The 57,671-nt window shown below is 46.2% G+C and carries 48 protein-coding genes, 1 pseudogene and 1 other annotated feature (2 of these 50 only partly in view); of the genes and pseudogenes, 32 read left to right on the top strand and 17 right to left on the bottom strand.

Annotated features, from left to right (window positions below):
* From AC6EJC_RS01730 to AC6EJC_RS01715, 4 genes are all read left to right on the top strand, one after another.
* A protein-coding gene (locus tag AC6EJC_RS01730) for an SDR family oxidoreductase (protein WP_444952459.1) crosses the window boundary here: on the top strand, positions 1-513 show its 3' portion. 189 nt of this gene lie to the left of the window's left edge; the window shows 513 of its 702 coding nt (coding positions 190-702); the start codon falls outside the window, past its left edge; the stop codon is at positions 511-513.
* A gap of 318 nt (positions 514-831) precedes the next feature.
* Positions 832-1,434 (top strand): class I SAM-dependent methyltransferase, encoded by a 603-nt coding sequence (locus AC6EJC_RS01725; protein ID WP_444952458.1) that lies wholly within the window; start codon positions 832-834, stop codon positions 1,432-1,434.
* A 273-nt stretch (positions 1,435-1,707) separates the two neighbouring features.
* Positions 1,708-2,295 (top strand): sensor domain-containing protein, encoded by a 588-nt coding sequence (locus AC6EJC_RS01720; RefSeq protein ID WP_444952516.1) that lies wholly within the window; start codon positions 1,708-1,710, stop codon positions 2,293-2,295.
* Between the two features lie 100 nt (positions 2,296-2,395).
* Positions 2,396-4,195: a response regulator gene (locus tag AC6EJC_RS01715; protein ID WP_444952457.1), complete on the top strand. Its 1,800-nt coding sequence runs from the start codon at positions 2,396-2,398 to the stop codon at positions 4,193-4,195.
* Positions 4,196-4,366: 171 nt separating this feature from the next.
* Here the strand turns inward: AC6EJC_RS01715 and AC6EJC_RS01710 are convergent, their stop codons facing one another.
* Complete coding sequence (locus AC6EJC_RS01710) at positions 4,367-6,361, bottom strand: serine hydrolase domain-containing protein (protein ID WP_444952456.1); 1,995 nt, start codon at positions 6,359-6,361, stop codon at positions 4,367-4,369.
* Positions 6,362-6,625: 264 nt separating this feature from the next.
* On the opposite strand from AC6EJC_RS01710, the gene AC6EJC_RS01705 reads away from it, so the two are divergent.
* The 4 genes from AC6EJC_RS01705 (at position 6,626) to AC6EJC_RS01690 (ending at position 9,135) form a co-directional block, all read left to right on the top strand.
* The gene (locus tag AC6EJC_RS01705) at positions 6,626-6,871 is read left to right on the top strand and encodes a zinc-binding dehydrogenase (RefSeq protein WP_444952455.1); all 246 of its coding nucleotides are present in this window, start codon (positions 6,626-6,628) and stop codon (positions 6,869-6,871) included.
* Positions 6,872-6,889: 18 nt separating this feature from the next.
* Entirely contained in the window at positions 6,890-7,300 is a 411-nt protein-coding gene (locus tag AC6EJC_RS01700; RefSeq protein WP_444952454.1) for a MerR family transcriptional regulator, read from the top strand.
* A gap of 206 nt (positions 7,301-7,506) precedes the next feature.
* Positions 7,507-8,379, top strand: coding sequence for an AraC family transcriptional regulator (locus tag AC6EJC_RS01695; RefSeq protein WP_444952453.1), 873 nt, complete (start codon positions 7,507-7,509; stop codon positions 8,377-8,379).
* 228 nt (positions 8,380-8,607) lie between these two features.
* On the top strand, positions 8,608-9,135 hold the full coding sequence (locus tag AC6EJC_RS01690) for a hypothetical protein (protein ID WP_444952452.1): 528 nt from the start codon (positions 8,608-8,610) through the stop codon (positions 9,133-9,135).
* A 238-nt stretch (positions 9,136-9,373) separates the two neighbouring features.
* On the opposite strand, the gene AC6EJC_RS01685 is transcribed toward AC6EJC_RS01690, so the two are convergent.
* Together AC6EJC_RS01685 and AC6EJC_RS01680 are read right to left on the bottom strand one after the other, a co-directional pair.
* Positions 9,374-10,315: an NAD(P)H-binding protein gene (locus AC6EJC_RS01685; protein ID WP_444952451.1), complete on the bottom strand. Its 942-nt coding sequence runs from the start codon at positions 10,313-10,315 to the stop codon at positions 9,374-9,376.
* A gap of 91 nt (positions 10,316-10,406) precedes the next feature.
* Positions 10,407-11,294, bottom strand: coding sequence for a LysR family transcriptional regulator (locus AC6EJC_RS01680; protein ID WP_444952450.1), 888 nt, complete (start codon positions 11,292-11,294; stop codon positions 10,407-10,409).
* A gap of 262 nt (positions 11,295-11,556) precedes the next feature.
* Here AC6EJC_RS01680 and AC6EJC_RS01675 point away from each other — a divergent pair, with 262 nt between their 5' ends.
* The 3 genes from AC6EJC_RS01675 to AC6EJC_RS01665 are packed head-to-tail and all read left to right on the top strand — an operon-like array spanning position 11,557 to position 18,875.
* Positions 11,557-11,769: a hypothetical protein gene (locus tag AC6EJC_RS01675; protein WP_444952449.1), complete on the top strand. Its 213-nt coding sequence runs from the start codon at positions 11,557-11,559 to the stop codon at positions 11,767-11,769.
* Entirely contained in the window at positions 11,744-18,076 is a 6,333-nt protein-coding gene (locus AC6EJC_RS01670; protein WP_444952448.1) for a DUF7601 domain-containing protein, read from the top strand. Before AC6EJC_RS01675 ends, AC6EJC_RS01670 begins: the two co-directional genes overlap by 26 nt.
* A 19-nt stretch (positions 18,077-18,095) precedes the next feature.
* Entirely contained in the window at positions 18,096-18,875 is a 780-nt protein-coding gene (locus tag AC6EJC_RS01665) for a class B sortase (RefSeq protein WP_444952447.1), read from the top strand.
* A gap of 278 nt (positions 18,876-19,153) precedes the next feature.
* Here the strand turns inward: AC6EJC_RS01665 and AC6EJC_RS01660 are convergent, their stop codons facing one another.
* Positions 19,154-20,245, bottom strand: coding sequence for a GntR family transcriptional regulator (locus tag AC6EJC_RS01660; RefSeq protein WP_025681846.1), 1,092 nt, complete (start codon positions 20,243-20,245; stop codon positions 19,154-19,156).
* A gap of 464 nt (positions 20,246-20,709) precedes the next feature.
* Here AC6EJC_RS01660 and AC6EJC_RS01655 point away from each other — a divergent pair, with 464 nt between their 5' ends.
* The 4 genes from AC6EJC_RS01655 to AC6EJC_RS01640 all read left to right on the top strand — a co-directional run bounded on the left by AC6EJC_RS01655 (position 20,710) and on the right by AC6EJC_RS01640 (position 25,115).
* Positions 20,710-22,326, top strand: coding sequence for a xylulokinase (locus tag AC6EJC_RS01655; protein WP_444952446.1), 1,617 nt, complete (start codon positions 20,710-20,712; stop codon positions 22,324-22,326).
* Position 22,327: 1 nt separating this feature from the next.
* Positions 22,328-23,023: an L-ribulose-5-phosphate 4-epimerase gene (locus tag AC6EJC_RS01650; protein ID WP_444952445.1), complete on the top strand. Its 696-nt coding sequence runs from the start codon at positions 22,328-22,330 to the stop codon at positions 23,021-23,023.
* 218 nt (positions 23,024-23,241) lie between these two features.
* Positions 23,242-24,666: an L-arabinose isomerase gene (gene araA / locus AC6EJC_RS01645; RefSeq protein WP_444952444.1), complete on the top strand. Its 1,425-nt coding sequence runs from the start codon at positions 23,242-23,244 to the stop codon at positions 24,664-24,666.
* Positions 24,667-24,983: 317 nt separating this feature from the next.
* Positions 24,984-25,115 (top strand): hypothetical protein, encoded by a 132-nt coding sequence (locus AC6EJC_RS01640; protein WP_444952518.1) that lies wholly within the window; start codon positions 24,984-24,986, stop codon positions 25,113-25,115.
* Between the two features lie 116 nt (positions 25,116-25,231).
* Here the strand turns inward: AC6EJC_RS01640 and AC6EJC_RS01635 are convergent.
* Positions 25,232-25,411 (bottom strand): annotated as a pseudogene (locus tag AC6EJC_RS01635) (MarR family transcriptional regulator); the annotation flags it as partial.
* 215 nt (positions 25,412-25,626) lie between these two features.
* Between AC6EJC_RS01635 and AC6EJC_RS01630 the strand changes: the two are divergent.
* From AC6EJC_RS01630 to AC6EJC_RS01595, 8 genes are all read left to right on the top strand, one after another.
* Positions 25,627-26,379, top strand: coding sequence for an SDR family oxidoreductase (locus AC6EJC_RS01630; RefSeq protein ID WP_444952443.1), 753 nt, complete (start codon positions 25,627-25,629; stop codon positions 26,377-26,379).
* Between the two features lie 147 nt (positions 26,380-26,526).
* Positions 26,527-27,447 (top strand): alpha/beta hydrolase family protein, encoded by a 921-nt coding sequence (locus AC6EJC_RS01625; protein ID WP_444952442.1) that lies wholly within the window; start codon positions 26,527-26,529, stop codon positions 27,445-27,447.
* A 324-nt stretch (positions 27,448-27,771) separates the two neighbouring features.
* Positions 27,772-28,290 carry a DinB family protein gene (locus tag AC6EJC_RS01620; protein ID WP_444952441.1) on the top strand — a complete coding sequence of 173 codons (519 nt, stop codon included), beginning with the start codon at positions 27,772-27,774 and terminating at the stop codon, positions 28,288-28,290.
* Positions 28,291-28,371: 81 nt separating this feature from the next.
* Positions 28,372-28,639, top strand: a binding site (T-box leader).
* Positions 28,640-28,717: 78 nt separating this feature from the next.
* The gene (leuA, locus tag AC6EJC_RS01615) at positions 28,718-30,385 is read left to right on the top strand and encodes a 2-isopropylmalate synthase (RefSeq protein ID WP_444952440.1); all 1,668 of its coding nucleotides are present in this window, start codon (positions 28,718-28,720) and stop codon (positions 30,383-30,385) included.
* 408 nt (positions 30,386-30,793) lie between these two features.
* Positions 30,794-31,657 carry a P-loop NTPase family protein gene (locus tag AC6EJC_RS01610; RefSeq protein ID WP_444952439.1) on the top strand — a complete coding sequence of 288 codons (864 nt, stop codon included), beginning with the start codon at positions 30,794-30,796 and terminating at the stop codon, positions 31,655-31,657.
* 589 nt (positions 31,658-32,246) lie between these two features.
* Positions 32,247-33,746 carry a malate:quinone oxidoreductase gene (locus AC6EJC_RS01605; RefSeq protein WP_444952438.1) on the top strand — a complete coding sequence of 500 codons (1,500 nt, stop codon included), beginning with the start codon at positions 32,247-32,249 and terminating at the stop codon, positions 33,744-33,746.
* Between the two features lie 473 nt (positions 33,747-34,219).
* On the top strand, positions 34,220-34,798 hold the full coding sequence (locus tag AC6EJC_RS01600) for a TetR/AcrR family transcriptional regulator (protein ID WP_444952437.1): 579 nt from the start codon (positions 34,220-34,222) through the stop codon (positions 34,796-34,798).
* Positions 34,799-35,009: 211 nt separating this feature from the next.
* On the top strand, positions 35,010-35,720 hold the full coding sequence (locus AC6EJC_RS01595) for an SDR family oxidoreductase (RefSeq protein ID WP_444952436.1): 711 nt from the start codon (positions 35,010-35,012) through the stop codon (positions 35,718-35,720).
* Positions 35,721-35,782: 62 nt separating this feature from the next.
* Here AC6EJC_RS01595 and AC6EJC_RS01590 read toward each other — a convergent pair whose 3' ends face one another.
* A complete protein-coding gene (locus AC6EJC_RS01590; protein WP_444952435.1) occupies positions 35,783-36,529 on the bottom strand; it encodes an SDR family oxidoreductase in 747 nt (248 codons plus the stop codon).
* 185 nt (positions 36,530-36,714) lie between these two features.
* Here AC6EJC_RS01590 and AC6EJC_RS01585 point away from each other — a divergent pair, with 185 nt between their 5' ends.
* Entirely contained in the window at positions 36,715-37,638 is a 924-nt protein-coding gene (locus AC6EJC_RS01585) for an AraC family transcriptional regulator (protein WP_444952434.1), read from the top strand.
* A 210-nt stretch (positions 37,639-37,848) separates the two neighbouring features.
* Here AC6EJC_RS01585 and nudK read toward each other — a convergent pair whose 3' ends face one another.
* Positions 37,849-38,811, bottom strand: a complete 963-nt coding sequence (gene nudK, locus AC6EJC_RS01580; RefSeq protein ID WP_444952433.1) for a GDP-mannose pyrophosphatase NudK — start codon at positions 38,809-38,811, stop codon at positions 37,849-37,851.
* 1 nt (position 38,812) lies between these two features.
* Entirely contained in the window at positions 38,813-39,997 is a 1,185-nt protein-coding gene (locus AC6EJC_RS01575; protein WP_444952432.1) for a MerR family transcriptional regulator, read from the bottom strand.
* 148 nt (positions 39,998-40,145) lie between these two features.
* On the opposite strand from AC6EJC_RS01575, the gene AC6EJC_RS01570 reads away from it, so the two are divergent.
* Complete coding sequence (locus tag AC6EJC_RS01570) at positions 40,146-40,709, top strand: histidine phosphatase family protein (protein ID WP_444952431.1); 564 nt, start codon at positions 40,146-40,148, stop codon at positions 40,707-40,709.
* Between the two features lie 425 nt (positions 40,710-41,134).
* Here AC6EJC_RS01570 and AC6EJC_RS01565 read toward each other — a convergent pair whose 3' ends face one another.
* Complete coding sequence (locus AC6EJC_RS01565) at positions 41,135-42,196, bottom strand: DUF4367 domain-containing protein (RefSeq protein WP_444952430.1); 1,062 nt, start codon at positions 42,194-42,196, stop codon at positions 41,135-41,137.
* Positions 42,157-42,747, bottom strand: a complete 591-nt coding sequence (locus AC6EJC_RS01560; RefSeq protein WP_444952429.1) for an RNA polymerase sigma factor — start codon at positions 42,745-42,747, stop codon at positions 42,157-42,159. The genes AC6EJC_RS01565 and AC6EJC_RS01560 overlap by 40 nt, the downstream gene beginning before the upstream one ends.
* Positions 42,748-43,325: 578 nt before the next feature.
* Between AC6EJC_RS01560 and AC6EJC_RS01555 the strand changes: the two genes are divergently transcribed.
* Positions 43,326-44,402: an elongation factor G gene (locus tag AC6EJC_RS01555; RefSeq protein ID WP_444952428.1), complete on the top strand. Its 1,077-nt coding sequence runs from the start codon at positions 43,326-43,328 to the stop codon at positions 44,400-44,402.
* A 63-nt stretch (positions 44,403-44,465) separates the two neighbouring features.
* Here AC6EJC_RS01555 and AC6EJC_RS01550 read toward each other — a convergent pair whose 3' ends face one another.
* A complete protein-coding gene (locus AC6EJC_RS01550; protein WP_444952427.1) occupies positions 44,466-45,911 on the bottom strand; it encodes a DEAD/DEAH box helicase in 1,446 nt (481 codons plus the stop codon).
* 382 nt (positions 45,912-46,293) lie between these two features.
* On the opposite strand from AC6EJC_RS01550, the gene AC6EJC_RS01545 reads away from it, so the two are divergent.
* Positions 46,294-46,704, top strand: a complete 411-nt coding sequence (locus AC6EJC_RS01545; RefSeq protein WP_250260029.1) for a YjdF family protein — start codon at positions 46,294-46,296, stop codon at positions 46,702-46,704.
* A gap of 140 nt (positions 46,705-46,844) precedes the next feature.
* On the opposite strand, the gene AC6EJC_RS01540 is transcribed toward AC6EJC_RS01545, so the two are convergent.
* Complete coding sequence (locus AC6EJC_RS01540) at positions 46,845-47,291, bottom strand: GNAT family N-acetyltransferase (RefSeq protein WP_254326333.1); 447 nt, start codon at positions 47,289-47,291, stop codon at positions 46,845-46,847.
* Between the two features lie 225 nt (positions 47,292-47,516).
* Positions 47,517-48,098, bottom strand: a complete 582-nt coding sequence (locus AC6EJC_RS01535) for a TetR/AcrR family transcriptional regulator (protein WP_444952426.1) — start codon at positions 48,096-48,098, stop codon at positions 47,517-47,519.
* 322 nt (positions 48,099-48,420) lie between these two features.
* Here AC6EJC_RS01535 and AC6EJC_RS01530 point away from each other — a divergent pair, with 322 nt between their 5' ends.
* From AC6EJC_RS01530 to AC6EJC_RS01510, 5 genes are all read left to right on the top strand, one after another.
* A complete protein-coding gene (locus AC6EJC_RS01530) occupies positions 48,421-49,482 on the top strand; it encodes an LLM class flavin-dependent oxidoreductase (protein ID WP_444952425.1) in 1,062 nt (353 codons plus the stop codon).
* 25 nt (positions 49,483-49,507) lie between these two features.
* Positions 49,508-50,446, top strand: coding sequence for an alpha/beta hydrolase (locus AC6EJC_RS01525; RefSeq protein ID WP_444952515.1), 939 nt, complete (start codon positions 49,508-49,510; stop codon positions 50,444-50,446).
* A 376-nt stretch (positions 50,447-50,822) separates the two neighbouring features.
* Entirely contained in the window at positions 50,823-51,779 is a 957-nt protein-coding gene (locus AC6EJC_RS01520) for an endo-1,4-beta-xylanase (protein ID WP_444952424.1), read from the top strand.
* Between the two features lie 239 nt (positions 51,780-52,018).
* A complete protein-coding gene (locus AC6EJC_RS01515) occupies positions 52,019-52,570 on the top strand; it encodes a TetR/AcrR family transcriptional regulator (protein WP_444952423.1) in 552 nt (183 codons plus the stop codon).
* Entirely contained in the window at positions 52,570-52,941 is a 372-nt protein-coding gene (locus AC6EJC_RS01510; protein ID WP_444952422.1) for a DMT family transporter, read from the top strand. The genes AC6EJC_RS01515 and AC6EJC_RS01510 overlap by 1 nt, the downstream gene beginning before the upstream one ends.
* A 114-nt stretch (positions 52,942-53,055) precedes the next feature.
* On the opposite strand, the gene gnd is transcribed toward AC6EJC_RS01510, so the two are convergent.
* The 4 genes from gnd to AC6EJC_RS01490 form a co-directional block, all read right to left on the bottom strand.
* Positions 53,056-54,459 (bottom strand): decarboxylating NADP(+)-dependent phosphogluconate dehydrogenase, encoded by a 1,404-nt coding sequence (gnd, locus tag AC6EJC_RS01505; RefSeq protein WP_444952421.1) that lies wholly within the window; start codon positions 54,457-54,459, stop codon positions 53,056-53,058.
* A 107-nt stretch (positions 54,460-54,566) separates the two neighbouring features.
* A complete protein-coding gene (locus tag AC6EJC_RS01500; RefSeq protein ID WP_444952420.1) occupies positions 54,567-55,913 on the bottom strand; it encodes a GntP family permease in 1,347 nt (448 codons plus the stop codon).
* A 26-nt stretch (positions 55,914-55,939) separates the two neighbouring features.
* Positions 55,940-57,478: a gluconokinase gene (gene gntK, locus AC6EJC_RS01495; RefSeq protein ID WP_444952419.1), complete on the bottom strand. Its 1,539-nt coding sequence runs from the start codon at positions 57,476-57,478 to the stop codon at positions 55,940-55,942.
* Positions 57,471-57,671, bottom strand: partial view of a GntR family transcriptional regulator gene (locus AC6EJC_RS01490; protein WP_444952418.1) — the final stretch only. Its footprint extends 531 nt past the window's final position; the window shows 201 of its 732 coding nt (coding positions 532-732); its start codon lies off the right edge, out of view; its stop codon occupies positions 57,471-57,473. Before AC6EJC_RS01490 ends, gntK begins: the two co-directional genes overlap by 8 nt.

Here is a 57,671-nt window from a genome sequence, read left to right as displayed (position 1 = left end):
GCTATGGTCGCTAAGGACGTTACGCTTCTGATCAACAATGCAGGCACTTCTACAGGCGCTTCTTTGCTTGACGGCGATCTCGACAAAATACAATTGGAATTTAATACCCACTTCTTTGGCACACTATCCATGATTCGTGCGTTCGCGCCTATTCTCACCAATAATGGGGGAGGATCAATCCTGAATATTCTTTCTGCATTATCATGGTTCAGTATAGGGGGTAATGAAGGTGCTTATACGGCTGCAAAGGCAGCAGAGTGGGCACTGACGAACGAGTTGCGCTTAAAGTTGTATCCTCAAAATGTGAGAGTGGTTGGCTTGCATGTGGGCTTTATGGACACAGACATGACGGCCGGCGTTGAAGCTCCGAAGGCCGACCCTGCCGAAATTGCAAAACTGGCTATTGATGGAATAGAGGCCAACAGCTTTGAGATTCTTGCCGATGAACTGAGCCGCAAGCTCCAAAGTGCTCTCGCTGGTGGTGTAGCTGCGTTATACCCACAGCTTACATGAGCCTAACTGTACTAATATCTTCTCTGGTGGTGGAAGGTTTCTAAACACATTTGATGCCCGTGTTCCTGTTGGGACACGGGCTTATTTGTGACAACCATAGAAGGCACCCAAAAAGGTGTCCCTGAAAATTCGCCGTTAGAGTGATACGGTGAACCGTATCACAAATAAGGGCGAAAATGTTGAAGCAAAATTGTTCAGAAACGAACCAAGACTAAGAGCTTACTAATAAGAATGTGGACTAAATGCTAATGCTTCGATAGAATATCATTCTATATTGTTGTATTCAGGATTTTATTAAGGCGGATTGGAGAGGTAATCATGGGAAATACGGATAAGTTTGAAAAGATAGCTAATATATATGACACTTCTGAGAGAATTCACATTGCAAAGGTATCATCTGATGCCATTCGTGAATATGTGGTTGACGCTAATAGTAAGAATGCTATTGATTTTGGGTGTGGAACGGGTCTTGTCGGAATGAGCTTGTTAAATGATTTTAATTCTATGCTTTTTCTGGATACTTCACAAAACATGATTAATCAAATAAAGCAAAAAATTACTGATCTTCATATTCAGAATGCAGATACATTATGTTTTGATTTTGAAAAGGAAGGTCTAACGGATTTACATGCTGACTATATATTTATGGCTCAGGTTCTACTCCATATTCATGATGTTGAATTCGTTTTATCAAGGCTATTTGATGTTCTAAATGAAGGAGGACATTTACTAATCGTAGATTTTAATAAAAATGAAAAAGTAGTTTCAGATATAATTCATAACGGATTTAATCAAGAAGAGCTGACTGACATTATGACTAAAATAGGATATAGAGATATTCAGTCCAAAACTTTTTTTAACGGAAGTAAAATATTCATGGGACAAGATGCATCTATGTTTATTCTTGATTCTCAAAAATAAAACTTTTAGGCAGAAATCAGCTCTCCTTACCGGAAACCATGCTTTGTGTCTTCTCATGCATCGCAGAGGGATTGGATCAAAAGCCGCTTGACTCTGCAAAGACGATTACCATTACTATGCGATATTTAAAAAATGGCGAAGAACCAGTTGTTTTTTCCTCATTAGGTTTGCAGACCGCTTTCGCCTTGTGTCATATGACATTATGGCACTGGCCGATTTGACATCAAGAGCCGTAGGATACGACTACTACTTGTAAAGGATGTGGGCTCTTTGATGACAAGAACCGTCGTCAGCTTTATTCAAAATGGCTATTTCCTACTGCTTACTTTCGCTACCGGATTGTTTTACTTTTGCTTTTATCTGGTCGCTCTTACATTAGGTTTGAGTCTTTCGTTTACCGTCGCGGGTGTTCCTCTGATTACTCGCATTTTGCGAACTACATACGCCTTCCTGCAATTTGAACGCATACAGACCAAGATCTATACGGATATTACCACAGAGCTTTACGTTAAACCAATAAACACCGATGCCTCTATCTGGCTTCAAGCAAGGAAGGAGCTGCTAAACCGGCGCAACTGGATCGCTATCGGCTGGCTGATGCTGAAGCTTCCGGTGGGGATTTTAAGCCTCATTAGTGCGGCCTTGCTTTATATAACTCCACTCGCAATGATTGCGACCCCGCTCCTCTTTCCGTTATTTAATTATTACTTTATGGGTGTGCTTGTAGATACTGTAATGAAATCCATACTGGTTTCGGCCTCAGGAGTCGTATTCACTATGGTGAGCTATAGGCTTACGAACAGCTTGACGCGTATGCTAGGCGGCTACACCCGTCTTATGATCAAGAGTGTGAACCGTTAACCGGAATGTCCCGGTCTGGATTTAAAAGTATTGTTGGATGATGTTCTGCTCTATAATAGTTACGTAATGTCATACTGATAGTTCTTAGGGGTTGATGGTTTTGTTCGATATGGTAAAGCAGTGGTTCTGGTACGACTGGTTCATGCTTATGATCCGCCTGATTTGCAGTACTTCTCTCCTGCTCACTATCATAGAGCGGCAAGCTCATTTCACACTGCCGCTTTGGGTTCTTGTGTTTTGGCAGCTTATTGCTTTTTCCGTTCCTTGGCTGTGCTTGCAGCTCAATTATAGATACTACCTGCTTACCGAGATTGTGATCCCGGGCGGGCTGTGCTTGTATTTAGCTTCGTTTTTTCCGGAAGCCTACCTCACATTCCTGTTGTATCCATTTTTAATTGCCGCTAACAGCAAACAAAGAACATATCTTTGGTCAGGTCCTTTATCGGTATTGCTCCTACCCGCTATAATTAAGCTGCTTGTAGAGCAGACTGATTTTTGGGTTATGACCATTCAATTCGGGACGGCTTATGCATTCGGATTTTCCTTCCATTTATTGATGGTCAATCATCGTCAAGGCGAAATTATACGCGAGCAAAATGCGGTGCTGGAGCAGTACTTGTCCCAAATCGAGCGCATCACGCTGGCCGAAGAACGAAATCGGCTCTCCAAAGAGCTCCATGATACTGTCGGTCATGCCTACACTTCCCTCATTATGGGATTGGAAACCTTACGCCCTGAGCTAGAGACGGATACAGGAACGAAACGGCTCGATTCCCTATTGAACCTGGCCCGGAAGAATATGGATGAAGTGAGAGGCTATGTGCATCAAATCGAATCGCCGCATGAAGAACTCCCACTGCTTCAGTCTTTGCGGAAGCTGGCAGAGGAGTTTCAGGAGCATGCTAAGGTGTCGGTTCGTTTCCAGGCCTTCGGGGAGGAATACCCTGTAACGAAGCAAGCGAAGATAGCGCTGTATCGCTGCTTGCAAGAATCATTGACGAATGCCGTGCGTCATGGACACTCGACGGAGATTACGGTTTTGGTGCAATTCGAGCCTCAGCAGACGAGGCTGGAAATTCAAGATAACGGCCGCGGGATGGAACATGGACGGGATGGCTTCGGCTTGAACGCCATGAAAGAGCGAGCGATGAATTTGCAAGGTCATGTTGGCGTCTATACCCAACCGGGCGAGGGCACCCTCGTTACCTGCACCCTGCCACGACAAACGGAGCTTAAGGATGATGTCATCCGTCTGTTGGTCGTCGATGACCAGCCTTTTATCCGTGAAAGTCTGCGGACTCTTCTCGAGGAGCAGCAAGATTTGCAAGTCGTAGGGGTGGCAGAAGATGGCGAGCAAGCCATCGAACTGTGCAGGCAGGTTCAGCCTCAGCTGGTGCTCATGGATTTGGACATGCCGAACCTGGGCGGAATCTCCGCATCCCGTACCATAAAACAAACGTGGCCCCACATCCGCATCTTGATTCTCACCACGTTCGAAGATACTGAGCAGGCTCTGGAAGCGCTGCGAAGCGGAGCGGACGGATACTTATTGAAGTCGATGAAGCCGGTAGAGCTCGCCGAAACAATACGCACGGTCTATCGCGGAGGCACGCTGATCGATCAGGAGATGTCGCACAAATTGTTTGCACAGCTGGAAGCCGCCAAGAGCGGGGAAGATCCGTCGACAACTCAAGTGGCCGCGACCTATGATTTAACTCCACGGGAGCTTGAAATTTTACAGTTCGTGTCGAAAGGACTGCGATATAAAACCATTGCTTCCAAATTGTATTTATCCGATGGTACGGTTAGAAACTATGCGTCATCGGTCTATCTGAAGCTGGGGGTTCGCAACCGGGAGGAAGCAGTGCAAAAGGCCCGAGAGGCAGGGCTTCTGGAATAACCTTACGGCTCGATGCCGATTTCCGTTGGATATGGAGAAAACCAAGAAACAAGCGGCAGCATCAGCAGCCGCTTGTTTCTTATTGTACAAGAAAACCCCCAGTTTGATCGGGGGTTCAGGAAATCTTATATAAAGTATCATTATCTTACTTTTTCTGGTTAACCTTTTGAATTAGTGACTGATTGGCAACGTATAGTAATTAAATGCTTGATCCAATAAGGCACTGGCTTCTTGACGCTTCAAAAGCTGTTTGGAGCGGAAGTCTATGGAGCCGTCTAAATTGATCTTGGTATTCGGGTCCATGATACCTTGGGAAACCAGAGCTGTGACTGCTTTAACTGCCCAAGCATCCGTTTCGCCACTCAATTTAACCTTAATTCCAGGCTCAACCTGTTTCAGGTTCTGGATCATTACCGCCGCCATTTGTCTAGTGATAGGAGAATTAGGCTGATAATTACGTAGTCCGGCCATCATCTGCTTCTTATTCGGTTCAATCATGAAAGGTTGTTTATACCACCCGTGGGCGCGCAGCAGCACTTCTGAGAATTCTCCCTGAGTCATCGTTCCTTTCGGATCAAAGAGGTTGGCTGACTTTCCGCTCATGACTTTCAAAGCATTAAGGTTGTTTATATATGGAATATATTTACTATCCGCAGGTACATCAGAAAATGGTGAATCAATGTTTATTTTTTGCGCATAAGCAACGAGGTCTGGGAGCTGCATGTAATACAAATATGCAATATGGCCTGCTTCATTTTTATTAAACGTCAGTTTATTACCTGATTCATCTTCAAATAATAAAGGGTGGATCATTTTTAGTGTATGTTTGCCTGACGTTCCTGTCTCCATTATTAATTTCCCGTCCGAATACGAAACCTTCGTCCTTAAGGCAGCGATACGCGTGTTTTGGTATAATCCCACGTAGTCTTGGGCCTGCTGCTCACTTATTGTCGCGTAGGTTGACTTTGGAACTTCTGCTTTTCTCGGATAATAATGATTCATAAATTCTTCATACACGTCAAGACTCATCATGGAGTCGTTATTGTAGGACATATACATCGCTGTATTCTTCTCAGGCAGAATAACAATCAACGAAGAATGCCCTGTAACATTTCCTCCTTTTAGAATCACATGCTGATTATTCATCTTCTCTTTGAAGTAGCCTTCGAATCCAATTGTTGTAACCGGGAACTCCTTGTCAGGAAATAATTGGTATGTGTGCATTTGCTCTATACTCTTTGGACTCACCACTTCTTTACCTTTGTACTTGCCTTTGTTCAGGTGCATCATGAGGTACTTCGCCATGTCATCTGCTGTTGAAACTATACCGCCTTCAGGTTTTTCCGTTGGTTTAAACCCGTCCAAGGGTATCAGTTCACCTGTTGGTCCATAATGAGCAGCCATTCTGCTTAACAATTGGGGGGTAAACCGCACACTCGTCGAAGTCATGCCTAACGGTTTGAAAATATTCTTCTCCATATATCGGGAATATGACATGCCCGTTACGTTTGCTACTGCATATCCCGCTAGCATGAAACCAAAATTGTCATAAGTGTACGCTTCTCCTGGAGGCCTGACAACAGTTGGCATATTTGATGCAATGTACTTCTTCATTGGAAAATATTTGTCCGCGTATTCTGGATGCATTTCCATGAGAATATCTGGTTCATCAAATCCACTTGAATATGTAAGTAGATCAAACATCGTCAGTTTTTTTCCTGTTTTATTCGGAACCTTTATTCCTCCTAAATACTCTTGGATATCGTGTTTTAAATCCATTTTCCCCTTATCGACCAACTGCATAGCTGCCAATGCAGTGAATGACTTTGTAACAGAGCCGATTTGGAAAACGGTATTTTTATCAACAGGAATTCTTTTTTCCCTGTCGGCATAACCGTAACCTTTGCTTAGCATCACTTTCCCACCCGTGACGACCACAAAATTAGAACCAACTGTATTAAACTTCTTCATCTTGTCCGCAAAAACACCATCTGCAAAAGCTTCTAGTTCCTTGGCATCTCGCGGCCCCTCCAAGCTAGCCTTTTCAGATGCAACGGGTGCGTTAACGGGTGCGGCAACTGACGCGCCGTTGGGTGCCATACAGGCGGTAGTTATCGTAGCAGATAACAGTAGAACCGCGAGATTGGTGTGAATCATTTTTTTCATGAATGATTTCTCCTTGAAATGTATTTTTGCCTTATAGCGTCCGGCAAAACCAAGTATGGCAAAGGACTTGTCATACCAACAAGTTACATTTCGTCACCCACCATACCAAGGCACTCCAAAGTGTCATATGACAATTAGGCTTCTTACAAGACATCATTATACAAATTCGATTTTTAAGGGAATAGAAGGGGCTTACTCAAGAGGCTCTTTCAGAGAAAGCGGAAATTCACTACAGTTACATATCAGAAATGGAACTAATGCCTAGTGTTCAATGGTAATATCGTTTTTGCGTGTGTCCATTTGATTGCATACCTTTACAGTATTACATCTTTAAGAAAAGAACAGCCGGAATGGTTTAGAGAGGATTTAGGTATCCTCTTCACATGGTTGGAGCAGGGGAAAATCAATCCGCTTGTTTCCCATCGAATTCTGCTTCTTGAAGCGGTACATGCTCAGCAGTTGTTAGAGAAATCGCAAGCTGTCGGTAAAGTGGTTCTCACTGTATCATAAAGGGAGGCTGACAAGTCTATGTACTCCATTGGAGAAATCGCTAAATTAACGGGCATTACGGCCTTTACACTTCGATATTATGAAAAAATAGGCGTTCTCCCCAAGCCTCGCCGTCAAGATGGAAAACGAAGCTATGATGAACAGGATCTACAATATGTCCGGTTTATTCATGGATTAAAGGAGACGGGGATGAGTTTGGAGAACATCGCAGCTTTTACCGAGGATGGCTGCCTACTGACCCGTAACGATTCGGACATGGACATTTGCGGAATTTTATACAAGAGGATCAACATGCTGGATGAGCATATTGACCTATTGGAGCAGCAAATGGAGCGGCTGGAAACGGTAAAGGCGATTGCGCATGAAAAAAGCGCGTTTTATTCCGCTATGCTGAAAGGGCGGACATCGAAGAGAGTACAGGATATATAAAATCGAATATAACCATGATAACAAATGGGCATCCGCTGGATATCCTCTTTGATGAATTGAGAAAAAACTTGCTGTTTCAAAAAGTGCGGAGAACCGTATCACAAGTAACGGCAACCGCCTCTTGGTAACCCTATAAAATCGTACATGAAATGTCGGATGCCTATAATCATACTTTGCTATTCTGTACCTGAAGGGAGGTTATTCACATGGATTGGCTTGCGAATCTGAATCGGGCTATGCAATACATCGAAGAAAATCTTACAGAAGATTTAGATTTGAAGGAAGCCGCGAGGCAGGCTTGTTGTTCCGAATATCACTTTTCAAGGATGTTTTCATTTCTTGCTGGGATTACGCTATCGGAATACATCCGTCGGAGACGCCTGACCCTTGCTGCATTTGAGCTTCAAACCTACGATGTACGAATTATTGATGTGGCGATGAAGTACGGATACAACTCAGCAGACGCCTTTTCTAGAGCCTTTCAGGCTCTGCATGGGATGTTGCCCTCAAAGGCAAAGTCCAATGGACCTTCCTTAAAGGCCTATCCACGTATGACCTTTCAATTAACCGTTCAGGGAGGAACCGCAATGAAATATCGTATTGTAGAGAAGGAGCCATTCCGAATCGTGGGTATCATGAAGAGGGTGCCTATTCAATTCAATGGTGTGAATTCGGAAATCGAGTCCATGTGGAGAAGCTTAACGCCGGAGGACATTGTTCAACTCAAAGCACTCTCGAATATTGAACCCCGGGGATTGATTCAAGCATCGGTGAATTTTTCCGAGGAGCGTATGCAGGAGAAGGGATCGCTTGATCATTATGTAGGTGTGGCTACTAGCCAGGAGTGTCCCGAGCATTTGACGAAACTGGAGGTATCTGAAGCTACCTGGGCTGTATTTGAAGCGGTTGGCCCATTCCCGGCAACTTTGCAGAACGTATGGGGACGTATTTATTCAGAATGGTTTCCTTCCGCGAGTTACGAGTTGGCGAGAGGGCCGGAAATAGTATGGAATGAGAGTAAGGATGTATCCTCTCCAACCTTCAGAAGCGAAATTTGGATACCCGTCATCAAAAAATAAGTGCTGGGCTAATTGCATAAGAGCAGTCACTCGGGAAGAGGAGAGAACACCCAATTCAGTGGTTCTCTCTTTTTTGCAAACATCACAGAATATACACGTATGCCTATGGAGGTTCGTAATGAATAGGAAATGGCCTGGCGGAACTATATCAGGTAATCCCATTCGCACAAGCAGACAGCCCGCCCCTGGCGTAAACTGAATTATAATCAGTGAGCGAGGTGAACTTCCATGGCACAATCGAAAGAGATGCGTGCACGGGCTAAGAAGTTTCAAGGCCGTCCGGTCTGTGTCACCCTGCACAGCGGAGAGACTTACGTCGGCTACATCACCGACGTTAATTACGGCGGGTTGGTACTTGCCAGCGCTGGAGCTCCCCCACGCGCTTCTTCCGGGATGAAAGACTCCCGATCTCTCAAACGCAGAGCTGGTGCGCATGCCCCGGGCGTCCGTCTCGGCAACCGGAGAAGCAACGCACGTAAACCGTCTGGCCGTTCGCGCTCCCGCAAGCCGGACGCCAAGGTATCTGCATTCCTGCCGATGATGGGCTCGATGCTCGGCGGCCTGGGCGGCGCCACTGCAGGCGCAGGAGGGCTTGGCGGTATGCTCGGCGGCGGCCTGCGGCTGTTCGGCATGATCCAGAAATTTGTCCCGGTTGTGAAGATGGGCTACGGTATGATCAAGTCCATTCGCCCGTTTCTCGGCGCCGTTAAAGGCTTGATGGCCCCGGCCAGTCCGGCCACGCCGGATAACGAATAATCGTATCCCTGCGGACTTTAAGCCCCCTTTGAGTGGTCAAAGGGGGCTAGCCCACACCATCACTTTCTAACAAGAATAAAAATGATCACGTTCTTTGTCATCAAATTTGCCAAGTGTCCGTATCCTAACAAATTCGTGTTGGCCCCCATATGGCCTTAAATCTTGCCGATAGAGGCAGACCCACTATTCGGATGTAAATCAGCTTCCGATCTCTCCGCAAACATTGTCATGACTTGGATTAATTATCTTTGGAGTGTCGTTCCCCCACTTGGTACTCATTTGCATGTTCAAACATATATTTCACTGTTACGGGATCTTGGCCCGTCAGCTTCTTAAAGTCGTCCGTAAATATATCCATTTTCCCTAAGCGAATTGCTTGTCCAAAGGTAACCATACCTTCAGAAGAGAAGGGGGCTTCGGAGTCCTCCGCAAATTTGCCATCCGTTGTTCTGGGAACACCCATTGCATCAAATATGGCGTAATTTTCTTCATCCGTGGTCTGCTTGTAGGTAATATGATGACCCGTTACTTCATTTCCAATCTCGATAAAGTCGGACATTGTTATTAATTCAGGACCATTTATATTTAATATCGCCTCATGATAATTGCTTGCTGCTAATGCATAAGCGACAGCTTTTGCACAATCTTTCCGTGAGATATAGGCCATCTTGCCGTCACCCTGGTTATTTTTCAACACTCCGTCAGACTTCACATAGGTGAAGTAATTGGTAACCATGGCTTCCGCATATTGCGAATTACGCAGGAAAATATAATCTAACCCGACACTTTTAATATAATCTTCTGTATAGACATGGTCCAGTTTTTCAACACTTGGATTGGATTCATCAGCCGCGTTAACCAATGAAGTATAGATAATTTGTTTTACTCCAGCTTCTTTCGCCGCATCGACCACGTTTGTGTGTGCATTTTGGCGTTTTACCCCCACAAAAGGCATGGAGATTAAAGCAAGTTTATCTGCATTAGCAAAAGCTTCTGCAAGACCGTCTATTTTATTGAAATTGGTCACATGTGTTTCAATACCTTGTTCTGCATACCCTTGTAAAGATGCCGGATCATATGCGCAAAAAATAATTTGGTCTTTTCCCACTAAATTTAATAAATATTCAGCCGCTTGTCTGCCCAGATTGCCATCCACACCCGTTAATAATAACTTACCCATGTTTGTCGTCACTCCTTGCTGAAATGAACTATACTTATATATTATGTGAAAAAAATAACAAAGTATAATACAAAAAGCTTATGGGCTATTGCTAAAACGAATTTTGTATTTGTTGCAGGAATGAGTATAATGCCGGATTAGAATTATTTTTTAAGTAGCCTATTTCGATTTTAAAAGTATGGTGTGAACCATGTATGGGAATGAGTCGGACCTCTTCTTTCAGGTCAGCAAGATCATAGTTATCTGGGAAAAAGCCGATTAAATTCTCTGTGATGATATAAAACAGCTTTGTTTCGACATCGTCTGCGGTTCTAAGGATGTTGGGCTGGTAACCATCTTCCATGGCATGTTGAATCATTAAATAGTAGGAGTCTCCAATAACCATTGGATTCAGCATGACAAGCGGATACTTATATAATTCTTCCTTTGAGATGGACTCAAGACAGAAGAGGGGATGTTGTTTACTTACAGCCGCGCAGTATCGTCCGCTATATAATGTATGGGTTAGGATTTCCGCTTTCCCTTTAAACTCTGAGTCAAAGGCAACGGCCACGTCATGTATTCCTTTTTGCAGATACTCAGCGATATCCTTTAGCAATACTTTATTTAATTCAAGTTTAATCTTTGGATGATTTTCTTTAAATGAAGGAATGAATTTTAACAAGCTTTGGATATCTGTGATTGCAGCATATTCGATACTCAATAGTTGGGTGTTATATTTTTGAAAATTTTCCATGCTTGTTTTCATATGATTATATTGTTTCCAGAGCACGACGGCCTCTGCATAAAACAGCCATCCTGCTTTTGTCGGCTCAATCGGGATTTGTTTTCTATCAATCAACTGAATGTTAAACTCATTCTCAAGTGAGGCAATTTGTTGGCTAATCGTAGTTTGCGATACAAAATTCTTCTTAGCTGTTTCTGTGAAATTTCTACATTCAACAAGATCTATAAAATATTTTATCCTTTTTAGATTCATGTTTACCTCCAATTGTATGAAATTTATTATAACTTACCTTCCCGCCATAATCGATGGGGTGAGGCATTACTTTCATTATGCGGTCGGTTGTAAGACGATCGGATCAGACCCGCATAGGATGGTGGGAACATTGTCGAGTGGTTGTTTAGATTTTGTATAGGTCCTTTGTCGTATAATGGTGGAAATACGCTGTGCAAATTTGGCGTATTTTGTCATTTACAGGGCGAAGATGATCGAAGGAGAGGGGGAAAAGCTACTAAGCATGATCAACGGTCTGACGCCCACGGCACTTACCCGTTCATCTGGAACTCCGCAAGATTTCGGTGATGCAGAGGCTGCTGGGACCAAGCAAATTACATATGTCTATTCGCTTGAGCGTTATATCGGGTTGATGATCTTGCTATCGCCAAAAATTTTCAGCAATTTCGGGAACGGAGGAGATTTTTGTATTGAAACGAAAACGCAGTGTAGGTAAAGCAGTGCTATCTTTCTGCTTAGCAGTTTTGCTTGTCTTGCAGATAGTGACGTTCTCTGCTGCTGCATATGCGGAGAGTGTGCCAGGCGAAGCCGGCTCGCTGAGCGCGAACGAACCGTCGTCGGTATCTGAGGAGGTGTACGGTGCGCCGGACGAACCGTCGTCGGTACCTGAGACGGTGTACGCTGCGCCAGTCAATTTCGCAGCGATGGCGGCAGACCCGGCGGAAAAAACGGCGGTGCTCATGGGAGCGAATTCGTCCTTTCCGCTGGAAGTCATACAGGACGGGAATGTCTTACAGACGGGTGACACCATTCACGGGAGAAAGCCCTTCTCCTTGAGATCGATCGGCATCAAGGTTCCGGTGAAGGGTGACGCCGCCGATCCGAACACGGTGGATGACAGCACAGTCATTTTGTATGGCGACTATGTGATGCTGGATAAAGCGACCTACTTTCCGGAAGTGATTCTGCCGGAGGCCACCATGACGCTGAAGGAAAAATCGGGCTACACAATCGGAACCGCCTATTTCTCAGAAGCGGGCATCAAGGTGGTGTTTGACGGCGAGGAACGCTTTTTCAACGGACAGGGCCAGAACATCACCTTCGGCTTTGAATCCACCGCGAAGGCGGATGTGTCGGGCATAGAATATGGCCACCAAAAGCCGATTGACATTTTCGGGGCGGGCTACATGCTCGAAAACCCCGAGATCACGTCCGCGTACAGCATCAAAAAGAAGTCCAACAGCAACGCTTCCGATAACGCTTGGATCAATCAAGCGGCTTTTGTAGAGGGGGCAATCGAGTGGCAGGTGGAAATTGCCGCCACAGATCTGTTTGACCCTGCCATCCCGCAGCCGCTGGACGGGCTGAAGTTTTATGACGCGCTCGATCCGGTTCAGGTGGGCACCTATGTGGAGGGGTCTCTTAGGGTCAACGACAGTGCGGTGACACCGGACAGCGGCACCGCGAACGCGCTGGCTTACACCTTCCCCGCGGGCTTTGGCGACAAGGCGATCGTCACCTTTAAGACGTGGATTCCCAAGGCGAAGTATTATACTGAGTATAACACCGCTAGTGGGTATCAGACCGTCACCAATATCGCGGAGCTGCGGGACGCGTCGGAAAGTAAGCTGGTTTCCTCGAATCCGTGGCGCGTCGCCTTCAGGCCCGACTGGATTCAGAAGAGCGGCGTACTGGACAAGCGGTCGAGTTCCGCAGACCCGCGTACCATTACATGGACGATTGATGTCAACAAGAACTACAGCAAGCAAGGGCTGAAAGACTTCACCATCACCGATGCCCTGCCGGCCGGACTTACCTGGAAATCGGCCGCATGGCAGTCGTGGGACAGTGCTAAGAAGGACTGGTCAGCGACAACAACGCCGATAGAACCCGAAGGCGATGTGTATTCCTTCGGGGAGGTGAACGGTCCAATCCGGCTGGTCATTGTGTCCGAAGTTACAGGCAGTACAACCAGCTTTAACAACAAGGCCACCGCCCAGTGGAAGCTGGATGTCAATACCGTGCAGGACAATGACCAGGGTACCGTGGCGGTCACCGCCGCGGTCGTCATTGGCGCCCATACCCTGACAAAGCAAGCAGGTACCGGTGTTAATATCCTTGCTTCTGGCACATTGCCGTGGAAGGTTACTCTTACGCCTCAGGAGGCTCTCCCGGACGGTGCGGTGTACGATCTGCTGGTATATGGGGATGCGAACTCCATCGATTTTACCAAGGTTACGGCCGTCCCGGAGATTGACGCTGGAATTCTGGATCAGTTGAAGGGGAACATTGGGCCGGGGTACTACCAGCGGTTTCAATCCGGTTCCTTTCAGTCGAGTGACGGCTTAACGCATCAGGTATACACCCTTTCACAGAATGGGAAGCCTGTCGCCGACTTGCTTCGTGTCACCGGATACAATACCGATAAGCCGGCTTCCTTCACATTTAATTCCCTGATGACGCAGTGGGAGCACTTCGCGGGCAATAAGGCCACAGATCAGTATAATCGGGCGTTCCTGTTTGAAGGTACAAATCGGACAGTTGATTCAACTCGGCCTTCTATACGGGTCAACAGCGGTATGCTGGCCAAAGAAATGCTCTATGCGTCAAAGCCGGAGGGGACAAATATTGACCCTTCCAATGTCAATCACCAAATTCGTAACAGCGACGCTAACGAAGCAAATATGCTGGCAGCCTATGATCAGGTGACCAAGACGGTGACCTTCCGGCTGTCGGTCAATATGAACGGCCTGAAGACCGAGGAGATGGCGAAGAATGGCGGCAATCACGTGGCCAGCGACATCAAACTCGTCGATACCCTGCCCGAGGGCTGGGAGTTTGTGCCCTATTCGGAGGGACAGGCTTTTGCAATTTACGGAGGGACCCGGGCAGACTATGGAGCGACTGTCAGCGCTGGGGCGCTTATTCCCGACCCAAGTAGTCTCGTGAGCTTCTCCGCCGCAGGGAACATAGGCACCTTTTCTTTTACCAAGCTGGAAAGTCCCTATGTTATTCTATACAAGGCAAGACCGACTGAGGCGGCACTGCGTCAATACTTTGAAACTGGCGAAGCAAAGCATGCGCTGACGAATACCGCCGAGATGAAAATCACATGGGGGGATGAGCCTACCACAGTCACAAGCACCCGCAAGATCATCGTACCGATGCAGACGTTGAGCAAATCGGTGACGAAGCCGAACCCCGGCGTGCTGGAGTGGACGGTGAATTACACCCCGCCCTTTGAGGTAAAGGACGGCGTCTATCTGCAGGACACCCTTGGCGAAGGACTGGCGCTGCGCAAGGACGAAAACGGGAACCTCTCGCTGCGACGCCCTGACATGGCGGTGTACCGCGCCAAGCTGACTCCAAGCGGAGCCCTTGAAAGGGATGGCGCTGCACTGGATTTGGACGGCTCCGACCCGGAGGTCAGGGTTGAAGCTGTCACAGATAACGGCGTAACACGACTGACCTTCCGCATGGAAAATCCGAACCAGCTCTACCAGATGGTGTATCAGACCGAAGTCACCGGATTGCCCAGCAGCGGAAAGGCAGGCAACGAGATTAAACTGATGGGTGATGACACCCTGAAGAACATCGGCGCCAAAAGCGAACACGCGGTCGACAACAGTGATGTGGGCGGCAGCGCGGAAACTCAAGGCAAGCTGGATCTGCTCAAGGTCGACCCGTCAGGCAAGCCGCTGAGTGGCGTAAAATTCACGCTGTATGAGTCCGACGGCGTAACAGAGGTCACCGGCGGAGAGACAGATGAGAACGGCAAGCTTAGCCTGTTTGCCAAAGCAGGGCTTTATGTGCTCAAGCAAACCTATATTGACGAGACCACCTATCTGCCGACCACGACAGTTTATCAGGTGCGTGTGGCGTCCACTCCCTGGAATCCCATCTGGGTGGATGGGGTGCAGGTAACCAGCGACAAACCGCTGGTTGTGCCAACCCCGGTGTGGGTGCCCGGCCATTTGACGCTGAATACGGCGATAGAGGGGAAAGGGGCGGACCCGGACAAGGACTTTGAATATAAGATTACCTTTAGCAACGGCAAGTCTTATGCCTATTCCGGCTCCATAAGTGGCACCGTGGCCAGCGGCGACACTGTTAAGCTGAAAGGTGGCCAGTCTATCATCATCAAGGATATCCCGGACGGTATCACCTATACCGTCGTCCAGAAGGATTACACGGGCGAGGACTATGCTACCGATCCGGCGGATCTGACGCGTACCGGAAGCATTGTGGCGAAGGAAACGGTCGAAGCAAAGTTCGTCAACGCCAAGTATCTTCCCGGCAAGCTGACGATCGGAAAGACGGTCGCGGGCAATGGTGCGGACAAGAACAAGGCGTTCGAGTTCACCCTCACCTTCGAAGGCACGGGTGCGGGCAAGACGTATACGTATACGACATCGGGCGGTGCGACAGGAACCATCGGGTCCGGCGGCAAGATCAGCCTCAAGCATGGGGAAACCGCCGTCATTGATGGGATTCCTAAGGATACAACTTACACCGTCAAAGAGACTGATTATACGGAAGACGGCTACACGACGACTTGGCCGGACTGGCAAACGACCGGCACCATTATCGAGGAAGGCGACCATAAAGCAGAGGTCGTTAATATGCGGATGGTATACGGCGGTCTGCTGATCGGCGAGACGGTGGTTGGCAGCGGGGCGGACAAGAATAAGGAGTTTGAGTTTACTCTCCAATTCCCGGACGCCGATAAAGGTAAGGCGTACCCTTATACAAAGTCGAACGGCACGCAGGGAACGATCCAATCCGGCGGGACGATCACCCTTAAGCATGGGGAAACCGTCGCCATTGAAGGCATTCCGAGCGGTGACAGCTATATCGTCACCCAGACCGATTATTCGGGCGAGGATTACACCGCCGATCCGGTGAATCGAACGTATAGCGGCACGATCATGGAGAAGCAAATTGACGAAGCTCGCTTCGTCAATGCGAGGTATCTCCCCGGTAAGCTGACGCTGACGGCGGATCCCGCAGTCGTTCCCGGCAACGGTGAGACGCCTTCGCAGTTGACGGCTACGTTGACCAATTATGAAGGCAAGCCGGTTGCGAACCAGGATGTCGTCTTTATCCTGCCGGATCAATCGGAAGTCACGGCCAAGACCGATGAGCAAGGAAAAGCAATCATCCCTTATACACCGCCGAAGCTGGACACAACAACGCCTGAGGAGCACCACATCACGGCTAAGGTGGACAGCCTGACAGAAGGAAAATTGACCACCGACACGACGGTAACCACCGTACCAGCGGCAATCACCGGGGTGCTGCGAGACAACACAACGGGCAAAGTGATTCCGAATGCGACTGTGGTCATCACCAACGAGGCGAATGGCGAGAAGCACGAGATCACGACCGACGCCGCCGGCGCGTACTTCCATCCTGTGCCGTATGGTGGCGACTATACGATCAGCTTCACGAAAAAGATCAAAGTGAATGGTGTTGACGAGTCGATCACTTTCACGCAAAAAGCGGAAGTTGACAGCGATGTGAAGGGCGGCGAGCTGGTTCCGGCGCACATTACGGCTGTAGGCGTCGTGCTCCTGAAGCAGCCTGAAGGGCAGTCTTCGCTGGTGAACGGCGAACTCGCCGGCAAGATGCGCATTTATTTGCGGGATGCAAGCGGCCAATACGTTGTAGATGAGAACAGTGTTCCGAGAGCATTCGGCTTGCAACCGAACGGCGCATTCTCTGCGGATGGCTTATCCGCAGAGAACTACAAAATGGAAGTACGTTACGAAGTTGCGCCAGGCAAAGAACTGACGCTCATCAAGGCGGATCTGGACGTGAAGGCGAACGGGGAATTGAATATTTCTCAGGAGCTCGTTGACCCGTACGGTATCATTACGGATGAAACCACCGGCGCAACGATCGAAGGCGCCGAAGTGACGCTGTATTATGCGGATACGCCGAAGAACAGGGAGAAAGGCATCGTGCCGGGCACGAAAGTAACGTTGCCTGCGATTCCGGGCTTTGCGCCCAATGATAACGCCAGCCCAAGTCAGAACAGCGACGAAAACGGCGCGTATGCGTACATGGTGTTCCCGGACACGGACTACTATTTGGTTGTGACGAAACCCCGGTATGAGACGCATACGAGCCCTATCATCTCGGTCGGAAGCGACATCGTACGCTATGATGTACAGTTGAAGCCGATAAGTTCCGGAGGCGGCGGTGGCGGCGGAACTGGACCCGGCAAACCCGGGCCTGACCCCGCGAACCCCGACCCCGACCCCGTGACCCCCGAACCGGAACAGCCTGACAATCCCGGGCCCGGCGGTGGCGACAACGGAACCGGCAACGTCGACAACGGAACCGGCGATGGCAACAACGGAACCGGCGATGGCAACAACGGAGCTGGCAACGTCGACAACGGAACCGGCGACAGCAACAACGGAGCTGGCAACGTTGACAACGGAACTGGCGATGGCAACAACGGAGCTGGCAACGTCGACAACGGAACCGGCGATGGCAACAACGGAGCTGGCAACGTTGACAACGGAACTGGCGATGGCAACAACGGAGCTGGCAACGTCGACAACGGAACCGGCGACAGCAACAATGGAGCCGGCAACGTCGAAAGTGGAACCAGCGACGTCGACAACGGAGTTGGTAACGTCGACAACGAAACCGGCATCAACGAGCTGGACGATGTTCCAGAAACAGGGGATAACAGCGTACCGCCAGCCCTCTATATGGTTTTGGCGCTGATGTCCTTGATTACGATCGGGCTCTGTCTGCTCGGCGGCAGGAAGAAAAAGCACATTCAGTAACCGGAAAGGCGGTAAGAAAATGAATAAAACAAGAAAAATTCTTATCGCCGTTTCCTTGTTTGTGTTGGTGTTTTCTTTGGCCGCAGTTTCCAGAACCTTCCTGCAGGATTATACTGAACGTCATAAAATAGAAGAGTTGTCAAAAATTTGGGAAAAAGAGTCGGATAAAGGCGGAGGGAAAGTAACCCCCTCCTCTTTGATCACGAAGGCGCATGAGCCGGTCATGCTTCCTGAGTTTCAAGAGCTTTACGAGAGAAATCCAGATATCGTCGGTTGGCTGAAGATTGACGGCACCCGGATTAATTACCCGATCATGCAGAACCTACAGGATTCACAGTTCTATCTCAATCATGATTTCGATAGAAAGAAAAGCAAAAGCGGCCTCCCCTTTTTGGACGCGCACAGTCGGATCAACGGTTCGGGCATTTTGCTGATTCACGGACATCACATGAAAAGCGGCTGGATGCTTACAGATTTGTTGAAGTACAAGAAAGAAAGCTTTTATAAGGAGCATGCTACGTTCCAGTTCAGTACGCTTTACGAAAAGGAAGAGTATGAGATTGTTGCCGTTATTCTGTCAAAAGTTTATCGCAAATCGGACGATGTTTTTAAATACTACCAGATTGAGAAGGTAAGAACGCCCGCCGAGTTCGATTCGTATGTTCAGAACATCAAAAAACTCGCTCTTTACGACACGGGCGTGACAGCCCGGTATGGTGACAAGCTTATTGTACTGTCTACGTGTGAGTACTCGACCGAAAACGGTCGGTTAGCGGTGGTCGCCCGAAAGCGTAAATGAGGATGTGGAAACACGGATTCAAGTTGCTTCATATCACGTTCTCCCTTGGAGGACGTGATTTTTTTTGAATTTATTTGTTTATGCTTTCATTCATCTCCTCCACTAAGGATTAAGTAGACCGCAGACAAAGCCTGCGGTCTTTTTGCGCTCAAAAATGCCAGTACAGCTTAATATCGGTATTCGTCAACGTAGTTCCACTTGAAATTAATCAATGATAGGAGCCGGATGTCTTATGTTAAAGTTGAAATACCTTACACCGATCAGCATCCCACCCTACACTATTCTACCTCGATCTCTTTTACCGTCTCGCCTTCAACCAGTACGGGTTGGTAGTAGGTGTTGGTGGGCAGATCCTTTTTGCCTTGCAGTTTCTTAATGACCCAGTCGGCGGCGTCGCGTCCCATTTGCTCCTGAGGGTGGGTTAGCGTCGTAAGTTTGATATTGGCGTTTTTGGCGATGTACGAATTGTCCTGACCAATGATGGATAACTCGTCCGGAATGGATATGCCCAGTTTTCGGCATGCATGCACCACTTCCAACCCGACCTCGTCGTTGTAACACACGATAGCGGTCAACGCCTCCCTGTTTTCGTTCAGAAACGTTTCCAGATTGGTGGACAGATCTGGCTTCGACGCTGTATCGAATGAAAGTACTTGCTCGGGATGGAACCGTAATTTGGCTTCGCCCAGGGCCTTGATGTACCCCTTCATCCGGTACTTTCCTTGCAAATCATCCATTTTTGCGATAATGCCGATCTGGGTATGTCCTTTGGCGATCAGCTCCCGGGTGGCGAGATAGCTGGACTGCACGTCATCCAGACAGAAGAAGGGCACCTCGAGCTCTTCATAAAAGGCATTGATCATCGTAAACGGCACGTCCTGCTCCTTAAACGACAGGTAGTACGCAATGTTGGGATTGTACAGATTGCTTTTGGTCGGCTCGACGATCAGCCCATCGACGCCATAGGAGAGCATCATTTCCAGCGCCTTTTTCTCTTGTGCGACGTCGTTATTGGTGCTGGCTAACAGCAACGAATAATTATCCTCATTCAATCGGCTTTCAATGCCGCGGATGATGGAGGGAAAGATGTAATCCGAGATGTAGGTCGTGATGACACCGATCGTTTTTTTCATCGCATTCCCGCCGGACCGGGAGCGGTATTGGTTGCTGACATAGGTGCCCGAACCCTTCTCGCTTCTCAAAAACCCCTCGTTCGATAGCTCCAAAATGGCCTTCCGGACCGTCTGACGGCTTACGTTGTAGCTGTCCTGCAAAGCGGACTCCGTAGGAATTTGTTCTCCCACACTATAGGTTCCCGAAAGGATATGGCTCTTTATATCATCAATAATGACCTGGTATTTTGGCTTCACGCAATCCACTTCTTTCATCGTTACTTATCTATAGAAACGTTGTTGTTTAAATAGTTGTACGTACATATTTTATCATGACTCGGTTCGAATGAAAACGCAACAGCACGTTTTCCGAAATAAACCGTACAATTCTGGTCTTTTTACATAGAGGTGTACCTTACAGCATACCTTAAATCAAGTGTGGATTGGCACGTTAAGCGGTCGCATTATGTCATTTGTAAGTATAACTATTCAATGTTATTGACAAATGTACGTACAAAAAATATACTAAGGCTGTCAGTAAAGGAAAGCGCCTTCTTTGAATGAAAACGTTACGGTTCTCCTACCAGATTGACCGTAACTGCAGGAAAAGCTTCTATACGAATTCATGAATTCATCATAAGCCATTGCAGTTTTGAAGTATCACCTTATAGACGTCATCCTTCGGATGTAAAACCGGGATCAGAGAGGGGACATACGTGATCATGAGTCATGTAGACATGAAAGAAGCGATTACTAAGGGAGCCACTTCGCTTGGGATCGAATTTGGATCGACACGGATCAAGGCGGTGTTGATCGACGAGCGTTTCGAGACCATCGCATCCGGAAGTTATGAATGGGAGAACCTCCTGAAAGACGGATATTGGACGTACAACCGGGAGGACATCATCACCGGCCTGCAAACCGCGTATCGCGAGATGAAGCAAGACGTGGAACGGAAATACGGAATCACGCTGCGAACCGTCGGTTCGATCGGTTTCTCGGCTATGATGCACGGATATATGGCATTTGATAGCACGGGCGAACTGCTGGTACCGTTCCGGACGTGGCGTAATGCAACCACCGGGGCGGCAGCCAGGGAATTAACGGATCTTCTTCAATTCAACATTCCGGAACGCTGGAGCATCGCCCACTTGTACCAAGCGATCCTGAACGAAGAGGCGCATGTGCCTCGCATCGATTACCTGACCACGCTGGCTGGATACATCCACTGGTTGTTGACCGGCAATAAAGCGATCGGCATCGGCGATGCTTCGGGCATTTTCCCGATTGACGAGTCTACTCATAATTACCATCCATCCATGATCAAACAGTTCGATGAACTGATCGCGGGCAAAGGTTATCCGTGGAAGGTCGAGGACCTTCTTCCCAAGGTATATCTCGCTGGCGAGCAAGCTGGCGAATTGACCGAAGCGGGCGCCAAACTTCTCGACCCTTCGCATGATCTGCAGCCAGGCATTCCGCTCTGTCCGCCGGAAGGCGATGCCGGAACGGGCATGGTGGCGACGAATAGCGTGAGGAAGCGTACGGGGAACATCTCCGTCGGCACTTCCGTGTTCGCAATGATCGTATTGGAGAAAGAATTGTCCAAAGTCTATCCCGAGATCGACATGGTTATGACGCCGGACGGCAGCCCGGTGGGCATGGTGCATGCCAACAACTGCTCCAGCGACATCAACGCATGGATCGGATTGTTCCGTGAATTCTCCGAAGCGATGGGATACGAAGCCGACAACGGCAAGCTGTTCAGCATCCTTTTCAACAAAGCGCTCGAAGCGGACCCGGATGGCGGCGGTTTGCTGAGCTACGGTTACTACTCTGGCGAAAACATTACGGGCATCGACAAAGGCCGTCCGCTGTTTGTTCGCTCGCCCGAAAGCCGGTTCAACCTGGCGAACTTCATGCGGACGCATCTGTTCACCGCATTTGGTGCGCTCAAGATCGGGATGGACATTTTGACGAAGAACGAGCATGTCGCGATTGACAGCATTTTGGCCCATGGCGGCTTGTTCAAAACCCCTGTCGTCGGACAACGGATCGTAGCCGCTGCGATGAACGTGCCGGTGTCGGTCATGTCCACGGCGGGCGAAGGCGGAGCATGGGGAATGGCGCTTCTGGCCTCGTACATGACTAACAAAGGTGGACAAGAGAGCTTGGACGTGTTCCTTGAACAGAAAGTCTTTAACGATGTCGAAGGAGAGGAAGTTGCGCCGGATGCATCGGACGTCAAAGGGTTTGAAGCATTTATCGAACGCTACCGGAAAGGCTTGGCCATCGAGCAGGCGGCTGTAGACCATCTGGTAGAGAACGGGAGGGACTAGGATGTTAGAACAACTGAAAGAAGAGGTATTCCACGCGAACCTGGAATTGCCGAAGCACGGGCTCGTGAAATTTACATGGGGCAACGTAAGCGCGATGGATCGGGATAGCGGCCTGTTCGTCATCAAACCGAGCGGAGTCAGCTACGATACGATGAAACCAAGCGACATGGTCGTGGTCGATCTGGACGGCAACGTGGTGGAGGGCGAGATGAGACCTTCCTCCGATACCGCGACTCACGCCGTATTGTATAAACATTACTCGGAAATCGGGGGCATCGTGCATACCCATTCCACGTGGGCGACCATCTGGGCGCAAGCCGGACTGGACGTACCCGTGATGGGAACGACGCATGCCGACACCTTCTATGGTGCCGTGCCTTGTGCCCGTTTTCTGAATCAAGAGGAGATTGATCGGGGATACGAAGCCGAAACCGGCCATGTCATCATCGAAACGTTCGAGCAGCGCGGGCTGGACGTCATGGCAATTCCGGCAGTCTTGCTCCATGGTCATGCACCGTTCACGTGGGGCAAAGACGCCAAGTCGGCGGTCGTGAACAGCGTCGTGCTGGAGGAAGTGTGCAAAATGAACCTGTACGCGCGGCAATTGAACAACTTCGCGAAGGAACTGCCGCAAGGCATTTTGGATAAACACTATTTGCGGAAACACGGGAAAAACGCCTACTACGGGCAGAAATAATAAGCGTAATTATTATTCATATAAGTAGAGCTTGGCTTTTACACGATAACGGAGAGGGCAGAAAAAATCTGGAGAAGCAAAGCGTTCGCCTTTATCACCGGAATTTCCCTTTAGGAAAGGGAATCAAAAAAATCTGGGGATAACAGCGGTCGGAAGATTGTTCTGACCATGAAGTGAAGTAGTGTAAAACACACAATATAGGAAAAGAGGATGATTATATGTCAGCAACAGCAGCTAAAGAGTTTTGGTTTGTCGTAGGTTCGCAGCATCTGTACGGGGAAGAAGCACTGGGCGAGGTAAAAGCCAATGCACAGAAAATCACGGATGCCCTGAATGCAAGCGGCGTTCTGCCATACCCGCTCGTATTGCAGGATCTGGCGGTAAGTGCAGATAAAATCACGAGCATCATGAAAGAAGTCAACTATCGCGACGAAGTGGCGGGTGTTATCACGTGGATGCATACGTTCTCCCCGGCAAAAATGTGGATTCGCGGAACGAAATTGCTGCAAAAACCGCTGCTTCATCTGGCAACCCAATATAATGAAAGCATTCCTTGGGCAACGATCGACATGGACTTCATGAATCTGAACCAGGCGGCGCACGGCGACCGCGAATATGGCTTCATCAATGCCCGTCTGAGAAAACAAAATAAAATCGTCGTAGGATACTGGGAACGTCCTGAAGTGCAGCAGCAGATTGCCGATTGGATGGACGTGGCAGTGGCCTATAATGAAAGCTTCAATATCAAAGTCGCCCGTTTTGGCGACAACATGCGCAACGTGGGCGTGACCGAAGGGGATAAAGTGGAAGCTCAGATCCAATTCGGATGGACCGTCGACTACTTCGGCATCGGCGATCTCGTGCAATACGTGAATGCCGTGACCGAGCAAGAAATCGACGATCTGATCGCTCAGTATGCGGAGCTGTATGAATTCGATTACGGCACGAACAGCAAGGAAGCATGGGAAGCCAGCGTACGCGTGCAAGCGAGCTATGAGATTGCCATCAAACGTTTTCTGGACGAAGGTGGATACAGTGCCTTCACCACAAACTTCGAAGATTTGCATGGCATGAAGCAGCTTCCGGGTCTTGCCGTTCAACGCCTGATGGCGCAAGGTTACGGATTCGCCGGTGAAGGCGACTGGAAGACGGCTGCGCTTGACCGTTTGCTAAAAGTGATGAGCCATAACGAAAACACAGGCTTCATGGAGGATTACACGTACGAGATGGCAGCCGGACAGGAAGCTATCCTTCAATCCCACATGCTTGAGGTCGATCCAACGCTAGCCAGCAACAAACCAAAAATCATCGTGTCCCCATTGGGCATTGGCGATCGCGAAGATCCGGCGCGTCTGGTGTTCGATGGCAAAGCTGGCGAAGGCGTCGTGGTATCCATGGCTGACTTCGGCACGCATTACAAACTGTTGATCAACGAAGTATCCGCATTCGAGCCAACCATTCCAGCACCTAATCTGCCGGTAGCACGCGTTCTGTGGAACGTAAAGCCGAACTTCCAGGATGGAGTCAAAGCCTGGATCGAGAACGGTGGCGGTCACCACACGGTCGTTTCCTTAAACCTGACGACAGACCAGATCGTAACGTATGCGAAGCTGGTTAACCTGGAGTACGTCGTCATTAAATAATTTTGCTATTCATTGACTCATACAAGTTCTTTCCTTGCGGCCGGGGGGTTACCTCCAGCAGGCTTGACATTCAACTCGCCTCTGGAAAAAGGCGGAATTATCGTCGGGAATGAAGTGAGGATCGAGCTTTATATCGAGGCAATTAAAATAGATTAACAATTCTAAAGGCCATCCTTTTAGCGGGATGGCCTTTATTTAAAACTTGCTGTTAGAGACAGTGCGGTGAACCGTATCATAAGTGACGGCGAAAAATTATTGTGAAAACAAAGTATATGGATAATAATGCAAGAACCCTCCGAGCCTGGAGGGTTCTTTTTGTGAGTACCGAGCAACTTATCTACTTCATGAATAACCTCAAAAAACGCGGTCAAGGTGGAGGGGCTTTCCAAGACGCTGAAGACTTTGTACTTGTTCTTTCCGCCAGCTTAGTAATCAACTCAATGTCTTGATCGGTTAATTGATCAAGGAAATGTTTGCGTATTGCCTTTGAGACTATGGGACGGGCATCATCCAATGCTGATTTGCCAGCGGAAGTGATGATGACTTGAACACCGCGATCTGTGTCTAATGGTTTCCTCAGAACGAGTCCGCGTTTTTCCATCCGCGTTAGATGATGTGACAATCGGCTCTTATCCCAGTCCATCGAGTCGGCTAATTCCAGTTGGCGGAGCTTACCGTTCCCCAAAAGGACTAACCGATCTAATATTCCAAAATCGCCCTCTGATAGTCCTGTGTGCTCGGACATGTCTTTTATTACGCGACCGAAGATGTTCTTAAAGGAGCCTTTCCACATATGCCATATTCGCATTTCCTCTTCGTTTAGTTCGTTCTTATCCATAGGAATATAATAACATGGTTGACGCGTCAACCGCAAAATGTTACATTAAACCAAGGTTGACACGTCAACCAAAGACTATATTGCAAAGATCGCACATCGATGCAAGAAAGGAGAATAATACTATGCAGGACAAACCTGTCGCCCTGGTCACCGGGGCCAACAAAGGAATCGGTCTTCAAATTGCGAAGGATCTCGCGGCACACGGCTTCACCGTGCTCGTCGGGTCGCGCAACCTCGAGCATGGGGAGATGGCCGCGAAGAGCGTCGGAGCGGATGCCCGTGGACTCCAGCTCGACGTCACGAATCCGGCCTCCATCGCTGCCGCGGCAGATCGCATCCGGAACGAGCTCGGTCGGCTTGACGTGCTCGTGAACAACGCGGGTATCTCGCATGCGGGAAAGCCGGGTACGCCGCTCGAGGAGATCGCGAATTCGGGCCGCCCGAGCGGCGCATCACTTGACGAGGTGCGCGCGGTGTTCGAGACGAACGTGTTCGGCGTCATCGCCGTCACGCAAGCGATGCTGCCACTCCTTCGTGAAGCGCCGGCGGCACGCATTGTCAACGTGTCGAGCAGCGCGGGCTCGCTGACGATCAACTCGGACCCGAACTTTCCGCATCGATCGGTGTTTGGGGCCGTTTACAGTCCGACGAAGACTGCCCTCAACGCGATCACGCTTGCCTTCGCCATCGAACTCGAGTCGACAGGCATCAAGGTCAACGCTGCATGCCCGGGCTTCACCGCGACAGACCTCAATAGCTTCGCGGGCACACGCACCGTCCAGGAGGCCGCACGCGAGCCCGTGCGCCTCGCGCTCCTCGACGAGAACGGTCCGACGGGTATGTTCTCGAACGAGGACGGCCCGCTCCCGTGGTGATATAGTCTCGAGCGCGTGATCGAAGGAATCGTCGGGCAGAAATTTTTGCTCATTTCATTAACCGATTAATTATTTCAGGAATCTGCCTGACTGTTTCCGCCCGGAAACGGTTTGGCCAATCTTCTCTCAAAGAAAGGAACATTTATTATGGAAATCAAAGTTAGTACCCCCACTCCAATCATCTCGGTGAAGCCGGTAGTGCTATCAGCCCCGGGTCGTGGTGAGGATCTGCAAGTGCGGGTGTCTGCGCCCGCGACTGGGAGCGAATTGCCTATTATTGTTTTCTCGCATGGCTTTGGCTGGTCGTTGGACGGCTACGCCCCGTTGGCCGACTTCTGGGCCGCTCACGGCTTCGTGGTCATTCAACCCACCCATCTCGACTCGAGGACGCTGAACCTTCCGCCTGACGATCCCCGTACACCACGGATATGGCGTTACCGAGTCGAGGACATGAAGCGCATCCTCGACCAGCTTGATCTCATTGAAGCTTCCGTTCCCGGCCTCAGCGGTCGCCTCGATCGAAGCAGCATCGCTGCAGCCGGGCACTCCTTCGGCGGCCAGACGGTGGGCATGCTGCTCGGTGCGCGAATCCTCGATGCCCACGGCGAACCGGGAGAGGACATGTCCGACTCGCGGATCAAGGCAGGCGTGCTACTTTCCACGACTGGCAAGGGTGGAGCTGACTTGACTCCGTTCGCGGCCGAGCACTTCCCCTTCATGAACCCGAGCTTCGCGGACATGAGCACGCCGACGCTCGTAGTAGCGGGGGACCATGACCAGTCCCACCTGTCCACTCGGGGGCCGGACTGGTTCACCGACCCGTACTTCCTGAGCCCGGGCAGCAAGAGCCTACTTACTCTGTTCGGGGCAGAACACTCGCTTGGCGGAATCCCCGGGTACACCGTCACGGAAACGACGGACGAGAGCCCCGAGCGAGTCGCCCTGATTCAGAGGATCACGTGGGCCTACCTTCGTAACGCGCTCGACCTCGACGATTACAGCTGGCCGGCAGCTCGCGCAGCTCTGGAAGAAAGTGCCGCCCCGCTGGGTCGCATCGAGTCCAAGTAAGGGCCTGATGAGCGCATCGACCTAACAGTCGCGGCAATGCCACTCGTCCGCCCAGCAACGTCCATTCTCCCCCTTTGCAAAGAAGAGGGAGTTGGCGTTATTCCATATTTGCTCTAGCTGCAGGTCGGTAACCAAGATTGGAATGAGAAGACCGCACGAGCAGAGAATGACCTGATAGCAAAGGCGCTGTTTTCGATAACGGAAGACGCTGATCGCAAAGTGGCGGAAAGAGTTGGTGTAACGGTTGTCAGCGAACCCGGTATACGATAGAGACAAGGCTGCGGCAGCTAAACGACGACGAATAAAAGGAAGGTGGATTCTTTCATGCTTCAACACACGCATCAGTTGTACGAATATCATGTTTGGGCGAACGACCGGCTGTTCGCTCACCTGGAGCAGCTTCCGAAGGATGCATTCCATGCGGAAGTGAAGAGCGTGTTCCCGTCCGTGTCGCAAACGCTCGGACACATGTACTTGTTCGAACAGCTCTATATGTCCGTGCTCGCGGAAGTTCCGAACGAGGACATTTTTCCGAAGATCCCGGGCTGGACGGAGGAAGCAGAGGGCAAAACCGTGGACGAGATGTGGCGGCTGTTTGCCGGTGTCGCCGAACAGTTCCGTGATTTGCTGCGGCGTACGCCCGACCCGGACAAGGCGATGACGATCGAGCATCCGCGGTACGGCCGTCTCGATACGCATTTCTCGGACATCCTGCGGCATGTGGTCAACCACGGGACGTATCACCGTGGTAATGTGACCGCGATGCTGAGACAGCAAGGGTATGCCGGGATCCCGACCGATTATTTGTTTTATTTGATGGAACGGCAGGAAGGTCAGCGATAAAATGGTCACATTTCCGTTATGTGAAAGATCAGATTACAATTGACACGATCGCATTGCTGATATAACATTACTTCTAATATTTAAAATACGTTGAGAAGGAATAGTACGGTTTTCCAAGCGAACAGAGAGCTGTTGGACGGTGTGAAACAGCCGTGGAGAAAATCGGAACTCGCCTTGGAGTTGCTCGCTGAACCAGTAAAGTAGTAGGTGGAGCCGGAGCCTGACCGTTATTATCAGGAGGATGCAAGGTTTGTCCGTTTTTGCAAACCCGTATCCGCAGAGTGCATGCCGACCATGGCATGAATTCGGAGTGGTACCGCGTAAGATGTCAAAGTCTTTCGTCTCCTGTTAGTGGAGATGAAAGGCTTTTTTTGTGCACCCGATCTTTGGCGAATAAGTACAGAAATCGATGAAAGGAAGGATATCCATGAAAAATGTTGAGAAATATGCAAAAGGATATTTTATGCAGCCGGAGACAAGCTTGAACTGGACCCAAAAGGAATATATTACAGAGGCGCCGATTTGGTGCAGCGTTGATCTTCGCGACGGAAATCAGGCATTAATCGTTCCGATGAATTTGGAGGAAAAGCTGGAATACTTCAAATTGCTTGTAGATATCGGATTCAAGGAGATCGAAGTCGGATTTCCCGCAGCATCGGAAACGGAGTTCACCTTTCTACGCACATTGATCGAGCAGGAATTGATCCCGGATGATGTAACGATCCAAGTGCTTACTCAGTCAAGAGAGCATATTATCCGCAAAACCTTTGAAGCCCTGAAAGGCGCGAAAAAAGCCGTAGTCCATTTGTACAACTCGACATCCGTGGCGCAGAGGGAACAGGTATTCCGCAAATCCAAACAAGAAATCATCGACATCGCTGTAAACGGCGCCAAGCTGTTGAAGCAGTGCGCGGAGGAAACGGAGGGGAATTTTCAGTTCCAGTATTCACCCGAAAGCTTTACAGGTACAGAAATTGATTTTGCGCTGGACATCTGCAACAGCGTGCTTGACGTATGGCAGCCGAAGGCGGAGAACCCAGTCATCGTCAATCTTCCTGCAACGGTATCTATGTCGATGCCTCACGTCTACGCCAGCCAGATCGAGTATATGAGCAATCACCTGAATTTCCGGGAGCATGTTATTTTGTCGCTCCATCCGCATAACGACAGGGGAACGGGTGTGGCGGATGCGGAGCTGGGGGTGCTGGCCGGAGCCCAGCGCGTCGAAGGCACTTTGTTCGGAAACGGGGAAAGAACAGGGAACGTAGACATTGTGACGCTGGCTCTAAACATGTACTCACACGGGGTAGACCCGAAGCTGAATTTTGAGAACATCCCTGCGATCATCTCCGTTTATGAACGACTGACCAAAATGAGAGTAGGCGAAAGACATCCTTACGGAGGTGAGCTTGTATTCACCGCTTTCTCCGGTTCGCATCAGGATGCCATTGCTAAAGGAATGAAATGGCGCGAGGAAAAGGAACCCCGGCATTGGTCGGTCCCTTATCTGCTCATTGATCCCAAGGACATCGGTAGGGAGTATGAAGGCGATATTATCCGCATTAACAGCCAGTCCGGCAAAGGCGGGATCGGATACGTGCTGCAACTGAAGTACGGACTCGATCTCCCGACGAAAATGCGCGAAAACTTTGGATACTTCGTTAAAAACGTATCGGATCAGCAGCAAAAGGAACTGATGCCCGATGAAATATACGATATTTTCTTGAAGGAATATGTGAATATAAAAACACCTGTCGAGTTTGTCAAATACGGCATTACAGACAATGAAGATTTTCAAACCATCGTCACTATACGGACCGGCAATGAAGTCAAGGAAATTGAAGGCACCGGAAACGGAAGACTCGATGCGATCAGCAATGCTCTGCAAACCGAACTTGGAATGAATTATTCCGATTTGATCTATAAAGAGCACGCTCTGGAAACAGGCTCCAAATCACAAGCTGTCTCTTATATCGGTATCACGGCTTCAGACGGTAGCGTATATTGGGGTTGCGGCATTGACGTTGATATTATGACCTCATCTGTAAAAGCTCTGTTTAGTGCTGTGAATCAATTTAGTCGTAATAACTACTAACAGATTTCTCGCTGACGGTAAGAACTAAATGAACTTGTGTACCATTTGTATAGCCGGTATAAGTCAGCAGAGATTAGATGAGATCAGGTCAATTATCAATCAATAAAGTAACTGTGACCCTTCTGCAACATGCAAAAGGGTCTTTTTGCTGTTATTAGCGAAGAGCGAATGTTTCAGCCTATTGCGGTTTCTTTATTTTTCGCCGATAGACCCGTTAAGCTGAACCGTATCATAAATAAGGGTACATCTGTTTATCATGACCCCTCGAAAAAGGAGGCTTGGTACTGGTTCACGAATATGATATATGTTAGAAATTTTTCTTGCTTCGGTTCTTAAGCTAACTGGCAATATAACGAGACAATTGGATTCTCCTTAAGGGAAGCATTTAATTCATAAGGATGTGATACTATGGCGAATTTATCATCTACGAAAACGAAATTGGTTATTGTTGAAGGTATACCTGGCTCTGGAAAATCCACATTATCTAGATACATACATGACATCTTAAACATGCATAAAATAGAATCGGAACTATTTTTAGAAGGGAACTTACGACATCCCGCTGATTATGAATCGGTTGCATGTATGCCAAACCAAGAACTCGATAAGCTCCGATCTATCTATTTCGATGTGTTTCATTACATTGATCCGTTTATCTCTTTGAACGGTAACGACTCTTTAATCGCATATGCGCTTGCGCAGCAATCAGCTCAAAATGGAATTCCTTCTAGTTTGTATGAGGAAATCCAACGCTATGAAATCTACGATGGAGTATCCATAGAAAAGTATTGCGAGTTGATGATTAAACGTTGGGGGTCTTTTGTTAAAGATCAGCGAGAAAAAGAAAATATGATGATACTCGAATGCTGTTTTTTACAGAACCCAGGGTGTGCATTGCTCGCCCGACATAATGCTGGAAATGATCGTTTTATTCAGCATGTATTACAGATTGGGGAGCAAATTCAGGAGTTAAATCCAATTCTGTTTTATTTGAAGCAATCCAATGTTCGTGAGACGATTGAGCGAGTTAAAACAATGAGATCTCAAGAGTGGTTAGATTTCGTGATTTGGTACCATACGGAGCAAGATTATGGAAAGAAAAGGGGGCTTCACGGGTACGAAGGATATATTAAGTTCCTTGAACATCGACGAGAGCTAGAATTGCATATTATCGAACAACTTCCTTTCCAATCATTTATTATTGATAACTCCGATTATGATTGGGAGAATCAACAACAGATCGTTTCGAATATCATTATGAAGCATCTATAAACCGTGTAGCTCATTCCGGGAAACGTTAGTTCAATTAGAAAGGACCATCCCGCAAAGAATGGTCTTAAAACTTGCGTTACAAACAGCGCGGTGAACCGTACCACAAGTGATGGAAATTATAATATTATAAAGCTGTATATACTTAGGATAAGAGTAACTATGAATCACCCGAAAAGCCTGCTCGCATAATATGAATGTGTGTGGACCATAATCCATCTCCAGCAAGATAAAATTTCACCCATTTGACGCCCATCCACTCATCATGAATATTAGAATAGCACCTTCTCCGAGATTATGCGAAGGCTCCATTTTCGGTTAAAATAGTTTTAACGAGGAAAAAAGCAAAGTCAAGCCATAAATCTTATAAGAGGCTGAGTTCAATCCTTATTTTTGTGGAGAAAATTCTCACTTTTTAGCAGAAATAGTTTATAATTATCAGATCATAGTCGATATAATTTTTAAAAGACTATAATTTAAATTATAATAGAGACAGAAAAGGTATGTTCCTGAGTGGGAGCCTTGCTTCTTGTGTCACCTAAGCAGGTGGGCCTGCTCTTTTTTGCAAATATAAGAGATAAGGAAGGTTTTTATGAGTAGCATTCAGAAAAAAACAGACGTTATCTTAATTGGTGCCGGAGTTATGAGCGCGACTCTGGGATCATTGCTGAAAGAGTTAGCACCGGAATGGGAAATTAAAGTGTTTGAGAAACTCGCAAACGCAGGAGAAGAAAGCTCTAACGAATGGAATAATGCGGGTACGGGCCATGCTGCACTGTGCGAGCTGAACTATACATCCGAAAAAGCTGACGGATCTATAGATATTAGTAAAGCTGTAAATATTAATGAGCAGTTTCAGCTCTCAAGACAGTTTTGGTCTTTTCTTGTAAACAGCAATTTGATTCGTAATCCTCAGGACTTTATCAAGCCAATACCTCACATGAGTTTGGTAATAGGAGAAAAAAATGTATCTTTTTTGAAAAAAAGGTTTAAAGCGCTTTCAAATATTCCTCTGTTTCAAGGAATGGAATTTTCTGATGACCCTGAAAAGCTGAAGGAATGGATTCCGCTGATCATGGAAGGCCGTACATCGAATGAACCGATCGCGGCAACCAAAATCGACTCCGGGACAGATGTCAACTTTGGTGCTTTAACACGCATGTTGTTTGACCATTTAAAAAGTAAAAACGTCGAGGTCAAATATAAGCATAGTGTTAAGGATATTAAACGTACGAGCGACGGCTCGTGGGAAGTCAAAGTTCATAATCTTGATAACGGTAAAATCGAATACCATACTGCCAAATTCGTCTTTATCGGCGGTGGGGGCGGAAGTCTACCTTTACTACAAAGAACCGGTATTCCTGAGTCCAAATATATTGGAGGATTCCCGGTAAGTGGACTATTTATGGTATGTAACAATCCTAAAGTTGTCGCGCAGCATCATGCAAAAGTATACGGTAAAGCTAAGCTTGGTGCTCCTCCCATGTCTGTTCCGCATCTGGATACAAGATACATCGGCAGCGAAAAAGCACTGCTGTTTGGACCGTTTGCCGGCTTCTCACCAAAGTTCTTGAAAACGGGTTCAAATCTGGATTTGATCTGTTCTGTAAAACCCAATAACCTCTTGACGATGTTGGCGGCAGGTGCAAAAGAGATGGCATTGACCAAATACCTGATCCAGCAAGTGATGTTATCGAATGAAAAGCGACTGGAAGAATTACGCGAATTTATTCCAAACGCCAAAACAGGGGACTGGGATATCGTGGTAGCGGGCCAGCGTGTGCAGGTGATCAAAGATACGGAGGCCGGTAAAGGAACACTTCAATTTGGTACGGAAGTGGTTAGTGCTGCTGATGGCTCGGTAGCTGCATTGCTCGGCGCTTCTCCGGGTGCTTCTACTGCTGTTAATGTTATGCTGGAAGTATTAGAAAGATGTTTCCCACAACATATGAAAGAGTGGGAACCGAAAATAAAAGAAATGATTCCTTCTTATGGCGTGTCACTAGCGGAAAACCCAGAGATTTTCCGAGAAATTCATGATTCTACAACGCAGACGCTTGGTCTGAGCGAAAAAGAACCGCTTCATCGTTAATTTTTGGATGTAGAAACAAAGATATCGGGAGAACAGCTTTACTCGCCTGTTGACTCAAGCTTCTCATATCAATAATCTCATCACCGCGTAAATCTGTAATGCCAGCCGGTATCGATTAATACAAGTCTCATGGGATGTAAATAAAATAGGTCGAAAAAAATAAAGAAGCCCTTATAAAGCAGTAAATGAGGAAATGCCTATCAAATCAAACCGGCATATGGTGTATTGGTGTATTGGAGGAAGGTCCATGTGCCGGTAGAGATGTGGAATGAAGAACATAAAAGGTTAACGGAAATCATATCCAAACCTTAGATTGGTAAAATAATTATTTACTGATCGTTCCCGATATGATAGGATGAATCCACACAGAAGGAAAAGGTATATGTGGTGTCCAATGTAGAACGATCGTTCCCTAAAAGCGTATTCTTCGCTGACGGAAATCTATATTCTAAATGGGTTAGGAGGGAGATAAAATGGCCAGGAGCAAAGAATTCGAAGAAAACGTCGTTCTGGAAAAGGCCATGAAGCTGTTCTGGGAGCAGGGGTACGAGAAGACTTCGATGAATGATCTTGTCGAACATATGGGGATCCATCGGAGAAGTATCTACGATACTTTTACCGACAAGCACACCCTGTTTCTCAAAGTGATGGACCGATTTGGAGAGCGGATTAGCGTCAGATGGGCGGCGGGGATCAAGCAATCCCGGACGGCTAAGCAGGCGCTCCAGTCCATTGTTGACTTCATCATTAACGGTGAAAAAGACGCTCCACCCGGCTGCATGCTCGTGAATTCGGCTGTCGAATTGGCGATTCGGGATGAGGACATTGACGCGATTGCGACGACGGCTTTTGCAAAATCAGAAGAACTGCTTGCAGAAATCGTAACGTGGGGGCAGCAAAACGGCGAATTCACGAAGCAGTACGAAGCGAAGGAATTGGCCGAGTATCTCCACAACGCTTTAACGGGACTGAGGGTTATGGTTCGGACTTCAGTTTCGAAAGAAAAACTTCGACGGATTGCTGAATTAAACCTGCGTATTTTAGAGGCATAGACGATAAACGAAAACAAATTTTTTTCGTTTTTATAGAATGATCGTTCTCATATACTTTCAAATAACAAAGGAGAGATTCATTTGAAAACATTAATCATCGTTGCACATCCGAATTTGCAAAGTTGTTCAGCATCTAGCGACCGTGCGTCATGTCCAATCGGTCTGATCTGATTACAATCAACAAATAAAAAAACGGAGGAGGAAATGAAGCATGACAAACAAAATCGCGTTAATTACCGGTGCAAGCAAAGGAATCGGACTGGAGGTTGCCAGACAATTGGGGCGGAAAGGTATAACGGTATTGGTCGCTGCGCGCACGAAAACGGCAGCAGATGAAGCGGCAGCCGGGTTGCAGCAGGAAGGCATTCAGGCGGTGGGTGTAAAGCTTGAGGTTACGAATTCTGCGCATATCACAGAATTGACCCAATTCATCGAGAACACCTACGGAAGACTGGACATTTTGGTCAACAATGCGGGCATCTTGGCGGAAAAAGCGGATTATGACGGAGATGCGCTCAGAGATACTTTTGAGGTGAACACGTTCGCGCCCTATTTGATTACAGAAGCACTGCTGCCGCTATTGTTGAAGAGCGAAGCTGGCAGAATCGTCAACCAGAGCAGCGCCTTGGGCTCTATTCAGTTCCAGTTGTCCAATGAACGGGTGCAGCGGATTGCTACCCCGGCTTATGCGGCTTCCAAAGCAGCCTTGAATATGCTGACGGCCTACTGGGCGCAAAAAAACAATGGCACAAACCTGAAGATCAATTCCGTACACCCCGGCCTGGTTAAAACCCAGATGGGTGGGGAAAAGGCAGAGCTTTCGGTGGAGGATGGTGCGAAAACGGCGGTCCGACTGGCGACCCTCCCGGAGGATGGTCCAACGGGCGGATTCTACTACATGGATGATCAGCTTCCATGGTAAAGCTTAACGCATGAAAGGAAAAGGGGCGCACTCACAAGAGGAGGTGCCCCTATCTATTTATGTTACACTTGTGCGGTCGGACGGATCACGATTTCGTTCACATCAATATCAGTCGGTTGCTCGATCGCGAATCCAATTGCGCGGGCTACCGCGTCCGGTGTCATGGCTAGTTTATCCCGGATGGCGGCGAGTTGATCTCTCAATGCGGGATTTGTCATGCCCTCCGTGAAATTCGTCTGCACAATACCAGGCGAAATGATGGTCACGCGCAGCTTATCGCCAGCCTCCTGGCGCAACCCCTCTGAGATGGCGCGCACGGCGAACTTCGTACCGGAGTAGACTGACTGGTTCGGCACAGTCTTATGTCCTGCTACAGAAGCGATGTTCACGAAATGTCCGAAACCCTGCTGGTGAAAGACTGGCAACGCTGCGGCTATGCCGTACAAAACGCCTTTAATGTTGACGTCAATCATGTCCTCCCAGTCGTCGACGCGCAGATCTTCGAGAGGGGAAATGGGCATAACGCCGGCGTTGCTGACGAGAACATCCAGCTTCCCGTACCGTTCGCAAGCCAAAGTAACGAGGTTGCACAGATCCTCGCGCCGTCTCACGTCAGTGCGTGCATAAACGGTTTCGCCACCTCCATTTGAAATGCGTGTCGCCAGTGCTTCAAGGCGATCCGCTCCGCGCGCTCCAAGCACGACTTTTGCTCCGCGCTTGGCAAGCAACAGTGCTGTTGCTTCTCCAATTCCGCTGCTTGCACCTGTAATGACGACGACTTTGTCCTTCATTCTTCCTTCCAAGCTCATAGCCCAATCCTTCTTTCTTTGATCTATTTGCCTTAGACCCTCTGTTGGCCTTGCAAGTAAATTTTAAGTAGAATTCGATTGAGACAGGTAGACCGATCAAGTCCAATTCTTGCCTAATCCTATTCGGCGTGCATATAATTAGCACATCAATATTAGCGTTCAACGGAAAGGAAGGTGAAGCATGTATGATTTCGTCTCCTCCCCCCTCTGATATTTCTACGAATCTACAAGAACTGATTCATCTGATTCATCAACACGCGTCTTCGGACGGTACGGTTGTTTCGTCTGTGCCAGGACTTTATTTCAGACGTGCAAGCCATGTGTCCGAGCTGAATCATACGGTCCATATGCCCTCCCTGTACGTGGTCGCACAAGGCTCAAAGACAGCAATGCTGGCTGGAGAAAACTATGTGTACGATCCAACAACCTACATGGTCACATCAGTTCAACTTCCCGTAATTGGTAAAATAACTCAAGCCTCGTCGGAGCTTCCTTATCTAAGTCTTCAATTATCCATTAGCCCAGATACCATTCTGGACATTATCAAGAAGAGTCCTCCTCAATGTAACGTAAAGACTGGACGCGGCATACTGGTGAGCCAATCTGACCCTCTGCTGCTTGATGCGCTGCTTCGGCTTGTCAGACTTTTGGATACGCCTGCAGATATTCAGTTCCTTGCGCCGCTTATTACGCGCGAGATCCTTTATCGTGTATTACAAGGCGAGCAGGGAGCTTTAATCAGGCAATTTGCCGTAGTTGGCAGCTATGCACATGGCATCTCCAAAGCGATCCATCTGATTACCCGCGATTACTCCAAGCCTCTTGTGATCGAAGAATTGGCGAAGGAAGTAAACATGAGCCCTTCTTCCTTACACAAGCATTTTAAAAAAGTAACGGCTATAAGTCCTCTGCAGTATCAGAAGGCCATTCGACTGCAGACAGCACGCCGCTTGCTGCTCTCGGAAGGACTGGAAGCTGCCAATGTAGGCTTTCGCGTTGGCTATGAGAGCCCTTCGCAGTTCAGCCGGGAGTATGGCCGCATGTTTGGACGTCCGCCGATGAGCGATGTTAAACATCTGCGTAATTCCCTAAGTGTTCCAGTCGATTGAGAAGCTTTTTGGGTGGCCGGATTTGCTCTAAAAGTTCAACTAACGGAGAACGTTAGTTCAGTGATTCAAGGAAAGGGCCATCCTGCAAAGGATGGCCTTAAAACTTGCCGTTACAGACAGTGCGGTGAACCTTATCATAAAAAAACGGCAAGTTTCTCTGTGGAGGATGCCCAGAGGCAATTTGTCTTTGGTCTGCTCAAAGAGGATATATCACACCAACGGAAGTTCGTCGAGCCGTTCGTAAATCAACAATCCTTTCTCTTTCGCCACTCTTACCATTTCGTCAGCACCCTGAGAGGCTCCTCCGACTCGAAGCACGGCGTTACAACAATCAAGTAGGCGAATGGAAGACAGATGAAAGATTCTGTTGAAAGTCTCGTCTCCCAGAGCAGTGGAACCGGCTGTCGCGATAAGGGGCAAAGCATACCACTCCCCCAGCACCGGCATGTGTCCAGCCTCGTAAACTTGAAGAGCAATTTCATTCATGTAGTTGACGTTTTTCTCGATTAATACATGATCATCATTCGTTCCAGAACGATATGGGCCTGCGATGAGGATATGCAGCGGTTTCGATTTCACTTTCAAGAGACCTTGGATCTGAGCGTATTGGAGCAGCATTATCGTCTTGGCGTCACGAATCTCGCCGCTTTCGACCATGTCTAGCGCTTGAGCAAACGGAAGTTCCACCACTTCAATGTTTTCCTGCTCCTCCTCAAGACCCCCACCACGACCCGTTGTCATATCTTCACTATACTCGGCTACATAGAAGTGCAGGATTTCGGTAACGGAGCCCGGTGACATATAGGCCTCGCCAACTTTCTGCACACGGTCGATACGGTACCCTGTCTCCTCCTCCGTCTCCCGCAGAATACCTTCTTCCGGTGTTTCTTTATCGAGTAGCCCCGCACAGGTTTCGATAAGCATTCCAGTCTCATTGCCGTTCCGATAAGTAGGCATTCGGAACTGTCTGGTCAGTACAACGGTTTGCTTGTGCCGATTATAGAGCAGGATCGTCGCGCCGTTGCCGCGATCGTACACTTCACGGGATTGTGTCTCCCATTGTCCATTGTCTTTTTCAAACTCGAATGTGACCTTCTTTAAGATGTACCAGTTATCCGATAGAAGCTCCTCTTTTACAATCCGTACTCTTGGGTGGTACTGCTGTGCCTTCATCTCATTTCCTCCCTAGAAAGATTCCGTTCTCTTTAGTCATTTCGAGGGCTCCATTCTGCTGCAGAAGCCGAATGACGTGGTCTCGAAACTTGTCAATAGCCGCTCCGACAAGTCGTTCTCTTGCGTTCATCGGAGTCGAGATTATATATTCGATCAGGGGTTCCGCTTCGTCGACCAACAGACGGTCGTCGTATCGAAGCAACCGAAGATCGGAGAAGCAAGAAGACAGCAAGTCCCCTCCGTTACCCAGATGGAACCGTTTAATAGCGTGATCCAACACATGAAGCTCGGGGTCGAACGAAACCGCCAAGTGTTCGACCTCTTGTAGGTGTTGAGTGCTCATCGTAGAGGTGCACACTATACCTCCTGGCCTTAGGACACGGTGCATCTCGCGGATTGCTCTAGGGATGTCCAGCACGTGATACAGCATGTTGTTAGCGATAACCATATCGAATTGCTCATCATGAAATGGGATCTGTTGCGCGTCAACAGACAAAAACTTAAACTGCGAATTGTTGCTTCCCAAGCGACAACGTGCTTCTTCCACCATCCCGCTGGACATATCGGTAAGCGTGATGCGCCAGCTGCTTGGAATTCGTTCGGCGTTTCTTATCCAAAAGGTTCCGTCGCCGCAGCCCAACTCGAGAATGTGGGCTCCCGGTTGCACCTCCAGTTGTTCAAAGATCCAACGATGCCAGCCTTGAGGATTTGTACAGTACTTGTCGTAAAGATGTATCCGAGTTTGCAGGCGGTTCGCTGTCCGATACTGCTCTCCCCAATTGTGCTCACTCTGCACGGTTTGAATAACATCCGCCAAATGGTTCCAATCGGACCCATAGACCGACATTTCCATAGCATCTCGTATTGCATGCACTACGTGCTCCGTATGAGCGATTTTCCTCTGTAGAAGATCGAGTTGTGCTTGCAACGAGTGTCTGATTTCCCCGTTGGATAGCGATTCTGCATCTAAAATGTCCTTTATTTTTTGAAGCGATAACCCTAGATACTTCAACATCTGAATTTGCTGTAATCTTTCCAGGTCTTTCATGTTGTACAATCTTATGGATCCAGCGTGATGACCTTCTGGACTCAGAAGCCCAATTTGATCGTAATATCGCAATGTCCTGACCGTTATCCCTGTGCGTTTGGCAAGCTGTCCTGTCGTCAGACAGTTCTCTTTGTTCATCCATTCCTCACATCCAATTGATTGCTTAGCATGTCGTTCTCAGTCAGTATAGCAAATGACGTAACGTCACCTTCAAGCAAAATTTATGCAATAAGAAACAAGAGAAAACCACCCTAGCAAAATTCATCAGCTCTTCATGGAGGCTATTATGAAAACTTTCATTTACATGGTGAGACATGGCGAATCACCGAAGACGGAAGGAAATGAAAGAACAAGAGGTTTAACTGATAAAGGAAAATCAGATGCTTATCGAATAACTGAATTATTGAAGGGAGAGGGGATCGAGGTTTTTGTTTCAAGTCCATATCAACGAGCAATCCTAACCATTCAAGAGTTAGCTCGATGTTCGGGACAAGAAGTTTTAGTATTCGAGGATCTTAAAGAAAGAATTTTTTCTAATGAAGACAACCGAATGCCCGATGAGGAATTATTCCCTTTGTTAGATAAGTCATTTTCTGATCCAAACTTTGCTTTAACGGGAGGAGAGTCTAATGCAGTTTGTCAGAACCGAAGTATACCAGTCTTAAAAGAATTGTTAAAAATCTATCGAGGACGGAAAGTCGCATTAGGCACTCATGGAGCTGTAATGACTTTGATGATGGGATATTATGACAAACAGTACGATTTGAATTTTTTACTACATACATCCAAACCAGATGTATACAGAATGGAATTCAATGATCAGGAATTAGTAGAGGTTAAAAGATTGTGAAATATCCTGTAATGGAGTATTTCGCAACATCGGGTTGCTGCCCTATGCTTGATGAGTTAATGGTACGAGATGAAATGGTATGGGAACTATTGTTCAAAGAAGGACCATCCTTAGCCAGGATGGTCTTTCTTCAAAACTTGCCGTTACAGTCAGCGCGGTGAAACCGTATCATAAGTAGCGGCAAGTTGGATGCATTTTTGAATTGTCTGGATCACTAAATCTGGATCTGTTAGTTGAGGAAAGTGTCCGCTACGGGAAGCAGGAATATGATAGCCGTGTTTGCTACCCGCTACTTGGTTGGGGAACAGACGGGCAAATAAGTTGGTGTATAACCCACCTAAGGAGTGCCCGACAAGAATATAAGGAGGGGGAAGCTCTATATCGGTAAGCACTTGTAAAAGTGAAGTTAAACCCTCAATCAATAATCACCGCGAAACAAGCAAATCCTCAGCTATTTTTACCAGATCTTCCTTGGTCAGCGGACTGCCCTGGTTATCAGATATGTTGTAGTGTAAACGTCTTTTTTCATCGAGCCATCCCAGCCGGTTTTTTCCTACCTCCAAGGGTTTGCTTGTTTCGCTTGCCCTGATGTAATAGACCTTGCTTCCTTTGATCGTCAGTTCCTCAGCCGAATCCTGTTCATTTTGCATCACAGTCGTCTTCGTGACATCAGGAGCGTATTTGGTGACGGTAATATTTACATAGTCGTTTCCTCTCGCATATCGGGCGAAGGTGAAGTCTGACTTGTCCCAGCTCAGCTTTTGAATAAACAGATTTTCACCTTTTGGTGCGGCTTCGGCTTGATGCATCAGTTTATCCGTTAAAGCCCGATAGTCTTTTTTGTCCAAGACTCCAGGATATGCAGCAACCGGATAGACGTATCCGAAATCAAACCGGTAGCCATTCGGCAGATGAGTGGGATTGTGGAATAGTGGAGCTTCTGTCCGCTTGATTTCGTCCTGCAAGCTGCTGAAGCTTGAAAGTTCATTTGGTTTGTATGCAAACAAGACCGGATTAGACAGGTTTCTATGATTAATAGAATCGTCCTTGACGTAATAGGCGGCATACTCTCCGGGCTGCAAACGGTCTCTCACCCCTTCGCTCCACTGTGTGTGGGTGTATGTGTACGTTTTGGAAGCGTCCGTTTCGGCAGGTGTTTTGGCCGTACTTAATACGACGTCGCCTTTGCTATTACGGAATTCAAGATATTGCGAAGCGGCGTATCCGGTTACAGAGGCGCCCAAAACAAAAAGCAAGATCATTATGGGGGCGGTGATGCGCGGTTGAAGACGCATTTTTACAATGAATCCTTTTTTGGGTTTCGCCTTTTGGTAGACTTGTTCCATCACTTTGTCAGAGACGTCAAAAGCTTGGATTTTTAAGGCACTCTCTGGCTCCGTCAGCATGTCCATGTTTTTTAAGCCCCTGTCTTGCAGATCGGTGTATTTCAGGCCTTGTTCCTGAGTTCTGTCTTGTAGTTCACGCATTTTTGGTCCTCCTTTATGGGCTCCATCATTTTTTTGAGCTTTGTTTTTGTCCTGCCGTATTTTTTCTTGATAGCTTCCTCGCTTTTGTTCATGATTTCCCCGATTTCCCCAAACGATTTTTCTTCAAAAATGCGCAGCACCAGTAGATTTCGCTCCTCTGCATTCAGTTTGTCCAGCGCCCGGCTCAGCGGTTCACTGAAAAGCTGACGTTCCATAACCTGCGCTGCACTGTCTGTAGTCATGTTTGTTGAAGTGAACAGGTTAATTCTAAATTTGCGCTGCAAGTTCTTTCGGTGAATCGAGTTCAGGCAGTGGTGATAAGCCATTTTATATAGCCAGGAGGAGAAGCCCACTGTCGGCTTGTACATGCTGATTTTCTCAAAAGCCTTTACAAAAATATCCTGAACGGCTTCTTCCGCCTCCTGCTCACTTCCTAATAGCCGCCAGCAGTATACAAAAATCTGACGCTGATGCTCCTTTACAATGTAGGCGTAATCCTGGATCTCGCCGGCTTGAACTCGTTTGATTCTGTATTCGATTTCCTCATCCAAAGCTTTAAGCACCTCCTCTGATCAGAAAGAAAACTATATCCGTATAACAAATGAAGATGACCGAAAGGGACACCTTTTCTAAAATTTTTTTAAAGTATTATGTGATCGTTGGGGCTGATTAACAAGTTGTCTTACTAGGATAAGTTATAACAACTATCTAAGAGAATACGATAAAGCTGAACGGTTATCACTCACGTTGTTGGTTTCATAGAGCTTGAAGTGTATTATGGAAATAAATAGAATAATAAAATATGCCTATCAAAAAATAGAAAATAGATTGTGGGAAAAACTTTAGACGTCGCAATAATAAGTAATCTCTGAAACGATTCGGGAGTGCTTTTTCAAAACAGCCTATGCTTACTTAGAACCTATTGTATATGGAATTCTTCATAAGTGCCTTGTCGGGGCGCTTTTACCAATGAGCAGGGCTTTGGGGTTAAAAAAGGTAGAGAATTTTCAGATGCGGTGGTAGTACTTAGTGAAATGGAAGTTACTCATCGAGAAATAGAAAATATGAAGGAGGTATTCCAAGAAGAGTAGGCCAACTCGTAAAAAAATATGAGAGGATACAGTTTCTTATGAATGAAAGTACTAAGAAATATAATTTTGATAATATGATACGTTATCTTAATGATCAAATGGAGTTACTACCTAACTTAGAATCAAAATACATGGGATTAACAATGCCTTTTCCTCAACAAACTGTGCTACGAAATAGGATTATTGAAAGTATTGAAGCATTAATAAGATACGATCAGGATGTTTGTATTGCTGTTCATTTGAATCGGGCTGATGATGGATATATTGAATATAAGAAAATAATTTTAATAGGGAATGATTACTTGCATCTTAGGAGAATCATTGATTTTATGGAAAGACAACACATTAAATTGAATATCAAAGACACCTGTATACTCTACAGAGAATGTACTGCTGACTTGAATATTCATTTGAAAGGCAATCATTCCAGAATAACAAGTCTAAATGACCTATTTGCAGGAGTCGAAATTCATATTGATCATATTCAGGCTGGAATGGGATATAAATATGAAAATAAACAAGTGGATGAAGATATTATTCATTATTGTTGTCATAAAGATGATGAGGAAGGAAAGGAACTTGGATATCAATTATTTATCAAATCGTTAGATTACTTTTCCGTGAAACTATTAGCTGAAGGATTTGTATTAGGGTATCCTGCTGTAGATTCTAAAATTAAAATAATGAAAGCCTCTTGTACAATGTGTTTTTATCGAGATTATTATTATATTAGTGGAGCACATATATCGCTCAAAAACGCTATGCTGAAAGCAGATTGGCAAATATGCGAACCATTGATGCAGATCCATATGACCTGTAACAAGCTATATTTCGAAGGAAACTCTTTTTTTAAAGAGGTAGAAAATCTATATATACTCGAGGATGATAATTGTAAGTTATCATTTAAATCGAAACTTTCCACAATTATTGATATCCTAGAAGAGATGTATGACCATAAAAAAGATGTTTTGGACTTCCACATGAAATTGGACAGCTTTGTGCCAATTGAAGATGATACTCAGTTAAAAGAAAAATTTAAAGTGATTTATGATATCGATAAGTGGAAAGATGAATTAAACGATCAAGAGATAAACTCGGCAATCCCGCCCGTATAGCTAACGAAAACCATCGGCTGTTACGGGCGGGATTACCTCACCCTCTTTTATGCAGCGTATCTTCTACTTGTTCCCTTTGCGTACCTTTAACAGCTTACCCTTTACGGTCGTATTCTTCATAATCTCAAGCACCAGTGGACCTTTACCATTCAGAATCTCAACATCTGTAGCATAATCCAGAATCGTAATGATCCCGATATCGTCTGCGGTGACCCCGTCAAGCTTAGCGATGGTCCCCACGAAGTCGACGGCTCTAAGTTTTTTCTTCTTACCGCCGTTAAAATTCAGCTTCATAATCTGTTGGTTTAATTGCTCGCGCTTATCTTTTTTGAGTGCAGTTTTTACATGCAATTTCTGCTCAAAATTTTCTCTACGGAGATCAACAGCCTCTTCTGAGGGAGCCTTTACTTGCGGAATCGCGAATCCAATATATGCTTCAATATCGGCTAATCGTTTGCTATCCTTAGGAGTGACTAGGGTAATGGCTTTACCCGTCTTGCCTGCACGTCCCGTACGTCCTGTGCGATGAACATAGCTTTCCTTTTCAAGGGGAATATCGTAGTTAATAACATGGGTAATATTCGTGATATCAATACCTCTAGCAGCTACATCAGTCGCAATCAAGTAACGGAATTGTCCCCTTCTGAACGCATTCATCACCTCGAATCGCTCATCTTGCTCCATTCCACCATGAATCCGATCACATGGATATTCGAGATCAGCCAATGCTCTGAATAATGTATCTACATTCTCCTGCGTACGACAGAAAATAATGCAGCTGTCAGGATTCTCAACAATGAGCAGATCTTGCAGCAGTGCCAGCTTGTCCGACTCCTTTACCTGAATAAGAGAGTGATCAATTGTGGCGGTCGTTATACCGGTCGCTTTAATTTCAATTTCAACAGGATTGTTCATATATTTACGCGACAGTTTGGCTACATCCTCAGGAAAAGTAGCGAAGAATAACATCGTAACCCGGTCACTAGGCAGCGCTTGAATGATGGATTGAACCTGCTCGATAAAGCCCATATTCAGCATCTCATCAGCTTCATCAATCACGAGATAGGCAATCCGATCTAACGATAGCGTGCCTCGTTCAATATGATCCAGTACACGTCCTGGCGTACCTACAGCCACATGCGTTCTTTGCTTTAACTCGGCCTTTTGTATATGAAAAGGATGTTTCCCATAAAGGGGCGTTGCTTTTATTCGCTTAAAGCGTCCGATATTCGTGATGTCTTCGGTGACCTGTAACGCGAGTTCACGGGTTGGCGTCAGAATTAAAGCTTGGGGCTTATTCTCATTCCAATCTACTAGCTCACAGAGTGGAATGCCATATGCCGCTGTTTTGCCGCTACCTGTTTGCGATTTGGCGACAAGATCCCTCTTCTCAAGCGCAACTGGAATGACTTCCGTCTGAATCTCTGTTGGCGTCTCATAGCCCAAGCTATTCAGCGCTCTCACAATTTCTTCACTTAATGCGTAATCTGTAAAATGCTTCTGACTCATTTTTAACCTCTTCTGCGCTGTATTTGAATACCATTACATATATAATGTCATCGTGTATCGAACTTATACTCATATAGTATACTCTATATCCGGATTCACTCTAATACATATCGATGATTAACCGTTTGTTTAATCGTATCCTTGGAGCGTTTAACGACCGACAAACTTTACCCCATATGGATCTACGTTGAACAATTTCATGGAGAATTAATTTTGTCTTGCTGTTTTCCAGTAAGGTAACTATAATTTTTTTGGAACGAAAAAACACAGTCTGGTTGGTAGTCCAGACACATGGACGACTCTATAATTTCAAGCGTGCCATGTCAGTAACCTTCCCCCCTCGGGATGTCCATCGTTTCGATTTAAAATGAGGGGGATTACAATGAAGCTTACGGTTTATCAAGATGGTCAGTATTGGGTTGGAGTCGTGGAAGAGCAGGACCAAGGGAAATTGAAGGCAGCTAGGTACACTTTTGGTACAGAGCCTAAGGACGAGGAAATTCTCCATTTTATCCGTGAGGAAATGTGGGAACTTGTTAGTAGACTCTCACAAGAGGTGGCCATAAAGTTGTCTGAAACGAAGAAGGTCAATCCGAAGCGGCTAGCAAGGCAGGCAGCGTATGAATTAAGGAGAAAAGGGGTCTCCTCCTATGCACAAGAGGCCCTAAAGTTAGAGTATGAGAAGCGCAAGCTGGAGAAACGGGCCTACTCTAAACAACAGAGGGAAGCCATGAAGGCACGGGTAAGGGAATTAAAGGAGAAAAAAGCGAAAGAAAAGCATCGCGGACATTAATAAAACTTCTATATTTATCTTCAATTGTATTGGCATGTTTCGATATCCGTATGCGTGAAAACATGTGTTACGCACAAAGGGCACCCAATCGGGTGCCCTTTGAATTGCCGTTAGCGCGGAGAACCGTATCAAAAGTATTGTTACGATGAAAAGTGAACCCAGTCTCTCCCTTGGACAGCACCCATCTTTTTAAAGAAAATTTGTGCGCGTTTATTCTCAGTAGAAGTTATCCAGGTCATATGAGCATACCCATGATTTTGTGAGTACTTTTGACATTCTAAAAAAAGCTGTGATTCCACTTCTGTATCTCTAAATGATTCCATTACAAATAGGTCGTTCATAACTGTGATTTTGTCTGCTTTCATCGTGCTAAAGGTAAAGAATAATGTAGCAAAGCCGATTAATTCTCCATTTTGTTCCGCCACAAATTGTATACCGTTTTGCTGCTCAAAAAGGGTTTGAATCAAATTATGAATTTTTTCGATAGGTGGCCTAGGGTTTTGATAAAAACCAACGATGTACTCATACATTAACTCGGTCAAACTGCTTAAATCATCAGGCTTAGCGTTTCTTATTAAAAATGACATTAGATGTACTCCTTTTCATTAGTTTTGAATTAATATACAACATTAAGTATATATATGCAAAATTAAGATCAGTGAAGGAATCGTTTGAACTCATGTAAATGCGAAAAAGTATGTAATATGAGCGCAACAAAGGCTGCCGAGAAAATGTATCCGGTAGCCTTTGTTGCGCTGAGGGACATGTGCGTCGAGAATACACCCATTCGTTAAAATTGAATTCACTCCGAATTACTTAAGCAGTGTAAGTGTCACCTCTATCGTGTTATCAATAAATGATCGTTCTGGACGAGACTTTATCATTACGGTCAGACCAATTAACGATACGACTAATGCCTGTGATACAGCCTTTGCATCTAGCCCGACCTCAAGTTCACCTGATTGTATACCTCGTTCAATGGTTTCTTGAAATATGACCGCTAGGTACATTTGATGTTCCCTTGTAAGAATTTCAAACTTCTCATCATGAGGTGCAAGTTCAACCATTGTATTGATGCAAAAGCATCCTTTTCTAGGGTTTTCAGTATATTCCTCATCGACCACACCTTCAAAAAAAGTGCGAAATGCTTCTTTTACAGATGGATTGCTTTGAAGTTTGGTTCGGATCAGAGAAGCACGGGACATCATATATTTGCGTAAGGCGGCTTCGAACAATTCTTTTTTGCCTCCAAAAGCTGAGTATATACTGGGTCGTTGAATTGCCATTCTGGAAGTTAAATCACTTAATGAAGTAGCTTCATATCCCTTCTCCCAAAATATTTGCATAGCTGCCTCTAATGCTTTTTCTTCGTCAAATTCGCGGGTTCGTCCCATAATCAATACCTCTCGTTACTCTTGATTTTATTTTTAATTGCTCAATGACTCTGATTATAATTGTCAGCGGCCTTTATTTGCGTACCAAATAGTATGTTATTATCTTATAATTAGCCGTTTAGATTGTCAAATGAAGGTTGGTTTGTCCCGACAAGGGGAGATCAATATTAAGATAAATCAAAGTGGGTTTTACTATATTTATTGACAGTATTCTTTTTGATGAGTTATATTTACTGGGAAAAATATTTTACCGATCAGTATGATATTTTATCGGTATTTGATAGTCATACAAAGAAAGCTATTAGAATAGGAGAGATGGACCATGGAGATAGGTATTACTTCGTTTGTAGAAACAAAACCTGACGTTCAGACAGGTGAAGTGATTAGTCACGCACAGCGGTTGCGTGAAGTTGTCGAGGAAATAGTCCTTGCTGATCAAGTGGGACTTGATGTGTTTGGTGTAGGTGAGCATCATCGGAAGGATTATTCGGCATCTTCACCAGCAGTTGTGCTGTCTGCGGCTGCAGCGCAGACGAAACGGATTCGGCTGACCAGTGCAGTAACAGTGCTTTCTTCAGCTGATCCCGTTCGCGTTTTTCAGGATTTTGCTACGCTGGATGGCATTTCAAATGGACGTGCGGAGATTATGGCGGGTCGGGGTTCCTTTATTGAATCTTTTCCACTGTTTGGCTATGACTTGGAAGACTATGATGAGCTGTTTGAACAACATTTGGAATTGCTCCTTAAGATACGGGAGTCCGAAAAAGTAACCTGGAAGGGCGGGCATCGGCCAGCGATTAACAATTTGGGTGTGTATCCACGGCCGGTTCAAAATCCTTTACCAATATGGGTTGGCAGCGGGGGCAGGCAGGATTCTGCTATCCGGGCAGGTCTGTTAGGACTGCCCTTGATACTGGCGATCATTGGCGGGAATCCGGTAAATTTTGCACCACTTGTCCAGCTTTATAAGAAGGCAGCAGCGCACGCCGGTCATGATGAATCGAAGCTTAGGGTTGGGTCGCACTCGATAGGATTTGTCGGAGAGAATAATGAGCAAGCTGCAGATACATATTTCCCTTCTACGATGGCAGGTATGAATAGATTGGGCAGGGAGCGGGGCTGGGCACATTATGATCGTTCTAGCTACGATGCCGCGCGCAGCTTTGAAGGTGCGCTGTATGTCGGCGATCCAGAGACTGTTGCCCAGAAGATCATTCACCTTCGCAAACATGTAGGTGTTACTCGCTTTATGCTGTATGTTCCGTTAAGCACGATGCCGCATGCCGAAGTGATGAGAGCCATTGAGCTGCTAGGAACAGAGGTAGCACCCCGAGTTCGGAAGGAAATAGCCAAGTGGGAAGCGGAGACGGAGAAAAGGTTATAAAAAAACAAACATAGGAGTGATTTGCGTGGATTTTGAAAATCGTTTGTTACCAGAATTAAGGTCAGTAATCGCAAAATTTCCTGGTTTTCAACTGGAAGAGAATTTAGAGCTGAGTAGAAGCTATTTGTCGAGTCCTCCTATTGAGCAGTCGGAGCACGTACGCACGACAAGCCGGATGATTCCGAGCGTAGCAGGCGAGATATTAGTCAAAATCTACGAACCTGCCCAGCGAACTGACGTTAGGCTTCCGGCCATGCTGTGGACTCACGGGGGAGGCTATGTGATGGGGCATCCTGATATGGACGATGCTTTGTGCGAACGCTTCGTGCAGGCGGCCAAATGCGTCGTCGTATCGGTCGATTACCGACTTGCTCCCGAGCATCCCTACCCAGCTGCCATCGATGACTGTTATGCCGCTTTGACGTGGATGACCGACGAAGCTGAGCTGCTGGGCATCGACTTAGATCGGGTTGCAATTGCCGGAGCCAGTGGGGGCGGCGGTCTGACCGCAGCACTTGCTTTAATGGCCCGTGACAAAGGCGGGCCAGCCCTCATTTTCCAAATGCCGCTGTATCCGATGATCGATGACCGCAGTATTACGGCGTCAAGTCATGAAATTACGGCCGATAACGCACCATGGAACCGGAAGAACAACTTGGCGGCCTGGAACATGTACTTGGGGGATCGTACTGAAGACATCGAGGTGTCCCCATACGCTGTGCCGTCGAGAGCGGAATGCTTGGCTGGGCTACCGCCGACCTATACGTGCATAGGCCAGCTCGATCTGTTCCGAGATGAAACGATCGAATATGTAGCACGCCTTGCCCAAGCGGGGGTGGACGTCGAATTCCATCTGTATCCCGGCACATTCCACAACTTTGAGGGGATGGTTCCGCAAGCAGAAGTAAGCCAACGTGCTAGCCAAAGTTATGTAGATGCAATTGCAAGAGCCCTTAATCCTTAAATTATTAAATGGGCAGTCTCCAAAGTGATATGCTTCCAAAAAAGTAGACAGGTTAAATAATAAAACTTGCTACTGTAAGGGGAGCATATCACTTTTTGCAGTAATCTTTTTTGTCGTTTCAGAGTTGTTTGGGATTTGTCGCGGATGGGCTGATAAATATAGGAAAATACATGATACGAGACTAGATTTTAATCGAAACGATGTGTTAAAGGAGCACCAGGTGTTCAGTCGTCCCGCAATGATGTAAAGTTTTTCGGGTAAAATCTTTACTTTTACATGTAGCGGATAATAACCTTACATTCTTATAATTGGAAATGTAAGCGATTTATTTAGAGGTAAGAATATTAAAAAACTATACGTATGAGGAGGAGATTGTATGTCGAAATTTAAAGTGGGCAAGTTGGTAAGCAGCTTGGCGTTGGCGGGTGTGTTGTTATCATCAGTTCTGATAAACCCGGCTAGTGCCAGTATGGCGAACGGTGGCAAATTCCTCGGGAATATCATTGCTGGAAGTGTCCCTGCAAGTTTCGGAACGTACTGGAACCAGGTGACGCCAGAGAATTCGACCAAATGGGGGTCAGTTGAAGGCAGCCGTAACAACATGAACTGGTCGCAGGCGGATACCGCCTACAATTATGCCCGTAACAATGGCTTCCCGTTCAAATTCCATACATTGGTATGGGGTGCTCAGGAGCCAGGTTGGATTAGCGGACTGTCGGCTGCTGATCAGAAGGCGGAAGTGACCCAGTGGATTAAAGCAGCAGGTCAACGCTATCCGAATGCGGAGTTTATAGATGTGGTGAATGAGCCCCTGCATCAGAAGCCATCCTTCCGCAATGCCATAGGCGGTGACGGGTCGACTGGATGGGATTGGGTCATATGGTCGTTCCAACAGGCAAGACAAGCTTTTCCAAATGCCAAGCTGATGATTAATGAATATGGAATTATCAACGATCCCTCGTTAACCGACCAATATGTCAATATTATTAATCAGCTCAAGAGCAGAGGCCTGATTGACGGAATTGGTATTCAATGCCACCAGTTTAGCATGGACACTGTTTCAGTTAACACGATGAACACTGTACTGAACAAGCTGGCGGCAACAGGATTGCCAATCTATGTGTCCGAACTGGATATAACTGGCGACGACAATACCCAGCTTGCCAGATACAAGGAGAAATTTCCGGTATTATGGAAGCATTCTTCGGTGAAGGGAGTTACGCTCTGGGGGTATATCCAGGGACAAACTTGGAAGCCGAACACACATCTGCTGAATTCTAACGGCACGGAACGTCCCGCGCTCCAATGGCTGAGACAATATGTGCAGAGTTAAACTATAGGTGGCACTTAAAACCCAACAGATGCGAACTTTTGCTAAATGTCTGGGCTGGGTAGATGTTTATTTGGCGAAGTCTTGGTTGAAATGTTATACGCCCAAGGCTTCTTTTTATTTAGCTTAAACGAACGTATCAAAACCTAATCCAACTCAATTAGGCTTACATACCCAATCCATCACTTTAACCCACTTGAAATAAAACCGTCTGGACGGTATAGTAAAGGGGGGTGATCAAAATGAATACAACTAAAAAAACATTGAAAAGAGAATTAATTCTTAAAGCGGCCTCGATGATTGTGCACGAAGAAGGAGTAGAGAAATTAACGTTAGAAGCGGTGGCTAAGAAAGCGGGAATAAGTAAAGGAGGATTGCTTTACCATTTTCCGAATAAAGATGAATTGATTCTGGGAATGGTTGAACAACTATCGACCAGCTTTGTCTCCGAATTTAATGAGAGAGCGGAAAACGATATGCATTCCAAAGGAAGATGGACTCGCGCGTATATGAATACATCATTTTCTGGCGATCGGAATGCAAGTGACCTGTATACCGCTCTCTCAGCAGCACAGTTTACGAACCCTCACATGCTAAAGTTACTTCAGGACGAGTATGAGAATATCCAAAATAAAATTGAAAACGACGAATTGGATCCCGTTCGTTCCACGATAGTCCGATTAGCTATAGACGGTTTGTGGTTTGCCGAAATGTTTGGGCTTGCTCCTCCCAATGAGGGAATGAGGCAAAAAATGATGGAAGAACTGAAGACATATATAAAGGAGAATGAATAATGGCTTATCTTTTCTTGGCAATCTCTATTGTTGGTGAACTTATTGGAACTTCAATGCTTAAAGCTTCAGAAGGTTTTACCAGATTGTATCCGACTCTATTCACAATTGTTGCGTTTGTGATCTCTTTCTTCTTTATCTCTCTATCCCTTAAGACGCTTCCTTTAAATATGACTTATGCCATCTGGTCAGGTGTAGGGGCTGTTGCTACAACGCTTATTTCAGTATTGATTTGGAAAGAAAAAATCAATACAGGAAGTATCACAGGCATTGCTTTAATTGTTATTGGCGTGGTGGTACTGAACCTATTTGGTGCAGGACATGGTGAGGCAAAAGGAACAACAGAAGCAACGAGTTCAATCGTTCAAAAATGAGATGGAATAGTATAGACACAAGAACATTGTGGAGAAAATGTATTCCAAAGGAGAGCCCTAATGAAGGGAAAAAACCACTTCATTAGGGCACTGGAGATTTACTACCACTATCAATCACTGCCAGTTTGTGTGAAAGGATCCTGCTAAATCACTTCGTTCATAAGTATGGGCACCAAAATAATCCCTTTGTGCTTGCAAAAGATTAGCATTTGAAATGCCTGTCCGGTAACTATCGTAATAAGTAAGTGAAGCACTTAAACATGGAAACGAAGTACCAGAATTAATACCCTCACAGACAACTTTTCGTAATCCTTTTTGATACTCTTTAACCTTTTCAGCAAAATACGGGGCGATTAATAGATTAGCCAAATTCGGCTGTTCTTGATATGTTTCGCTTATTACGTTTAAGAATTCGGCACGAATGATGCAACCACCACGGAAAATAAGGGCTATATCCTTTAAAGGTAAATTCCATCCGTAAAGTTCAGAAGTCATTTTATATTGTATAAATCCTTGCGCGTAGGCACAAATTTTACCCATATAAAAAGCTTGTCTAATGTACTCAATCCACACATCTTTATTTAAACTTCGCTGATCAATCCCGGGTCCTGTTAGAATATTTTCTGCATAAACTCGTTCTTCTTTTAAAGAGGAGATGTAACGGGCAAACAATGACTCTGTAATAATGGATGATGGGATCCCATTGTCAATTGCTTGAATGCTTGTCCATTTACCTGTGCCCTTTTGCCCTGTTTTATCAAGAATCACATCGATTAGTGGTAAGCCTGTTACATCATCCTTTTTCCGTAAAATCTCTGCTGTGATTTGGATTAAATAACTTTTCAGCTCCCCTTGATTCCATATTTCAAAGATATCAGCAATTTCATTCACAGATAAACGTAACCTTTTTCTTAAAAATGTATAGGTTTCTGCGATTAACTGCATATCTGCATACTCGATTCCGTTATGTACCATTTTTACAAAGTGACCGGACCCTTTTGGACCCATATAAACACAGCAAGGGTCTCCGTCCACTTGGGCTGCTATTTTTGTTAGAATAGGAGCTGCTTTTTCATATACGTCTTTATCTCCACCAGGCATGATCGAAGGTCCTTTTAAAGCCCCAACTTCGCCGCCGGAAATACCGATTCCTAAATAACCGATTCCTTTTGACTTCAATTCATCATATCTACGTTCCGTATCTTGGTAATGGGAGTTACCACCGTCCATGATCACATCGCCTGCTTCAAGAAAGGGGAGTAATGTATCTATCACCGAATCGATCGGTTTGCCCGCTGTTACCATAAGGAAGATTTTTCTTGGAGTTTCTAAGGAGTAAACAAAATCTTGAATTTCGTAGTAGGGATGGATGGATTGACCTTCATTTTTTTTAACAAGATTATCGGTTAAATCCCTCGTATAATTATAGACAGCTACTTGCTCACCTTTACCAGCCATGTTTAAAGCGATATTACTGCCCATTACCCCTAAACCAATGACACCAATTGTATTGAACATTTCTACCTGCTCCTTTTATTTGAAATGAATAGGCAGTAGATCCTCACTTATAGACTTAGAAGATTCTAAGAAGAGATAAGTGGGATCCACCGCCCGGAAATCATGGTTTATACGAATAAACTTAGTACTAAAATAAATCCTAATCCGGCTACAGAAATGATTGTTTCAAGCAATGTCCATGTTGCAAATGTTTCTTTCATGCTTAAACCAAAATACTCTTTAAACATCCAGAAACCAGCATCGTTAACATGTGAAGCTATTAAACTACCCGCTCCCGTTGCAAGCACGACTAAAGCAAGATTAACGTCGGATTGTCCTAACATCGGAATAACTAAACCAGCGGTTGTTAAAGCCGCAACAGTTGCAGAACCTAAGGAAATACGTAAAATCGCAGCGATGATCCAGGCAAGCAAGATTGGTGATAATGTAGTTCCATTGAATAATTCGGCTACATAGTCACCTACGCCGCCATTAATCAGGACTTGTTTGAAGGCTCCGCCTCCCCCAATGATTAAGAGCATCATCCCAATATGAGTAATAGCAGTTGTACAAGATGCCATTACATTTTTGATTGGAATTTTTCTGGCTATTCCCATTGTATAGACAGCAACCAGTAAGGAAATCAACATGGAAGTTGATGCATCACCAATAAAACGGATCGCTGCTAGTAAACTATTATCTTCAAATCCCAATGTTTTTTGAAGCAAAGTAATAATCGTAGCAATAGACATTAAAATAACAGGAAGCATTGCAGTAAATACACTGATACCAAACCCAGGAGTTTCCTCGGATTTAAAAACTTTTTGTTCACCTAAAGAGGCAATATTACCGGTTTTCGTAAATGATGCAGGTACGAGTTTTTTGGCAAGCTTAGTAAATACAGGTCCAGCTAAAATAACTGTTGGAATGGCAATAATGAAACCGTAAAGTAAAACCTCACCAAGGTTCGCGCCATATTCACCAGCAATAACTGTCGGTCCTGGGTGTGGAGGTAAGAAACCGTGTGTTACGGATAAAGCTGCTACCATCGGAATACCGAGATATAAGATAGAAACCTTTAATTCTTTTGAAATGGCAAATACGATTGGAATTAACAATACTAATCCTACTTCAAAAAATAACGCCACACCGATAATGAATGAAGCAGCTACGACCGCCCATTGAATATTTTTTTCGCCAAATTTGTCAACGAGGGTCATGGCAATTCTTTGAGCACCACCAGAATCAGCGATCAACTTACCTAACATCGCTCCAAGTCCAAAGATTAATGCTAAGTGACCAAGTGTTCCGCCTAATCCGGCTTCAATGGTTTTGACAATTTCCTCTAATGGCATTCCAAGTGCTAAAGCCACACCGAACGATACAATGATTAATGAAATAAAGGTGTTTAATTTGAAGCCCATTATTAAAACTAATAGTGCTAAAATTCCAACCGCTACAACGACTAATGGCATTGTAATTACCCCCTGTATTTATCTTTTTAGTGTTTGATTAAGCCTCTTTGATAATTGGCAATCCGTGTATAATCGTCTTCTAATACTCTGGATAGGTTAATGAAAATCGGCAGTAATTTCCTATACTCCTTTGTTGCCTCTTCTTTTGGTGTATGTTTGTTGGTACTGCCAACCATTTCAGAAACGACTTCAAATGATTGGATTTTTCCGGTGGCATACAAGCCTAAAATACAAGCTCCTAGACAAGAACTTTCGTAGCTTTCCGGAACGACGACTTCAGATGCGAATATATCAGACATCATTTGCCGCCAAACATCTGACCTTGCGAAGCCCCCTGTAGCTTGAATTCGGGTCACAGGACCGTCCATGCATTCGGTTAATGCTAAAAATACGGTGTATAAATTGTAAATGACTCCTTCCAGGGCTGCGCGAATCATATGTTCTTTCTTATGTGACATCGTTAAACCGAAGAATGAGCCACGTACGTCTGGATTCCATAAGGGCGCACGTTCACCAGCGAGGTATGGGTGGAATAATAACCCATCAGATCCTGGTCTTACACGTTCAGCAATCTTGGTTAATACATCATATGGATCAATTCCTAGTCTTTTCGCTGTTTCTACTTCTGATGAGGCAAGTTCGTCACGGATCCAGCGAAGGACCATCCCGCCATTGTTTACCGGCCCGCCAATGACCCAATGCTTTTCCGTTAAGGCATAACAAAATATTCTTCCCTTTTCGTCTGTTTGCGGCTTGTCAATAATGGTTCGAATGGCACCGCTTGTCCCAATTGTGACGGCAACTTCGCCTTTGCGTATCGCATTTACACCTAGATTAGAAAGAACCCCATCGCTGGCTCCAATGACAAACGATGTTTGTGGATCGATACCCATCTCTTTTGCTAAATCTGAATTACAGTTGGTAAATATCTTGGTTGTTGGTACAAGCTCAGATAATTGGGAAGGTGTTATACCAGCAATTTTTAATGCTTCTTCATCCCAATCTAGGTTTTCGAGATTCATCATACCCATGGCTGAAGCCAGGGAATGATCAACAACATATTGATCAAAGAACTTTTTAAAAATATACTCTTTAATTCCAATATATTTTTTAACCTTGATAGCGGTTTCAGGAAGATCATTCACAATCCAAGCTATTTTAGTTAATGGTGACATGGGATGAATGGGTGTTCCTGTTCGTTTATAGACTTCTTGGCCATTCAACTCATCTTTTATTTTATGTGCCCATGCTTCACTTCGATTATCTGCCCAAGTGATACAAGACGTAAGTGGTAGGTCATTTTCATCCATCGCAATGACACTATGCATGGCACTGCTAAATGAAACAAACGATAGCTTTTTTTGTGAGTGATGTTTCATTATATTCGAAATGGCCTGTAGGACTGCTTGAAAGATCTCTTCAGGGTTTTGTTCAGCTGTCGCTATATCCGGTGTATAAAGCGGGTACCCAATATTTTCTTGTTGGATGACTTCGCCTTTTTCACTAAATAAAACGGCTTTCGTACTTGTGGTTCCGATATCTACACCTAACATATAGTTAGTCATTTTGTTGCACGACTCCTTTAGACAGCATTTGTTGGGACATCCACAGGTCTTCTACTTTACCTTGAACATCATCAAAGTTTTCATGTAAAGACTTAATCATGAGGTCTCTATCTTTTGCTTTGATCGCTTCAATATAAAGCTCGTGATTTTTTACAATCCGTGTAAAGTCTTCATACTTTTCTTTGAAACGCAT

It is taken from the genome of Paenibacillus sp. TY11 (genome assembly GCF_059772165.1).
Note: the sequence above shows the minus strand (reverse complement) of the source record. Positions and strands in the feature narration are given on the sequence as shown.

What these genes read in the sequence shown, in the direction of transcription:
- AC6EJC_RS01605 (WP_444952438.1), top strand. Translation starts at nt 32,247, where the DNA reads ATGAGTAGCATTCAGAAAAAAACAGACGTTATCTTAATTGGTGCCGGA.
- AC6EJC_RS01500 (WP_444952420.1), bottom strand. Translation starts at nt 55,913, where the DNA reads ATGCCATTAGTCGTTGTAGCGGTTGGAATTTTAGCACTATTAGTTTTA.
- leuA (WP_444952440.1), top strand. Translation starts at nt 28,718, where the DNA reads ATGAAAAATGTTGAGAAATATGCAAAAGGATATTTTATGCAGCCGGAG.
- araA (WP_444952444.1), top strand. Translation starts at nt 23,242, where the DNA reads ATGTCAGCAACAGCAGCTAAAGAGTTTTGGTTTGTCGTAGGTTCGCAG.
- AC6EJC_RS01680 (WP_444952450.1), bottom strand. Translation starts at nt 11,294, where the DNA reads ATGAATCTAAAAAGGATAAAATATTTTATAGATCTTGTTGAATGTAGA.
- AC6EJC_RS01510 (WP_444952422.1), top strand. Translation starts at nt 52,570, where the DNA reads ATGGCTTATCTTTTCTTGGCAATCTCTATTGTTGGTGAACTTATTGGA.
- AC6EJC_RS01690 (WP_444952452.1), top strand. Translation starts at nt 8,608, where the DNA reads ATGGCACAATCGAAAGAGATGCGTGCACGGGCTAAGAAGTTTCAAGGC.
- AC6EJC_RS01665 (WP_444952447.1), top strand. Translation starts at nt 18,096, where the DNA reads ATGAATAAAACAAGAAAAATTCTTATCGCCGTTTCCTTGTTTGTGTTG.
- AC6EJC_RS01565 (WP_444952430.1), bottom strand. Translation starts at nt 42,196, where the DNA reads ATGCGTGAACTACAAGACAGAACTCAGGAACAAGGCCTGAAATACACC.
- AC6EJC_RS01650 (WP_444952445.1), top strand. Translation starts at nt 22,328, where the DNA reads ATGTTAGAACAACTGAAAGAAGAGGTATTCCACGCGAACCTGGAATTG.
- AC6EJC_RS01515 (WP_444952423.1), top strand. Translation starts at nt 52,019, where the DNA reads ATGAATACAACTAAAAAAACATTGAAAAGAGAATTAATTCTTAAAGCG.
- AC6EJC_RS01570 (WP_444952431.1), top strand. Translation starts at nt 40,146, where the DNA reads ATGAAAACTTTCATTTACATGGTGAGACATGGCGAATCACCGAAGACG.
- AC6EJC_RS01530 (WP_444952425.1), top strand. Translation starts at nt 48,421, where the DNA reads ATGGAGATAGGTATTACTTCGTTTGTAGAAACAAAACCTGACGTTCAG.
- AC6EJC_RS01675 (WP_444952449.1), top strand. Translation starts at nt 11,557, where the DNA reads ATGATCAACGGTCTGACGCCCACGGCACTTACCCGTTCATCTGGAACT.
- AC6EJC_RS01630 (WP_444952443.1), top strand. Translation starts at nt 25,627, where the DNA reads ATGCAGGACAAACCTGTCGCCCTGGTCACCGGGGCCAACAAAGGAATC.
- AC6EJC_RS01610 (WP_444952439.1), top strand. Translation starts at nt 30,794, where the DNA reads ATGGCGAATTTATCATCTACGAAAACGAAATTGGTTATTGTTGAAGGT.
- AC6EJC_RS01590 (WP_444952435.1), bottom strand. Translation starts at nt 36,529, where the DNA reads ATGAGCTTGGAAGGAAGAATGAAGGACAAAGTCGTCGTCATTACAGGT.
- AC6EJC_RS01555 (WP_444952428.1), top strand. Translation starts at nt 43,326, where the DNA reads ATGAATGAAAGTACTAAGAAATATAATTTTGATAATATGATACGTTAT.
- AC6EJC_RS01540 (WP_254326333.1), bottom strand. Translation starts at nt 47,291, where the DNA reads ATGTCATTTTTAATAAGAAACGCTAAGCCTGATGATTTAAGCAGTTTG.
- AC6EJC_RS01695 (WP_444952453.1), top strand. Translation starts at nt 7,507, where the DNA reads ATGGATTGGCTTGCGAATCTGAATCGGGCTATGCAATACATCGAAGAA.
- AC6EJC_RS01725 (WP_444952458.1), top strand. Translation starts at nt 832, where the DNA reads ATGGGAAATACGGATAAGTTTGAAAAGATAGCTAATATATATGACACT.
- gntK (WP_444952419.1), bottom strand. Translation starts at nt 57,478, where the DNA reads ATGACTAACTATATGTTAGGTGTAGATATCGGAACCACAAGTACGAAA.
- AC6EJC_RS01595 (WP_444952436.1), top strand. Translation starts at nt 35,010, where the DNA reads ATGACAAACAAAATCGCGTTAATTACCGGTGCAAGCAAAGGAATCGGA.
- AC6EJC_RS01620 (WP_444952441.1), top strand. Translation starts at nt 27,772, where the DNA reads ATGCTTCAACACACGCATCAGTTGTACGAATATCATGTTTGGGCGAAC.
- gnd (WP_444952421.1), bottom strand. Translation starts at nt 54,459, where the DNA reads ATGTTCAATACAATTGGTGTCATTGGTTTAGGGGTAATGGGCAGTAAT.
- AC6EJC_RS01700 (WP_444952454.1), top strand. Translation starts at nt 6,890, where the DNA reads ATGTACTCCATTGGAGAAATCGCTAAATTAACGGGCATTACGGCCTTT.
- AC6EJC_RS01550 (WP_444952427.1), bottom strand. Translation starts at nt 45,911, where the DNA reads ATGAGTCAGAAGCATTTTACAGATTACGCATTAAGTGAAGAAATTGTG.
- AC6EJC_RS01655 (WP_444952446.1), top strand. Translation starts at nt 20,710, where the DNA reads ATGAGTCATGTAGACATGAAAGAAGCGATTACTAAGGGAGCCACTTCG.
- AC6EJC_RS01720 (WP_444952516.1), top strand. Translation starts at nt 1,708, where the DNA reads ATGACAAGAACCGTCGTCAGCTTTATTCAAAATGGCTATTTCCTACTG.
- AC6EJC_RS01585 (WP_444952434.1), top strand. Translation starts at nt 36,715, where the DNA reads ATGATTTCGTCTCCTCCCCCCTCTGATATTTCTACGAATCTACAAGAA.
- nudK (WP_444952433.1), bottom strand. Translation starts at nt 38,811, where the DNA reads ATGAAGGCACAGCAGTACCACCCAAGAGTACGGATTGTAAAAGAGGAG.
- AC6EJC_RS01545 (WP_250260029.1), top strand. Translation starts at nt 46,294, where the DNA reads ATGAAGCTTACGGTTTATCAAGATGGTCAGTATTGGGTTGGAGTCGTG.
- AC6EJC_RS01710 (WP_444952456.1), bottom strand. Translation starts at nt 6,361, where the DNA reads ATGAAAAAAATGATTCACACCAATCTCGCGGTTCTACTGTTATCTGCT.
- AC6EJC_RS01685 (WP_444952451.1), bottom strand. Translation starts at nt 10,315, where the DNA reads ATGGGTAAGTTATTATTAACGGGTGTGGATGGCAATCTGGGCAGACAA.
- AC6EJC_RS01575 (WP_444952432.1), bottom strand. Translation starts at nt 39,997, where the DNA reads ATGAACAAAGAGAACTGTCTGACGACAGGACAGCTTGCCAAACGCACA.
- AC6EJC_RS01535 (WP_444952426.1), bottom strand. Translation starts at nt 48,098, where the DNA reads ATGGGACGAACCCGCGAATTTGACGAAGAAAAAGCATTAGAGGCAGCT.
- AC6EJC_RS01600 (WP_444952437.1), top strand. Translation starts at nt 34,220, where the DNA reads ATGGCCAGGAGCAAAGAATTCGAAGAAAACGTCGTTCTGGAAAAGGCC.
- AC6EJC_RS01520 (WP_444952424.1), top strand. Translation starts at nt 50,823, where the DNA reads ATGTCGAAATTTAAAGTGGGCAAGTTGGTAAGCAGCTTGGCGTTGGCG.
- AC6EJC_RS01625 (WP_444952442.1), top strand. Translation starts at nt 26,527, where the DNA reads ATGGAAATCAAAGTTAGTACCCCCACTCCAATCATCTCGGTGAAGCCG.